Annotated in this window: 51 protein-coding genes and 10 pseudogenes; 26 read left to right on the top strand and 35 right to left on the bottom strand. The window is 67.7% G+C overall.

The features are described 5' to 3' along the window. Positions 1-522: 522 nt before the first annotated feature. The 4 genes and pseudogenes from ACFV2X_RS25205 to ACFV2X_RS25190 form a co-directional block, all read left to right on the top strand. A complete protein-coding gene (locus ACFV2X_RS25205) occupies positions 523-894 on the top strand; it encodes a hypothetical protein (RefSeq protein WP_385620231.1) in 372 nt (123 codons plus the stop codon). Beyond that, a pseudogene (locus tag ACFV2X_RS25200) lies at positions 891-992 on the top strand (transposase); the annotation flags it as partial. The gene ACFV2X_RS25205 and the pseudogene ACFV2X_RS25200, both read left to right, overlap by 4 nt. Before the next feature lie 70 nt (positions 993-1062). After that, the gene (locus ACFV2X_RS25195) at positions 1063-1431 is read left to right on the top strand and encodes a hypothetical protein (RefSeq protein ID WP_385620364.1); all 369 of its coding nucleotides are present in this window, start codon (positions 1063-1065) and stop codon (positions 1429-1431) included. Between the two features lie 373 nt (positions 1432-1804). Beyond that, positions 1805-2002, top strand: a pseudogene (locus tag ACFV2X_RS25190) (transposase); the annotation flags it as partial. 28 nt (positions 2003-2030) lie between these two features. Here ACFV2X_RS25190 and ACFV2X_RS25185 read toward each other — a convergent pair. Beyond that, positions 2031-2270 (bottom strand): hypothetical protein, encoded by a 240-nt coding sequence (locus tag ACFV2X_RS25185; protein WP_385620228.1) that lies wholly within the window; start codon positions 2268-2270, stop codon positions 2031-2033. A 119-nt stretch (positions 2271-2389) separates the two neighbouring features. Continuing rightward, entirely contained in the window at positions 2390-3196 is an 807-nt protein-coding gene (locus tag ACFV2X_RS25180; protein WP_385620226.1) for a DeoR/GlpR family DNA-binding transcription regulator, read from the bottom strand. Positions 3197-4348: 1152 nt separating this feature from the next. On the opposite strand from ACFV2X_RS25180, the gene ACFV2X_RS25175 reads away from it, so the two are divergent. Genes ACFV2X_RS25175 through ACFV2X_RS25160 form a run of 4 tightly spaced genes read left to right on the top strand, consistent with a single transcriptional unit; the run spans position 4349 to position 7903 of the window. Beyond that, positions 4349-5188, top strand: coding sequence for a transporter substrate-binding domain-containing protein (locus tag ACFV2X_RS25175; RefSeq protein ID WP_385620224.1), 840 nt, complete (start codon positions 4349-4351; stop codon positions 5186-5188). A 20-nt stretch (positions 5189-5208) separates the two neighbouring features. Continuing rightward, on the top strand, positions 5209-5856 hold the full coding sequence (locus ACFV2X_RS25170) for an amino acid ABC transporter permease (RefSeq protein ID WP_385620222.1): 648 nt from the start codon (positions 5209-5211) through the stop codon (positions 5854-5856). After that, the gene (locus ACFV2X_RS25165) at positions 5853-6683 is read left to right on the top strand and encodes an amino acid ABC transporter ATP-binding protein (RefSeq protein ID WP_385620219.1); all 831 of its coding nucleotides are present in this window, start codon (positions 5853-5855) and stop codon (positions 6681-6683) included. The genes ACFV2X_RS25170 and ACFV2X_RS25165 overlap by 4 nt, the downstream gene beginning before the upstream one ends. Further along, positions 6680-7903, top strand: coding sequence for an aminotransferase class V-fold PLP-dependent enzyme (locus ACFV2X_RS25160; protein WP_385620217.1), 1224 nt, complete (start codon positions 6680-6682; stop codon positions 7901-7903). The genes ACFV2X_RS25165 and ACFV2X_RS25160 overlap by 4 nt, the downstream gene beginning before the upstream one ends. A gap of 670 nt (positions 7904-8573) precedes the next feature. Here the strand turns inward: ACFV2X_RS25160 and ACFV2X_RS25155 are convergent. The 3 genes and pseudogenes from ACFV2X_RS25155 to ACFV2X_RS25145 all read right to left on the bottom strand — a co-directional run. Further along, positions 8574-8714: a hypothetical protein gene (locus ACFV2X_RS25155; protein ID WP_385620215.1), complete on the bottom strand. Its 141-nt coding sequence runs from the start codon at positions 8712-8714 to the stop codon at positions 8574-8576. Positions 8715-8896: 182 nt separating this feature from the next. Beyond that, positions 8897-9817: a DMT family transporter gene (locus ACFV2X_RS25150; protein WP_385620212.1), complete on the bottom strand. Its 921-nt coding sequence runs from the start codon at positions 9815-9817 to the stop codon at positions 8897-8899. 235 nt (positions 9818-10052) lie between these two features. Further along, positions 10053-10208, bottom strand: a pseudogene (locus tag ACFV2X_RS25145) (ATP-binding protein); the annotation flags it as partial. Between the two features lie 231 nt (positions 10209-10439). Here ACFV2X_RS25145 and ACFV2X_RS25140 point away from each other — a divergent pair. The 5 genes and pseudogenes from ACFV2X_RS25140 to ACFV2X_RS25120 form a co-directional block, all read left to right on the top strand. Beyond that, positions 10440-11270: pseudogene (locus tag ACFV2X_RS25140) on the top strand (tyrosine-type recombinase/integrase); the annotation flags it as partial. Positions 11271-11410: 140 nt separating this feature from the next. Then, entirely contained in the window at positions 11411-11728 is a 318-nt protein-coding gene (locus ACFV2X_RS25135; protein WP_385620210.1) for a helix-turn-helix domain-containing protein, read from the top strand. Between the two features lie 15 nt (positions 11729-11743). After that, a complete protein-coding gene (locus ACFV2X_RS25130; RefSeq protein ID WP_385620207.1) occupies positions 11744-11908 on the top strand; it encodes a hypothetical protein in 165 nt (54 codons plus the stop codon). Between the two features lie 724 nt (positions 11909-12632). After that, the gene (locus ACFV2X_RS25125) at positions 12633-13397 is read left to right on the top strand and encodes a hypothetical protein (RefSeq protein ID WP_385620205.1); all 765 of its coding nucleotides are present in this window, start codon (positions 12633-12635) and stop codon (positions 13395-13397) included. A 12-nt stretch (positions 13398-13409) separates the two neighbouring features. Continuing rightward, a pseudogene (locus ACFV2X_RS25120) lies at positions 13410-13808 on the top strand (nucleotidyltransferase domain-containing protein); the annotation flags it as partial. On the opposite strand, the gene istB reads toward ACFV2X_RS25120, so the two are convergent. The 16 genes and pseudogenes from istB to yhfZ form a co-directional block, all read right to left on the bottom strand. Continuing rightward, positions 13756-14634: an IS21-like element helper ATPase IstB gene (gene istB / locus ACFV2X_RS25115; protein ID WP_385620202.1), complete on the bottom strand. Its 879-nt coding sequence runs from the start codon at positions 14632-14634 to the stop codon at positions 13756-13758. The pseudogene ACFV2X_RS25120 and the gene istB overlap by 53 nt on opposite strands. Then, positions 14631-16271: an IS21 family transposase gene (istA, locus tag ACFV2X_RS25110; RefSeq protein ID WP_385620199.1), complete on the bottom strand. Its 1641-nt coding sequence runs from the start codon at positions 16269-16271 to the stop codon at positions 14631-14633. Before istA ends, istB begins: the two co-directional genes overlap by 4 nt. A gap of 174 nt (positions 16272-16445) precedes the next feature. Then, positions 16446-16773: pseudogene (locus ACFV2X_RS25105) on the bottom strand (Uma2 family endonuclease); the annotation flags it as partial. Between the two features lie 298 nt (positions 16774-17071). Continuing rightward, a pseudogene (locus ACFV2X_RS25100) lies at positions 17072-18462 on the bottom strand (IS1380 family transposase). 156 nt (positions 18463-18618) lie between these two features. After that, on the bottom strand, positions 18619-19989 hold the full coding sequence (locus tag ACFV2X_RS25095; RefSeq protein ID WP_385620196.1) for an IS701 family transposase: 1371 nt from the start codon (positions 19987-19989) through the stop codon (positions 18619-18621). A 130-nt stretch (positions 19990-20119) separates the two neighbouring features. Continuing rightward, positions 20120-20647 carry an ABC transporter permease gene (locus ACFV2X_RS25090; RefSeq protein WP_385620193.1) on the bottom strand — a complete coding sequence of 176 codons (528 nt, stop codon included), beginning with the start codon at positions 20645-20647 and terminating at the stop codon, positions 20120-20122. Continuing rightward, positions 20599-21024, bottom strand: coding sequence for an ABC transporter permease (locus tag ACFV2X_RS25085; protein WP_385620190.1), 426 nt, complete (start codon positions 21022-21024; stop codon positions 20599-20601). Before ACFV2X_RS25085 ends, ACFV2X_RS25090 begins: the two co-directional genes overlap by 49 nt. Further along, positions 20957-21382 carry a transposase gene (locus ACFV2X_RS25080; RefSeq protein ID WP_385620188.1) on the bottom strand — a complete coding sequence of 142 codons (426 nt, stop codon included), beginning with the start codon at positions 21380-21382 and terminating at the stop codon, positions 20957-20959. The genes ACFV2X_RS25085 and ACFV2X_RS25080 overlap by 68 nt, the downstream gene beginning before the upstream one ends. Positions 21383-21683: 301 nt before the next feature. Beyond that, positions 21684-22916 (bottom strand): phosphopentomutase, encoded by a 1233-nt coding sequence (locus ACFV2X_RS25075; protein WP_385620186.1) that lies wholly within the window; start codon positions 22914-22916, stop codon positions 21684-21686. Positions 22917-22928: 12 nt separating this feature from the next. Continuing rightward, positions 22929-24092: an alanine racemase gene (locus tag ACFV2X_RS25070; RefSeq protein ID WP_385620184.1), complete on the bottom strand. Its 1164-nt coding sequence runs from the start codon at positions 24090-24092 to the stop codon at positions 22929-22931. 1 nt (position 24093) lies between these two features. Continuing rightward, positions 24094-25212: an aminotransferase class V-fold PLP-dependent enzyme gene (locus ACFV2X_RS25065; protein WP_385620182.1), complete on the bottom strand. Its 1119-nt coding sequence runs from the start codon at positions 25210-25212 to the stop codon at positions 24094-24096. A 1-nt stretch (position 25213) separates the two neighbouring features. Further along, entirely contained in the window at positions 25214-26155 is a 942-nt protein-coding gene (locus ACFV2X_RS25060) for a phosphotriesterase (protein WP_385620180.1), read from the bottom strand. A gap of 55 nt (positions 26156-26210) precedes the next feature. Next, positions 26211-27494 (bottom strand): YhfT family protein, encoded by a 1284-nt coding sequence (locus ACFV2X_RS25055; protein ID WP_385620359.1) that lies wholly within the window; start codon positions 27492-27494, stop codon positions 26211-26213. Positions 27495-27620: 126 nt separating this feature from the next. Continuing rightward, positions 27621-27980, bottom strand: a complete 360-nt coding sequence (locus ACFV2X_RS25050; RefSeq protein WP_385620177.1) for a DUF2620 domain-containing protein — start codon at positions 27978-27980, stop codon at positions 27621-27623. Then, positions 27977-28402 carry a PRD domain-containing protein gene (locus ACFV2X_RS25045; protein ID WP_385620175.1) on the bottom strand — a complete coding sequence of 142 codons (426 nt, stop codon included), beginning with the start codon at positions 28400-28402 and terminating at the stop codon, positions 27977-27979. Before ACFV2X_RS25045 ends, ACFV2X_RS25050 begins: the two co-directional genes overlap by 4 nt. Before the next feature lie 102 nt (positions 28403-28504). Further along, positions 28505-29443 carry a GntR family transcriptional regulator YhfZ gene (gene yhfZ / locus ACFV2X_RS25040; protein ID WP_385620172.1) on the bottom strand — a complete coding sequence of 313 codons (939 nt, stop codon included), beginning with the start codon at positions 29441-29443 and terminating at the stop codon, positions 28505-28507. A 161-nt stretch (positions 29444-29604) separates the two neighbouring features. Here yhfZ and ACFV2X_RS25035 point away from each other — a divergent pair, with 161 nt between their 5' ends. From ACFV2X_RS25035 to ACFV2X_RS25025, 3 genes and pseudogenes are all read left to right on the top strand, one after another. Then, a complete protein-coding gene (locus ACFV2X_RS25035) occupies positions 29605-30675 on the top strand; it encodes an SIS domain-containing protein (protein WP_385620170.1) in 1071 nt (356 codons plus the stop codon). A gap of 133 nt (positions 30676-30808) precedes the next feature. Continuing rightward, positions 30809-31643 (top strand): annotated as a pseudogene (locus ACFV2X_RS25030) (transposase); the annotation flags it as partial. Then, positions 31644-32585 carry a PucR family transcriptional regulator gene (locus ACFV2X_RS25025; protein WP_385620357.1) on the top strand — a complete coding sequence of 314 codons (942 nt, stop codon included), beginning with the start codon at positions 31644-31646 and terminating at the stop codon, positions 32583-32585. It begins immediately after the preceding pseudogene. Positions 32586-32918: 333 nt separating this feature from the next. On the opposite strand, the gene ACFV2X_RS25020 is transcribed toward ACFV2X_RS25025, so the two are convergent. Both ACFV2X_RS25020 and ACFV2X_RS25015 read right to left on the bottom strand, forming a co-directional pair. Next, positions 32919-33143, bottom strand: a complete 225-nt coding sequence (locus ACFV2X_RS25020) for a helix-turn-helix domain-containing protein (RefSeq protein WP_385620355.1) — start codon at positions 33141-33143, stop codon at positions 32919-32921. An 87-nt stretch (positions 33144-33230) separates the two neighbouring features. Then, positions 33231-33509: pseudogene (locus ACFV2X_RS25015) on the bottom strand (hypothetical protein); the annotation flags it as partial. Positions 33510-33732: 223 nt separating this feature from the next. Here ACFV2X_RS25015 and ACFV2X_RS25010 point away from each other — a divergent pair. Next, positions 33733-34017 (top strand): hypothetical protein, encoded by a 285-nt coding sequence (locus ACFV2X_RS25010; RefSeq protein ID WP_385620168.1) that lies wholly within the window; start codon positions 33733-33735, stop codon positions 34015-34017. 327 nt (positions 34018-34344) lie between these two features. Here the strand turns inward: ACFV2X_RS25010 and ACFV2X_RS25005 are convergent, their stop codons facing one another. The 4 genes from ACFV2X_RS25005 to ACFV2X_RS24990 form a co-directional block, all read right to left on the bottom strand. Further along, complete coding sequence (locus ACFV2X_RS25005; protein ID WP_385620166.1) at positions 34345-36660, bottom strand: ATP-dependent RecD-like DNA helicase; 2316 nt, start codon at positions 36658-36660, stop codon at positions 34345-34347. A 76-nt stretch (positions 36661-36736) separates the two neighbouring features. Next, positions 36737-37327, bottom strand: a complete 591-nt coding sequence (locus ACFV2X_RS25000; protein WP_385620163.1) for an SLOG family protein — start codon at positions 37325-37327, stop codon at positions 36737-36739. After that, the gene (locus tag ACFV2X_RS24995; RefSeq protein ID WP_385620161.1) at positions 37324-38202 is read right to left on the bottom strand and encodes a DUF6083 domain-containing protein; all 879 of its coding nucleotides are present in this window, start codon (positions 38200-38202) and stop codon (positions 37324-37326) included. Before ACFV2X_RS24995 ends, ACFV2X_RS25000 begins: the two co-directional genes overlap by 4 nt. A gap of 181 nt (positions 38203-38383) precedes the next feature. Further along, positions 38384-38647, bottom strand: a complete 264-nt coding sequence (locus ACFV2X_RS24990; protein ID WP_385620159.1) for a helix-turn-helix transcriptional regulator — start codon at positions 38645-38647, stop codon at positions 38384-38386. 332 nt (positions 38648-38979) lie between these two features. Here ACFV2X_RS24990 and ACFV2X_RS24985 point away from each other — a divergent pair, with 332 nt between their 5' ends. The 4 genes from ACFV2X_RS24985 to ACFV2X_RS24970 all read left to right on the top strand — a co-directional run bounded on the left by ACFV2X_RS24985 (position 38980) and on the right by ACFV2X_RS24970 (position 42968). Next, a complete protein-coding gene (locus tag ACFV2X_RS24985; RefSeq protein ID WP_385620156.1) occupies positions 38980-39375 on the top strand; it encodes a hypothetical protein in 396 nt (131 codons plus the stop codon). A gap of 976 nt (positions 39376-40351) precedes the next feature. Then, on the top strand, positions 40352-41458 hold the full coding sequence (locus ACFV2X_RS24980) for a helix-turn-helix domain-containing protein (RefSeq protein ID WP_385620154.1): 1107 nt from the start codon (positions 40352-40354) through the stop codon (positions 41456-41458). Between the two features lie 308 nt (positions 41459-41766). Beyond that, positions 41767-41997: a hypothetical protein gene (locus ACFV2X_RS24975; RefSeq protein ID WP_385620152.1), complete on the top strand. Its 231-nt coding sequence runs from the start codon at positions 41767-41769 to the stop codon at positions 41995-41997. A 155-nt stretch (positions 41998-42152) separates the two neighbouring features. Beyond that, positions 42153-42968 carry an SAM-dependent methyltransferase gene (locus ACFV2X_RS24970; protein WP_385620150.1) on the top strand — a complete coding sequence of 272 codons (816 nt, stop codon included), beginning with the start codon at positions 42153-42155 and terminating at the stop codon, positions 42966-42968. Positions 42969-42987: 19 nt separating this feature from the next. Here ACFV2X_RS24970 and ACFV2X_RS24965 read toward each other — a convergent pair whose 3' ends face one another. Further along, positions 42988-43923: a helix-turn-helix domain-containing protein gene (locus ACFV2X_RS24965; protein WP_385620148.1), complete on the bottom strand. Its 936-nt coding sequence runs from the start codon at positions 43921-43923 to the stop codon at positions 42988-42990. A 96-nt stretch (positions 43924-44019) separates the two neighbouring features. Then, complete coding sequence (locus ACFV2X_RS24960) at positions 44020-44256, bottom strand: DUF397 domain-containing protein (RefSeq protein ID WP_385620353.1); 237 nt, start codon at positions 44254-44256, stop codon at positions 44020-44022. 227 nt (positions 44257-44483) lie between these two features. Between ACFV2X_RS24960 and ACFV2X_RS24955 the strand changes: the two genes are divergently transcribed. After that, positions 44484-45008, top strand: coding sequence for an ATP-binding protein (locus ACFV2X_RS24955; RefSeq protein WP_385620145.1), 525 nt, complete (start codon positions 44484-44486; stop codon positions 45006-45008). Between the two features lie 115 nt (positions 45009-45123). Beyond that, positions 45124-45888, top strand: a pseudogene (locus ACFV2X_RS24950) (transposase family protein). A gap of 13 nt (positions 45889-45901) precedes the next feature. Here the strand turns inward: ACFV2X_RS24950 and ACFV2X_RS24945 are convergent. From ACFV2X_RS24945 to ACFV2X_RS24930, 4 genes are all read right to left on the bottom strand, one after another. Next, entirely contained in the window at positions 45902-46948 is a 1047-nt protein-coding gene (locus ACFV2X_RS24945; protein ID WP_385620143.1) for an LD-carboxypeptidase, read from the bottom strand. A gap of 469 nt (positions 46949-47417) precedes the next feature. Further along, positions 47418-48302, bottom strand: coding sequence for a phosphotransferase enzyme family protein (locus ACFV2X_RS24940; protein WP_385620142.1), 885 nt, complete (start codon positions 48300-48302; stop codon positions 47418-47420). Positions 48303-48735: 433 nt separating this feature from the next. Further along, positions 48736-49509, bottom strand: a complete 774-nt coding sequence (locus ACFV2X_RS24935) for an SGNH/GDSL hydrolase family protein (RefSeq protein ID WP_385620140.1) — start codon at positions 49507-49509, stop codon at positions 48736-48738. A 380-nt stretch (positions 49510-49889) separates the two neighbouring features. Beyond that, positions 49890-50414 (bottom strand): transposase, encoded by a 525-nt coding sequence (locus ACFV2X_RS24930; RefSeq protein ID WP_385620138.1) that lies wholly within the window; start codon positions 50412-50414, stop codon positions 49890-49892. A 190-nt stretch (positions 50415-50604) separates the two neighbouring features. Between ACFV2X_RS24930 and ACFV2X_RS24925 the strand changes: the two genes are divergently transcribed. Together ACFV2X_RS24925 and ACFV2X_RS24920 are read left to right on the top strand one after the other, a co-directional pair. Further along, entirely contained in the window at positions 50605-51312 is a 708-nt protein-coding gene (locus ACFV2X_RS24925) for a hypothetical protein (protein WP_385620136.1), read from the top strand. 421 nt (positions 51313-51733) lie between these two features. Beyond that, positions 51734-51946: a hypothetical protein gene (locus ACFV2X_RS24920; RefSeq protein ID WP_385620134.1), complete on the top strand. Its 213-nt coding sequence runs from the start codon at positions 51734-51736 to the stop codon at positions 51944-51946. Positions 51947-53346: 1400 nt separating this feature from the next. Here ACFV2X_RS24920 and ACFV2X_RS24915 read toward each other — a convergent pair. Then, on the bottom strand, positions 53347-54381 hold the full coding sequence (locus ACFV2X_RS24915) for an integrase (RefSeq protein WP_385620132.1): 1035 nt from the start codon (positions 54379-54381) through the stop codon (positions 53347-53349). 561 nt (positions 54382-54942) lie between these two features. On the opposite strand from ACFV2X_RS24915, the gene ACFV2X_RS24910 reads away from it, so the two are divergent. Next, a complete protein-coding gene (locus ACFV2X_RS24910; protein WP_385620129.1) occupies positions 54943-55155 on the top strand; it encodes a hypothetical protein in 213 nt (70 codons plus the stop codon). Positions 55156-55290: 135 nt separating this feature from the next. On the opposite strand, the gene ACFV2X_RS24905 is transcribed toward ACFV2X_RS24910, so the two are convergent. Next, positions 55291-55934 (bottom strand): hypothetical protein (locus tag ACFV2X_RS24905; RefSeq protein ID WP_385620126.1); only part of this gene is annotated, 644 nt, incomplete at its 5' end.

Raw genomic sequence — 55934 nt, 5'->3', positions numbered from 1 at the left:
GAGCCAGGGTCTGGCTTCGTTTCCGGGGGGGTGAGGGTATTACGCCTCAGTTCGATGACCCGCCGGTCTCGCGGTCTCCTCGGAGAATGCGGCGATCGTCTTGGCGAGCTTCTTTTTCGCAGTTGACGCAACGGCGACCAAGCGGCCCGCCTTTGAGGGAAGTTCTGCGGCGCCCAGGTGGATACCTCGACACACTTCGAGCAGAGCATGCACGGATGTGGGCGGTCAAGGAATAAAACCGTGCATTTCAGATTGCACGGCTCAGGATGGCCAACGGCGCGCACTCGCCCGGAAGGGCAGCGAAGTAATCTTCGGAATGGATGTAGCGGGCCGGAAGCCGCGTGACCGCGCCATCAGGGATATGGGCTGTCCACGCTCGCCCGAGGGACAGCACAGGTCAGCGAGGTCGCTGGTCGAGGGATAAGGGGGGCCACGGAGTGGTCGGGGGTGGCCTTCGGCAGGCCTCCCCTCGATCGTGCGACAGCGCTGCAGGTAGTGACAGCGTGCGGGCAGCCTCCCCACGTGATCATCGCGCGTGTTGCCGAGCAGTGGGACCTGGAACTGGACGACCTCTTAGTGACCATCGGCCATTGCTTTGTCTCCGACTTCCTCGGCGTCTCCGGACGCCGGATGCTCAAGGCGCTGATCAGCGGCGAGCGCGATCCGGGGGTGCTCGCGGAGCTGGTCGCTCCAAACCTGCGGACCCGGCGCGAGGTCCTGATCGAGGCGCTGACCGGCTACTTCACCGACCACCACGCGTTTGTGGCCCAGACGATGCTGAACCGGATCGACGAGGCCACCGCCATGGAACAGCGCCTCAATGCGCGCATCGAAGAACACACCCGGCCCTTTCAGCGGCAGGTCGATCTGCTGGCCACCATCCCCCGGGGGTGAGCGCGCACACCGCCGAGGTGATCCTCGCCGAGATCGGCGCGGACATCAGCCGCTTCCCCTCGGCTGGCCACCTCGCCTCCTGGGCAGGGGTGTGTCCGGGCAACTACGAATCCGCGGGCAAGAGCCCGTCAGGCCGCACCCGCCCCGGCGACCCGTGGGCTCAAGGGCGTGCTCGGCCAGGCCGCGATCTCCGCCTGCCGCACCAAGGACACCTACCTCTCCGCCCGCTACCGACGCCTGGTCGGACGCCGCGGCCGACGCAGGGCGCTGGTCGCCCTGCAGCACTCCATCCTCATCTCGATCTGGCACATGTTCACCCGCGGCATCGAGTACACCGACCTTGGCGGCGACTACTTCTTCGAACGCGCCGGCAAGACCCGCGCCCCCCGCCGCCTGGTCAGCCAGCTCAACCGTCTGGGCTACCAGGTCAACCTCCAGCCCGTGGAGGCCACGTGGATGCTCCTGACCTGCACAGACGGGGGATTTTCGTATCAGCGGTCGAGTCGTCGTGAGGCTCCGGGCGGCCAAGTTCTTTGAGCCATCAACGGCGACAAGCTCACAGCCATACCCGGAACCCCTGGGCCCGCCGATCTTACGAAGGACCAGCTCAGACCCATGCTTGGAAGGTAGGACAAGCTTAGAAGCCGTATCTCAACCGATCTTGGAACCTGCGGATCGAACGGAGTTCCTGCTCGGGTGATCTTCCGGCCGTACGCGCATGAAGGCGGGGCCTCCTGGTAGCTCAGGGGTGCGACCCCATTCCGAGCGGTTCCCGGAGGCCCTGTTGTCGTTGTTGTACGCGCCCGAACCCGCCCACTTCAACTCACCCGCCGTATCGTGCGATTGCCTCGCTCATGCGTACGGCAACGCGGCTGATCATCCCGATCGGGTGCGCCGGTACCCGTCGGACATGACGGACGCGGAGTGGGCGGCCATCCGGCCGTTGCTGCCGGTGCCGGCCTGGCTTCAGGGGCGGGGCGGACGGCCCGAGGGCTACTGCCACCGCCAGCTGCTGGACGCGATCCGCTACCTGGTAGCGGGCGGGATCTCCTGGCGGGCGATGCCCGCGGACTTCCCAGGCTGGGGCCGGGTCTACGCCTTCTGTGCGCCGTGAGGCGCTTCGCTGTATCCCCGACTCACTCGGGAGGAACTTGGAGGAATGTTTCTGGGTCGCCTGACTTACCGGCGGACATGGCCAGGGCCTCGACCAGCTCCTCCCGCGCGATCACCCGCCGGTCCAGCTCGATCTCCGCAGCCTCCAACACCTCAGCCAGCCGCGCGGCTTCCTCCCGCAGATCCTCCACCCGCACCCGGGCAGCCGCCTCCCGCTCCTCCAGCATTCCCAGCACCGACGCCACCGCGCACCCCTCGGTCATGAAGCGGACACAAGACGCCGCATACCTCCCTCACCCCGAGCAAAACCATGCCTGACCAGCAGAAACTAAATGATCACGTTCGGTTGAGGCGGCTTCTTAGCTCCCTGACAGAGTCAAGCTTAAGGATTGGAGGCTGGAGTGAGCTCGGCATCGTCTCCCGCAGATGGGACTGGGACGCACCTCAGGCGGCTCCCGTAGGCGCTGCGGTCTCCAGCGGGAAGCCCATCATCGGTCAAGAGTGTGGTTATTTCACTGAGAGAACAGACGGTGGCCAGCGCCCGCCGACCGAACTTGGAATGGTCGGCTACCACCACAGTGCGGTCGGCGGCCGCCAGCATGGCTTGCTTGACTGGGACTTCGATGACGTTGATGTTGGTGATGCCGACATGAGGATGAACCGCCTCGGTTCCGATGAAGGCCCAGTCGGCGTGCAAACGGGTGAGGCTACCCACTGCGTCGGGACCGACGAGCGTGTAAACCGTGTCGACCAAGAAGCCGCCGGTCACGTGCAAGCGGTTCGAGGGGTGCCCGGCCGACCGGACGCCGACCATCAGATCGTTGGTGATCACGGTGAGGTTGCGCCGGGCCTGGAGAGCCGAGGCAATGTGGTACATAGTGGAGCCGCTGTCGATAATCACGCTCTGTCCATCACTGACCAGATCAGCCGCTGCCTTGGCGAGCGCCTTCTTGACCGGCTCGTGCTCGACGCGCCGCACGCTGTAAGGCACGTCGATCGCTTCTGTGGGGTCAGCGGGCAGCAATCCCCCTCGGGTGCGCTTGATCAAGCCAGCGCGTTCGAGGTGGGCGAGGTCGCGGCGGATGGTCGAGCCATCGACGCACAACTCGCTGGCCAGTCCCTTGACGCTCAGATATCCCTGCGTCTGCACACGCTCAAGCAGGATCCTTCTACGGTCGGATGACGGCACGGCTGCGCCTCCTTCAGATACTCGCGCATTCATTGTTGCACAGTACAGTGCCTTGATGCACCTTTGTGTGCAGGAGCAGAAGCTCCTGGCCTGCACGGTCGCGTGCGTCCGAATTGGTCCAACCCCGAACCCCAATACTCACAGCAGCAGGCGTAGCTGCCGACATGCCCGGCCGTGGCAAAGGGTTCGCCTCACGTGATTCTGGTGAGCCCGACGCGCGTACGGATCCGAGCATCCACAGAGGGATCGAGAAATGAAGGAAACAGGGCCCACAGAAGCTCAAGGGGGTCCGCCCGCCCACAAGCCCGCAAGGCTGCGGTCCAATACCGTCGGCCTAGGCTAGCTAGCGTCCAGGGAGGATGTGTTCACGCGCGCGCGAGCGGCGCGAGGCCCATGCGGGCCCCGGGCGATAGATGTTGGGCGACCGAATGCGCACGCAGCGTGCGGCAACAAGGTCTGGGTGTGCCCGGAACCGGACTTGAAACCGACCCGTCGCATGCTCTGACCTGCGACGATGCTCTGTTCGTGAAGAAGGCGGGCCGAGTCCGGGCCCCGAACGGCCGGGCGGCCTCCGGCGGGCACGTCAGTGCGCCCGCCGGAGGCCGCCCGACGCCGTACTCGGTGCACGCGTCTTGCCGCCCGCCTCCCCGGAGTACTCATACGGGCCGAAGCGGGTCCCGCTGAGGCATCTTCTTGTCCAGGACGACCAGCACCTGGCGGTCGGCCAGCAATGAACGGTACAACGCGGCGGCGGCCGACCGCCTGAGTTGTCCCGGTCGCTCATCGGCAATAAGCACAAAATGGCGAACGTGTGGTCACGGTGAGGTAGCCAGGCGCAGCAGCACAGCGGACCATGATGTCGCGCGACTGGCAGCAGAGCTGCCTCCACTGGCGCGGAAATACCCCAATGGGGCGCTAATGTCACAAATTGCCGAAAGGTAGCAATCGCCCCCTGTTACCCCAGCGTAAATACCCCCCCTAGGTACTTGACGTGCCTCTGCAGTAAGGCGCACCCTCTGGATGCACCCCTAACCCTCAGATCAGCCGCAGCCCTCCACCCACCCCCACACGCGACCTGCCCGTCATCGAGGACGAGGCGGCTTCATGCCACCGCGTAATGGCCACGACTGCTGCGCACGAAGGACTGCGATCATGATCACCACTCTGACCTCCTCCCCATGCCGGCGGCTTGCGGCGCTGCTCGTCTCCGGCGCGGTGTTGACCGCCGGCTGCTCGGCCGACTCCCCCGGCAACATCCTCGACAAGGCGCGCTCGAAGGGCACCCTGAGAGTCGCGCTCACCGAGGCGAACCCGCCGTGGAACTTCCTCGAGGACAACAAGCCCGTCGGTTATGACGTCGACGTGGCGCATGAGCTGGCGAAGCGGCTCGGCATCGACAAGGTCGAGTTCATCGGGTCGGACTTCGGCAGCTTCATCGGCGGTGTGCAGGCCAATCGGTTCGACATCGTCATCTCGGGTCAGACGATCACCTCCGAGCGCAAGAAGCAGGTCGATTTCTCCCGTCCCTACGAGGTCAACGGCGTCTCGGTATTCGTGGACAAGGGCAACACGTCCCTCACCGGCCTTTCCTCCCTGCGCGGAAAGCGCATCGCGGTGACGGAAGGCACCACCCAGGCCGAGTACGCCCGCACCAAGATCCCGGGCGCGCAGATCAAGACGTACAAGAACGCCACGCTCGCGCTGACGGACGTCGCGCGGGGCCGGGCCGACGCGGCACTCGTCTCGAAGTTCCAGGGCGCCTATCTCGCCGACAAGAACAACCTCAGTGTCAATGCCGCAGGAGCGTTGCTGGAGACCGAAGTCAACGGCATGTCGTTCCGTAAAGGCCAGAAGGACTTCAAGCAGAAGGTCGACAAGGCCCTCAACGACATGATCGACGATGGCACTCTGTCGGCCATCTCGAGCCGCTGGCTCGGCGGCCTCGACATGGCCGAAGAGCTCCGCAATCTGCCCGCGCACCAAGCGGGCTGACGAAGAGGAGGAATCCGATCATGGACCTCATCGTCCAAAACTTCCCCGACCTCCTTAGAGCCATGGGCGTCACCCTTGAGCTCGGCGTGGTGTCGTTCGTCCTCGGATGCGCCCTCGGCCTGCTGGTGGGGCTGGCCAGGATCTCCCGGTTCAGGCTGCTGAAGGGGCTCGCCATCGTCTACGTGTCGCTGTTCCGGGGGACACCGCTGCTGATCCAGATCATGCTGGTCTACTACGGTCTCCCGCAGATCGGCATCATGATCGAGCCGATCCCGTCGGCGATTCTCGCGCTCACGGTGTACGCCGCCGCCTACCTCAGTGAGAACTTCCGCGCCGGCATCATCGCCGTCGACCGCGGACAGTGGGAGGCGGCCCACTCCATGGGCATGCCGTACTGGAAGATGCTCCGGCGGATCGTCGCGCCGCAGGCGGTGCGGGTCGCCATGCCTCCGATCGGCAGTCGGTTCATCGCGCTGATGAAGGACACCTCGCTGGCCTCCGCGGTCACCGTCGTCGAACTCACCAGGGTTGCGGAAAGCATCGGCAGCTCGACGTTCCGCTACATGGAGGCCCTTCTCGTGGCAGGTGCCGCTTATTGGCTGATCAACACCCTCCTGTCGGTGGGGCAGGGCGCTCTGGAGCGCCGGTTGGGGAAGGCGTACGCATGAACCAGACAGACCAGATAGACATACGCGGCCTGCACAAGCGGTTCGGCTCGCTCGAGGTGCTGAAGGGCGTCGATCTCACCGTGGCCCGCGGGGAGGTGGTCGTGGTGATGGGGCCCTCGGGCTCCGGCAAGACCACGCTCATCCGCTGCATGAACCTGCTGGAGGAGCCCGACGCCGGCACGGTGGCCATCTGCGGCTGCTCCGTGGAATGCGGCGGCGCGATGCGCAGGCAGGAGCGCATCCGGCAGGTGCGGATGATCCGGCACCGTACAGCAATGGTGTTTCAGCAGTTCAACCTGTTCCCGCACATGACCGCCCTGGGCAACGTCGTCGAAGGACCGCTCTGCGTGCGGCGCATGCCCAAGGACGCCGCCGTGGCACTGGGCAGGGAACTGCTCGACCGGGTCGGCCTCGCCGACAAGGCGGCCGAGTACCCCTCACGGCTGTCCGGGGGCCAGAAGCAGCGGGTCGCCATCGCACGTGCGCTGGCCATGGAACCGGAGGTCGTCCTCTTCGACGAGCCGACCTCGGCACTCGACCCCGAGCTGCACGCGGAGGTCCTGGAAGTGATGCGCGAACTCGCACACGACGGCATGACCATGGTCGTCGTCACACACGAAGTGGAGTTCGCCCGGGAGGTGGCCGACCGGGTCGTCTTCATGGACGGCGGCATCGTCCTCGAATCCGGGCCGCCACAAGATTTTCTGAACCATCCGGTCCACCCTCGCGCGAAGGCGTTCCTGCGCCTCGTCGCGCACGATGTGCCTGGTCCGGAGACCGGGGAGGAAAGGCCACAGAAGCCGGCACGGTGGGAGCAAGCGAGTTGACGGCGACACAAAGCGCAGGGCAGGCGGCGTTGTACAGGGACTACTCGCCGGAGGACGTCGCCCGGGCGCGCGCCGACACCCCGGGGTGCACCAAGGTGGCGCACTTCAACAACGCGGGCGCCGCACTGATGCCCCAGCAGGTCATCGACGCTGCCACCCGCCACCTGTACTTGGAAGCGGACATGGGTGGCTACGAGGCAGCCGCCCATGCCTCCGAGAACATCGAGGCGGTGTACGACTCCGCAGCGCGGCTCCTCGGCTGCGACCGCGACGAGATCGCACTCGTCGACAATGCCACCCGCGCCTGGGACATGGCTTTCTACGGCATCCCGTTCCGCCGCGGAGACCGCGTCCTCACCAGCATGGCCGAGTACGGCAGCAACTTCATCGCGTATCTGCAGGTCGCCGAGCGGTACGGGGTCCAGGTCGATGTCATCCCCAATGACGAGTACGGACAGATCTCGCTCGACGCCCTGCGGGCAGCAGTGGACGAGCGAGTCCGGGTCATCTCGGTCACCCATGTCCCCACCAACGGGGGCCTGGTGAATCCCGCGGCCGAGGTCGGCAAGATCGCCCGTGCGGCGGGGGCTCTGTACCTTATCGACGCCTGCCAGTCGGTGGGACAACTCGTCGTCGATGTGGAAGAGGTCGGCTGCGACCTGCTCTCCACGACCGGCCGCAAGTATCTGCGCGGACCACGGGGGACAGGGCTGCTCTATGTGCGCAGGGCCGTGCTCGACCAGCTCGTCCCGCCGGTTCTCGACCTGCATGCCGCCACCTGGACGGCGCGTGACCGATACGAAATGCGCCCGGACGCACGCAGGTTCGAGACCTGGGAGGTCAACTACGCTGCTCAGCTCGGCCTTGGCGCCGCCATCGACTACGCCCTCGCCTGGGGTCTGCCACGGATCCAGAGGCGCGTCGCCGCACTCGCGGAGGCTCTGCGAGGGCAGCTCGCGGAGATCCCCGGCGTGCGTGCCAGGGATCTGGGTGTCCAGCGCTGCGGCATCACCACATTCACAGTGGACGGCGGCGACGCGGCTCGGGTGAAGTCGTCCCTGGCCGAACAGGGAATCAACATCAGCGTGTCGCGCACGGCCTCCACCCGCCTGGACATGGACGAGCGCGGCCTCAGGGAGCTCCTCAGGGCATCGGTCCACTACTACAACACCGAGGAGGAGATCAGCGCCCTGGTCCGGGCCGTCCGCACCTTTACCTGATCAAGGCTGCCGCCGAGCCTGCGGTCGGGTGATCTTCCGGTGGCCGCGGCATGAGGGCAGGGCCTCCAGGTAGCTGGGGTGCGAACCCGCACCAAGCACCAGGAGGCCCTGATCCACGGGACGAACGCCTCAGGAGGCCCGGACCCCGACGTCTCAACAACAGAGCGGCGGCGTCCCGCGTCGCCGTGGCCACCACCGTGAAGCGAGGGGCTGGCGTCCGTGGGCGCCGGACCGGGGTGCCGGTCCCGCGGGCGATGCGTGCGTTGGAGCGGCCCCGCGCCGCGAGGAGCACGACCTGCGCGCGGACCCTGGCCCCGGTGGGGAGTCTTGTGGCCGTGGGGATGACAACCAGCCGGATCGCATTTTCCACGTAGGCCACCGTGCGGGCGTCGGGCAGCCGGAGAAACACCCTCCGAGGAGTTGCTGCGCGCCCGCGTCGCCGAGGCAAACGCCCACAGCCGTCTCGGGACGCCGGCGTAGCGGGGCGGGTTCCCGGCGAACTCGACACTGCCGCACGGCTGTTGTCGACGGCGCGTGCCATGCTGTCGTAGTTTGCGCGCGGCCTTGTGTTACGACGGGCCTGCGTCCCAGCGGCGGATACGCGAACGCGTATCCGCCGCCTGTCCTGGTGGCAGGTGCCCAACCGAGGTCCCGGTGTCGGGCGGGGACGTCAGTGGACGTAGGTCTTCAGGATGTCCGTGCCGAGCGTGATGCCGACCGGCTCGGGAAGGGCTACCTGCTCCCCGAAGGGGGAGGGGGTGGCCAGGGCGACGCCCAGCGGCCCCACGGAGGCGACTCCAATTGGCCCCATTTCGTGGACGATTAGTGAAGGTCAGGCGTGCTGTGATGGCTCCGGGGGGCGGCTTGAATTGGGACCGCTCCGTTGACAGGACTCGTTGAATTCCTCACCGCAGGGTGCTCGGGCGACGGACTCGCCCGAGCACCCCACTCAGCGCCTCGCAGGAGAGGCAACCCCAGACAAACCGGCGGTGTTCACGATGCGGAGGTCGTCCTGGCCGGAACCTGCTGGATCCCGATCGAGGCCAAGACGAGGAAGGCGCCGAGGATCTGGGCCCCGCCCAGGCGCTCATGGCCGAGAAGCACCGCAAGCAGCGTGGCGGTGAGAGGTTCCAAGAGGACTGCGACGACCCCGGCGGCTGCACCGGTGCGGTGCAAACCCGCGAAGTAACTGGTGTAGGCGACGGCCGTGGGCACCAGCCCGAGGAATACCAAAGCGCCGACCACGTCCATCCGGGCTGGCAGTTCCATCCCGGCCACCAGGCCGACGGGCAACAGCAGCACACCCCCCGCCAGGAATCCCAGCCCGGTCACGGCGGTTCGTTCCAGGCCGGGCAGCGGCGCCCGGCGGTCCAGAGTAAGTACGGCGAATCCCAACGCGGCGATCAGCGCCAAGCCCGCGCCTGTAGCGCGGTCGCCACCCGTGCTGGTGGGGGAACCGAGCAACAGCACCAGCCCGCCGACAGCGATCACGACCGATCCGGCCGCATGGCGTGTGGGCAGGCGTCGGTCGAGGGCGGCGGAGCCGATGGTGACCAGGACGGGGATAGCGACCATCGTGGTCAGAGTCGCCAAGCCGACCGACGTAGCCGCTACCGCCGCGAAGTAGGCGGCCTGGAATACGGCCAGCAGTAGGCCGGCGACAGCTACCCGGGCCGCCGCCGCGCGCGTGCGCGGCACGGCCTTGAGTCGGCCTGCGGCCGCGGCGTAGGCAGTGATGAGTGCTCCGCCGACGAGCAGTCGGTAGGCGGCGACGGCGACTGGCTGCAGTCCGGCATGGGAGGCGAGGAGTGAGCCGGCGAGGCCGCCGGTGCCCCAAAGGAGTCCGGCGAGGATCAGCAGGGCGGTGCCGGACCGCGGGACGCGGGCAGCGGCGAGTGATGAGTTTGTGGGCATGGAAGGGCTCCGGCTTCGACGTGGATGAAGGGCAACGTCGGAGCGGGGCGTCAGTGGATCACCGACACGGATCAGACCACGCCAAACTGGGGCCGCGGCCGAAGGTGTCGGCCGGGCCCAGGCAGCACCCCGCTCAGGAGCGGGGCGGCGGGCAGATGATCCGGTGGGAATGCACGGCACGTAGCCTAGCCGGGGTGGTCCCCTGGGCTGTCATGGTTTATTGCCGGGATCCTCATCATTGTGACGGGTGGGTGCCTGGCTTGCCCCGGCGAGCTTTGGTACGGGCGAGGCGGTAGGACTCGGTGCCGGTCTCGATGAGGGTGGCGTTGAAGGTGAGCCGGTCCACGATCGCCGCGCAGAGCCGCGGATCGGTAAAGGTCTTGCTCCAGCCATCTGGGGCTGGCACTTGTTCCCTCACATGGGTTGCCGCTGCCACCTGGCCGTATCCCGCTCCTGGGGTCCTCGTTGGTTCTCGTGGTAGCACCCTGGTTTTCAAGGTGCTGCCTTGACTGTTCAGGTGCGAGGAAGGTGTGCCGGTAGCTGAGGCGAGACTGCAGGTCATCGCGGGCCGGTCCGTCACGCAGGAACCGCAGGCCACGGACCCGTGGCAGTTCCAAACCGCATGCGTCGACGCGTTCGTCGCCTCCTGGCGGGCCCGCGGGTTCAGCCCGGTGACCATCGACAACGACATCGGCCTGCTGGAGCGGACCCTCGCCGCCCTGGGCCGACCCGCGTGGGAGGTGACGCCGGAGGACATCGACCGGGTGGTCGGCGACCTCGCGGTGAAGGGCCGGGCGACGTCGACCCGGCGCGAGTACGTCCAGATCTTCAAGGGCTTCCACCGGTTCCTGCAGGCCCGCAAGGCCGCCGAGATCGAGGCAGCGTTCGGCGTCCGGCTGGTCTGCCCGGTCGACGAGTTCAACGCCTCCCGGCATGTCGGCGACGACTCCCCGGCCCTCGTGCCGCCGCCGACACCGGAACGGGTGGCGGAGTTCTTCGACTTCATGAAGCAGCGAATCGCGACCGCAAGGAAGTACGGGCCCGCCGCCCGGGATTATGCGATGTTCCGGACCCTGTATCACGCCGGCCTCCGCTCGGAGGAGGCATCGCTGTTGGACAAGCCGGATGTGCACTTCAGCCGCGGTCCGTTCGGCAAGATCCACGTCCGCTTCGGCAAAGGGGCTCACACCTCCGGGCCCCGGCCGCGCTGGGTGCCCATGCTCGCCTGGACCTGGTACTGCGATGGTTCCTGGACGACGTGCGCCCCAAGTTCCCCGACTCTCCTGTGCTGTTCGCCGACGAGTCAGGCGGAGCCCTGCATCGCGGAACGATCCGCAACCGGCTTCGCTATCTCATGGAGCTCGAAGGGCGGTCGGCCTCGGAGCGGTTCAGCCCGCATGCCCTGCGGAGGGCCTGCGCGACCCACAACTACGAACGCGGCGTCGACCTGGTGGCGATCCAGCAGATGCTCGGTCACTGGACGGTCAGTTCAACGATGCGTTATGTCCAGCCCTCCGTGACGTTCATCGAGGACGCTTATCAGCGGGCGGTCGCCGGCACTCTGGCCGAGCTGACCGGGAAGGACACCACGGCATGAAGATCCGATGGCGGCTGCGGATGGCCGCTGCCCAGCGCGAGGTGCGGACCGGGACTGAGTTGCGGCGGCTGCTGGCCGAGAAGGCCGGCCTGGAGCTCTCCTCGGCGTCGGTGTCCGCGCTGTTCACCAAGGAACCCTCGCAGGTGAAGATGACCACCCTGGCCGCCTTGTGCACCGCGCTGGAGTGCACCCCCAACGACCTGATCGAGATCGACACCACCCCCGTCGAGCGGCCTGTGGCTCCGCCCCGGCCCGTCGCCGACGTCCCGAAGGTCGCCGGCTCCTCCCGCGGCCGGTCGATGCCGCCTCTGTGACCTGCGGACATCTTCATGAGCAAGAAACAGCGGGACTGCGTCACCTGCGGCGGGCCAGTCGGCTATCGCGACCGCCAACACTGCTGCCGGTGCTGGCGCCGGATGACAGAACAGGCAGCGAAGGCGGTGTGTCCGTCCTGCGGCAAGGACCGGGTCCTCCAGGAGGACACCGACCGGTGACACCACCTGCTCGCGCGTCTGCGACCAGTGCGGCCAACCCGTTCGTGCGGCCGACAACCGGCTCTGCGGAGTCTGCCGGCGAAAGGCCGACCGGCTCGCCGACCAGCGGCCCTGCCCTCGCTGCGGCAAGCGGGGATATGTCCGTGAGGAGACGGGCTGGTGCGGACATTGCTCCCGGCCCCGACAGAGTAAGCAGCCCCCGCGGACCTGCCGCGAGTGCGGGCAACTGCGACGGCATGCCGGTCTGGGCTTGTGCTCAGCCTGCTGGCAGAAACATCCGGGCCGACCCTTCATCCGCGGCGAACACCTCCGCGACCAACTCGCCGACCCGCCGACGTGGCTGGACGACTTCGTCGGGCATCCCGTTTCTGCGTCTCCCGGGCCTGCGGCCTGATCACCGGCCTCGGCCGCCTCCTGCAGGACGAGCACTCCAACTCGCCCCAGGCACTTCTGGAACGGTCCCGACGACCAGGACGATCGATGGGCACCTTCGCCCGCGCACTTGAGGACTTCTTCACCCATCGCGGCCTGGCACTGCCCACCGATCAGGCCGAACGGCTCGCCGCCGGGCGGCGCAAGCGCCGCATCGATGCCGTCCCCAGCCCCCTCAGGCGAGCCGTTGCCGCCTTCGACGCCTCCCGCATGCGGGCCCAGGACCGGGCCCGCCGGGCCGGCACCTCGCAGCAACCACACCCTGGCAACCGCCCTGTCCATCCTGCGGGACTTGGCCCGCTTCCTCACCGAGCACCGCGGCAAGGACGGCTGGGCTCTGGTCGACGTGGACGACATCGAAATCTTCCTGGCCACCTCGCCCAAGGCCCGCAAGCGCCGGCTGGTGGTGCTGCGGCAGTTCTTCCGCTTCGCTCGCTCCCAGCGCATCGTGCTGATCGACCCGACCCGAACTCTGATCGTGAAGGAACGCAACGGCTCCCGCGGCCGCACCCTTACCCTCGGCCAGCAGCGCGAGCTCTTCCGTCGATGGACGACCGACGATCACGTTCACCCCCACGAGGCTCTGCTCGGCATGCTCGCTCTGCTGCATGGAGCGTCCAGCGCCGAGGTCCGGACCTTGCAGATCACCGACATCGACGCGGCGGCCCAGACCGTCCGGCTCGGCAAGCGACCCCATCCCGTCCCGCTGGATCCCGCCTCCTGGACCGTGCTGGAACGCTGCCTGGACCACCGCGCGAAGTGGCCGACGGCCAACCCGCATGTGATGGTCACCAAAGGAACCAAGGCCGGGCGGAGCCCGGCCTCAACTGCCTGTGTTTCCCACGTTCTTGACGACTGCGGATACCCGCCCCGAATGATCCGCAGCACCCGCCTCGTCGACCTGGTGAACACCATGGACCCCAAGCTCGTCGCCGCCGCCTTCGGCATGGACCCGCAAGCCACCCTGATCTATCTCGCCGACCACGTCGATCGGGAAGCGGAACTGGCCTCCCGCACGACGGCAAATCCACTCGCCCACCCCGATGATCAACGCTAGCCTGCGCGGGTGATGACGGCCGACGACGTACTGTCCATCCTTGCCGTGCTGCGGAATGCGGACGTCGACATCTGGATCGGCGGTGGCTGGGGCATCGATGCCCTGGTCGGTCAGCAAACCCGCCAGCACCGCGACCTGGACCTGATGCACCGCAAGAGCCAGGAACTGGCCGTCTTGGCGGCTCTCGCGGATGCCGGATTCACCGAGACCCTCGACTGGCGCCCCGTGCGTTTCGTCCTCACCGATCCCCATCGCCGGGAGATCGATCTACATCCTCTGATCTTTGCTCAGGACGGATCCGCCCTGCAGGCGTCCACAGAGCCTGAGCACCCGTTCTTCTATCCCGCCTCGTGCTTCGTCACCGGCACGATCCTGACGACCGCCGTCCCATGCCTGTCGCCGGAGCAGCAGGTCTACTTCCACCAGGGCTACGAACCGGCTGATCGCGACCGTCACGACATGGCCCAACTTCGACAGGCATTCGGCATCGCCACCCACTTCTGACCAGCTCTCCAAGGGCACCCTCCCGTCGCATTGAACCCGTCCAGCTTCGGCAGCACCTCGCACGAGTTCGCCGGAACGTGTGCGCTTTGGTGAACGCCTCGTTGGAGGCGATGGCGATGCTGTTCTTCTCCTCACGTTCGGTGAGGACCTGGAAGAGCATCTCGGCGCCGCGGCGGTCGAGTTCGAGATAGCCGAGTTCGTCGATCTCCAAAAGGTCGACGCGTCCGTAGCGGGCGATGGTCTTGCCGAGTTGTTTGTCGTCAGCGGCCTCGACGAGCTCGTTCACCAGGCTGGCTGCTGTGGTGTAGCGGACACGGTAGCCAGCCATGGCGGCTGAGGTGCCCAGGCCGATCAGCAGGTGGGACTTGCCGGTGCCGGAATCGCCGATCAGACACAGCGGGTGGCCCTTGGTGATCCAGTCGCAGGTGGCGAGGTTGTGGATGACGGCCGGGTCGACGTTGGGGTTGGCGCTGTAGTCGAAGTCGCGCAGGGACTTCTCGCGAGGGAAGTGAGCAGCTCGGATGCGGCGTTCGGCGCGGCGGCGGTCGCGGTCCTCGCACTCGGCCATCAGCAGTTCGGCAAGGAACCCGGCGTAGGAGAGCCCTTCGCGTTCGGCGCGGGCGATGGTATCGGCGGCCTGCGCCCGCATGGTGGGCAGCCGCAGCATCCGGCAGGCGGTGTCGATCGCGGCGTCGGACGCCTGGGCGGTCAGCGCGTGATGAACGGCAGTCATGGCGAATCCTTCCGGCGAAGCTGGAGCAGTTCGTCCCACTGCTCCAGGCGGGGCAGCGGGCGGGCGTCTTCGGGCAGGGGCCTGGCCAGGCGGCGCGGAGCGAGGTGGCTGACCTGCGGCAGCTGCGGGTCAAGCGGCCCCGGCTGATCGGACGGCGCCGGTGCTGCGGTGACCGTGGGGGTCCGGCTGGCGATCTGGGCGGCCTTGCGGGCCTCCAGGGCGACCACGTCGTCGCTGCAGCTGCCCAGCTCGACGGCGGCCCGCAGGCCCGCGAGCACGTCGGCGTGTCGCTGGTGCCGATGCAGGAGAAGGACCCTGACCAGGGCTTTCGTTCCTTCGACCTCGCCGAGCTGCTGCTTGGCCATGGCCCAGAACGCTTCGTGCTCGGCGGTGAAGGTGCCCTCGGCGCGAGCTTGGTGCAACGCCTCGGACCGGTCCAGAGCACCGGGTTTACGCTGCAGCACCTCCAGATAGTGGTCCAGGACCAGGTGCTCCAGGCCGCGGCCCGCGAGCCGGGCATGGCGGGCGATCTCACGGCGGCCGTCGAATACGACGAGCGTGTCGCCGGTCAGGTGGACGGTGACCTTTCGGTCGATGAAACGGACCGGGACGGAGTACGAGCACATCTTCACCGTGATCCGGCTGTAGCGGTCGACCCTGGGCTGGAAGGTCATCGCCGTCTCGAACGGCTCCGGCGGCAAGGGAAGCAGGTGCGGCGCCTCCCGGGCGAAGTCCTGGCCGATCGTGCGGATCCGTGAGCCGATACGACGCTCCAGCTCGCGCTCCTCGAAGACGGTGATCTGCCGGTTGAGGTCCTCCAGCGTCGCCACTCGCGGGACCGGGGTGAGGTAGTTGCGCCGGAAGTAGCCGACCTGGCCTTCCACTCCGCCCTTCTCGTGGGCGCCGCGCAGTCCCGGCTCGCAGTAGAATGGACTGAACCCGTAGAACTCGCGCAGTGCGGTCCACTTCGGGTTCTCCTCCCGCAGTCGGCTGCGGAAGATCACCTTGCGGACGGCCGGCGTGAGGTTGTCATAGCGCACCTGCCCGGCCGGCACCCCGCCCAGCGCGGACAGCGCGTGCACGTGTCCTTCGAAGAACGCCTGTTGCCCGCAGGAGCGGGAGATCCGGTGCACGGCCCGGCCCGAGTAGGCCAGGCGGAACGCGAACAGGTAGCACTTCACCCGCTGCCCGGCCAGGTCGACCCACACCTCCCCGAAGTCCACCTCGGCATCCGCCCCGGGAGCGTTGTGCCGGACCAGGTAGCCCTCGGCCGGCACTCCGCCCTCTTCGGCGATCGCGCGGCGGCGGGCGGTGACGAAGTCACGCACTGTGGTGTACGGGAGCGTGACCCCGAACTCCTCTTCCAGTCGCGTACCGATCCGTTTCGCGGTGTGGCGCTGCTTGCGCGGCGCCTCCAGATCGGCCCGCAGCCAGTCGTCGACCGTCTTCTTGTACGGCTCCATCCGCGGCGAGACCCGCGTCGGCTGCTTGCGTGGCTTGGGCACCGGCGAGGCCAGTGCCTCCCGCACCAGACGCCGGTGGACGCCGTACTTGCGCGACAACGCCCGGATCGACAGCTGCTGTTGCCAGCTGTCCCGGCGGATTCGGTCGAACAGCTCCTGTTTGGACAAGGACATCCACAGCACCCACCCTCGGCGGATCACATCCACCGTTCCACCGCAAGAGCCAGGGTGGGGCCACTTCGCCTCGCCACTACCCCTCAGTGCCCCCGAACGCCCCTCCCGCTGGAGCCATTTCAAGTCGCCTTGGTGGGGCCGCTGAACGTCGCCCTAGCCAGGGGAGGGGGCCCGGTGGGTGTCGAGGTAGCAGCCGCTCTTCGGGTCGGGGTTGGCGTGGACGATGATCGCGCAGGCGTCGCGATTCACGAGAAGGCAGACGGGGATGCCCGCGGCCGCGTAGGCGGCCGGCTTCTCCTGGCGGTCGCGGCGGTCGGTGTCCCAGTCGTACGACGTAACCTCGACGGTCATCAGGACCCCATCTGGGTCGGACCTCACCATCTCCCGCGAAGCGCCCGTCAGGCGCCAGCACGGCGTCCGGGCGGGCGCGCCCCTTGCGGTACGCCTCGACCTTCAGGCCGCGCTGTCCGGCGTAGAGCCAGAGGTCGGGACGGTGCTGCATGCAGCACCTCTGCAGCCACCCGTGCGGCGACGCTCTCCACGTCGACGCCCGTGCGCAGCTCGGAGCCGTCGGCGTTGTACAGCAACGACCCCGACCAGATCCGGGCACGGCCGGGGACGTCCTCCCGGACGCTCCTTAGCCTCGATCCACCGGCCCGTTTCTGAAGTGATTCTTTGAGGCTTCGAGGGTCGGGTGTTGGGGCTGTGATTGGACGCGGGCAGAGGGTATTTGCCGGTCTGCTCGGCTTTTCCACGATTCGGCTCCGGTCGGGCCCTGGCGGGCGGGGTGGTCAGTGACGTCAGGGTGCCTCGGGCGGCGCGTGGAAGGTGGCGAACAGCCGGGTCCACGCGTCTTGCCAGGGCCATCGCTGCGGTAGGTGCAGGGTGAGGCACCGGGCTGAGCGGGCGATTCGGGCAGGGACACTAACGAGGTGAGCACGCAGGGTCGCGGTGGTGGCCTTGGCGTGGAAGGCAGAGGCCAGTGCTCCGGGTCGCCCGCAGCAGGTTGTAGGCCATCGCCCACAGGGTCAGCCAGGCGGCGTTGGCGTGGAAGTGCGCCGAGGGCAGGTGGGCCAGGGCGGAGGCTTTGCTGTCGGCGATGACCTGCTCGACGGCGGCGTGGTGGCGGTGTTCCCGTTCCGCCTGGAGGGTGGGGCGGGGTTGTCGGTGAAGAACGGGTGGTAGCGCCAGACGGGGAACAGTTCGCCCTGCTCGCCGACAGTGGGCGGTTTGGCCAGGTCGCGGACCCGGCGCACGATGAGGCGGGCCGTGACCCGCTCCGTTTTCCTCCGGCTGGCGAAGGCGGTGTAGGCGGGTATCTCGGCGACTTCGGCGTCTGAGATGAGTTCGCCGGTCTCAGGGTCGGGCACTGAGGTGGGATAGGTGATCTGCTGCCACGCGGTGTCGGGGATGCTGTGAATGGCCCGTTTGATGGAGGGGTTCAGGCCGGTGGTGATGGAGAAGTGGGCGCCGCCTCGGCGGCACGCGGCAGTGACCCCGGCGTTGTAGAACTGGGAGTCCGCGCGCAGGATGCGCAGGCCGGTGCAGCCGGCCTCGACGGCGGTGGCCAGGGCCTCGGCTGCGAATTTCGGGGCGCCGCGGGAGTCGGCGGCCTTGCCTCGGCGCATCCGCACGGTGGCAATCACCGGCCTGGGGTGCAGATCGTGACGAGCAGGGGGTTGCAGGGTGCGGATGCCCTTGAACCGGCCGTATTCGGCGCCCTGCTGGTGCGGCCGTAGACGCGTTTGTGGGTGGAGTCGACGTCGATGAACGCCTTCTCGCCCGAGCCGGGCAGCAGCGGGGTGTGCGCGGTCAGCGCGCCGAGGAACTTCCGGTGCACGGCGTGCAGTTGGAGGGCGTGACCGTGGGTGAACGTGCGCAGGAAGGTGCCCAGAGTGGACGGGGCACGGACATCCCGGAACACGGTCGGCATTGCACCGTGGCGCAGCATGTCCAGGTCATCGATGCTGTCCGCCCCTGCGGCCATACCGCCCACGATGCTGTCGACCTTGGCGTCCGCCGCCGCCCCCGCACCGTTTGCCGCCCCGGTCAACTTCACCTTGTCCGACACCAGGCGCGAAAGCCCGCACCGTTCGGCCAGCCTCATCACCGGCACCAGCCCGGCATGCGCGATGAGATTCGGGCCATCGAACGCAGCGAAGACCCTCGCAGGGGTGTGGGAAACTTGCATCTCGGAAGTGCCTTGCTGATCGTGCGTGCCGGAAGCCTCAAGAACTCCCATCATCGCAGGTCACAAGGCACTTCCTCGTTTCCCCGGGCGTTATCCGCAACGGACTGGTCGGTGGATCAAGGCTTACCGGTAGTTCGTTAAATCCGGAGGTAGAGGTCAATGCCGTGTCCGGTGGTGACCGCATCGATCAGGGCCTGGAGCTCGGAGGGTGGGTCCGTGTCCGTCCAGGCTCGCCACCATCGGTTGAGGGTGACGGCGGGGGTGAGCCAGGAACGGATGGCTCGTAAGGCCCTGGGCCAGCAGGGCTGTTGGGGCTGGTGGGACGGGGCCGGTCCCCCTCTCTGGCCCCTCGTCGGGGCACGGGTCCGGCGCGGTGGCATCCAGGGGGCCGGGTGGGGCGAACCATTGGTCCCAGCAGAAGGAGAAGGCGCAGTTGACCAGGGTCTGGTGGCGGCGGATGGCGCGGTCGGAGCGGACTTGGAAGTCGGCCCAGCCGAGTTCGTCCTTGACCTGCTTGTAGCTCTGCTCGATCCACGGCCGCAGTCCGTAGAGGCGGATGATCTCGGCCAGGTCGGCCGGCGGGTGCGGGCCGGTGATGGCATGGGGTGCGTCGAGGTGAGGCAGGTTGGTAGTCAGGTACCAGGTGGCCTTCTCCGGCAGGCTGGCTGGGTCGGTGGTGGCCACGACCAGCCGGCAGGGTGAGTCGGGTCCGTAGCCGCCCAGGTAGGCATCAGCGGCCCACCAGGTCTCGGTGTGCCCGTCGCGGAAATGACGCTCCACGGGTGTCCAGTCGCCTGGACGCTTGGCATTGCGCCAGGTCAGGGCGTGGGCGGCTTCGATCGGGGTGTGTGGCTGGTCGGCCGGAGCCCAGGTGCCGCGGTGCGGCTTGAGGGCGACCACGTAGGCCAGGCCGACCTCGCGCAGTGCGAGGTACCAGTCATCGCTGACGGAGTAGGCGCAGTCGGCGACCACCGCCCGGCAGCCGAAGCCCGCAGCCTTCCCGCGGGCCGCGAGGGCAGCGGCCAGCTGCGGTTTGGTGCGGAAGGCCGGGTCGGAGCGGCCGCGGGCGAAGTGGTGGGCTGGGGTGTAGGGAGTCGCGTGCAGCGGGTAGTACACGCGGCCGTCGGTCCACACCGTGGTCACCGTGACGATGCCGTTGTCGGTCTTGCCCAAACGGCCCAGCCACTGCCGGCCCACGTGCGCGGTCGCCGTGCCGTCCTTGCGGTCCCCGGAATCGTCGACCACGATGACCCCGCCGTCGTGCGGAGCCGTCGCCGTCTCCTCACGCAGCAGCTCGAGCCGCCGGTCGTTGACCAGCTCAGCCTCCCAGGGCGACTCGGACAGGAAGAACTGCAGCCGCTGCACCCCCGGCGTCCCCGCACCCGCCACCGGTTCCGCCCCTGCCAGGCAGGTGATCGTCTTGTTCCGCTCCCGCGGTGCCAGCAGTCCGGCCAGGTACTCGCGAAACCCTCGCCGCTGGGCCAGGCTGAAGAAGAGGTCGTCGAACCGGGCCGCGTAGTCCTCCAATGGCCCCGGCGCAGGCGGACACGGACGGCGAGCGGTCATCTTCAGCCCCCAGCAAGGAAGTTGACTCCTACCACCGGCCTACGACCAACCCGACCTACCGTCAACCCACACCACCACCAGATTTAACGAACTACCGGTAGGAAGCCAGGGCCATGGAAGGACTCAGGCGGGCCGCCCGTGCGGCGGGCCACAGGCCGGCCAGAGCGCCAATGGCGATGGTGGCGAGGAGGCCGAGTCCCAGCACCCAGAGTGGGACGACCACGGCCCAGCCCTTCCACAACGCATAGGCGGCTGATCCTCCGGCCCCCAGACCGACGCCGACGATCCCGCCGAGGCAGGACAGCAGGACTGACTCAGTGAGGAACTGGTGGCGGATCTGTGACCGCGTCGCGCCCAGCGCCCGCCGCAGTCCGATCTCGGTGCGCCGCTCAAGGACCGCGATGACCATCGTGTTGGCTACGCCCACCCCGCCGACCAGAAGGGCGATCGCGCCGATGCTGGCGAGGAGCGCGGTGAACGTTTTGTTGGCGGCCCGCTTTGCGGTCAGCGCGTCGGAGGGCCGCGAGACATCGACCTGGTTAGGCGCGGCGGGGTTGACGGTCTCCGGGATCACCTCGCGTACCTGGTCGACGGCCGCTTCGGCGGATCGTACGTACACGGTTGTCGGGTGGCAGTGGAACCGAGCCGCTTCTTGGCTGCGCTCCAGCCGACGAGCGCTGAGTTGTCCAGCTCCCGTGCCAGCGCAGCAGGTTGGAGTATCCCGGTGACGGTGAACGTCTGCTTGCCGAGCCACACTTGAAGGCCGGTCGTGCTGACACCGAGCCGCTCGGCCGCGGCCGATCCGAGGACCACGGCAGGATACTCGGCCTGGGCCGAGTTCAGCCACCGACCCGCCGCCATCTCCAGACCGGCTGTCTTCGGGAGATCGAGGTTGACCGCCTGCACGCTGATCCCGCCGCTGGCTGCCTCAGGGATGCGGTCGTTGCGGTAGATCCTGACACCCTCGGTCTGCCCGGTGGCCGTGGCCGATTCCACCGGGCGGAAGCATGCTGACGGCTGTCGTGGGAAGCCGGGTGGGATTGCCGAAGATATCCCGCCCGGGAGAAGCCGTCAGCAGATTGGTGCGGCTTTTTTTCAGGATCTCGATCGTCTTCTGCTGCTCGGCGTTTTGCCGGCGCAGCCGTGTGAGCTCTTCACGCTCGGCGCTGGTCAGCTCGCCCGGCCCGCCCTCACCGCGGTCGATCCGGTCACGCTTGACCCATCCGCGCACGCTCTCCGGGCTCACCCTCAGATCCCGCGCGACCTCCGTGATCGTCTTGCTGGAGGAGCGGGCCAACGCGATCGCGTCCCGCTTGAACTCCTCCGAATACCGCTTCGAGTACTGACTATCCACCTGGCACTACTTCCTCTGGAACCTCGTCCCAGTCTCCAGGTGTCCACGATCAAGGGGAAGCTTCAGCACGCGCCACTGCCGCTACCGCAGACAGCCGAAAGCCCACCTGCAACACGTCTTCACGGCCATCGCCGTGAACATCGAACGCCTCAGCGGCCTGCCACCGACTGAGTAGAGGCCCACACCACGACCACCGACCGCCTTCCAGACCTTTCTGGACCAGCAAGGGACCCCCGGTCGAAGTCCTGGCGAACCCTCGGCAACTGACCTCGACCACCCAAGATCCCCGACAGAATCAAGCTTAGGCTGCGTGCCGTGCGGGGCGCAGCGCTGTCCCGTTGGCCAGGCCGGCTGGGTCCAGTCCCAGCGCATGCGCGGCTGTGGCGCCCACGTCGGCCAGGCCGGTCGCGTCCGGCAGGAGCTCCAGTCCGGAGGCTTCCGGCCGGTGGATCAGCACGGGCACGTATTCGCGTGTGTGGTATGCGTGCCCGATGGTGGGGTCGTTTCCGTGGTCGCCGGTGACGATGAGACGGTCGCCCGGTGAGTCGAGCAGTGCGATCAGTTCGCCCAGCCCCGCATCGACCTCTTCGAGCACAGCGCCGTACTGACTGGTGTCCTGCTGGTGTCCGGCGAGGTCCGTCTCCTGGACGTTGGCGACGACTAGGCCGTCGCCATCTGCTCGTACGGCATCCAGGGTGTGTGCCAGGACGTCGGCGGTCGGCACCGCGGGGCGGCGCACGGCCGCATCACACGCGAGGATGTCGGCGGCCTTGCCGACGAGCGTGACCGGGATGCCCGCTCGGGCCGCCAGCTCCGGCAGTTGGCGGGTGTGGTCCAACGGTGCGCCGAGGTGCTGTACTTCGAGCTCGCCGTTGCGGTAGAAGCCGGTCGCTGGCGTGTCGAGGCCGACCGTACCGCCGTCGCCGGGGCGTACGAAACGAGGGAGCGGTGCGTCGGCATGGCCGCCGACGGCGATGACGCGCGCCACCGGTGCGACCGCGCGGACTGTTCGCGCTATGGACAGGATCCGTCTGAAGGACAGGTCCTCTAGGCGGCCCGAGGCGTTCCAGTTGATGCCCGGATCGGCTTCGAGGTTGTCGTGCACCAGCACGGCGCCGTCCACGACCAGGAGGGGCTTGGTGTCCAAGGGATCCACTCTGTGCCCACCTGCCCGGAGCGCGGCCGCGACCTCGTCGAGATGTTCGCCGAGCCGCGCCACGGTCACCGAAGTGAAGTCGGCGCCCATCATGGTCTGGTGGCCCGCGTAGGTGTCGGCGCCCGGATAGCCGAGGGCCGCCCTGCCGACGGCCACCGGCAGGGTGGTGCGGTCCGCCAGATCCGGATGCGGGTGGACCAGGCCGAGGCCGAGTGCCCCGAACGACGGCAGCCGCAAGGGACGGCCTAGTTCCGTGCGGTGGTGATCGAGAGTGTGGCCGCAGGTGTCGGCGCGCATATCGCCCGGGCGCAGGGCGCCCGCGTCGGGCATCGCCCCGATGCCGAAGCCGTCGACGACGAAGATGACGGTCTTGCTCATGGCTCTGCTCTCTTAGAAGGGGCGGCCGAGGGCGTCGTACAGGCCGAGGAGCCGTGGCTGTCTGGACGACAGTCCGGACACGACGGCGACGTTGCTGCGTGTGGCGAAGATTTGCGTGCGGAAGGCGAGGACTGCCGTGTCGCCGACACGTACCTGCTGGGAGGCCGTCGGCGCGTCGAGCAGCCGGTAGTAGTCGATGTTCTCGGCCGGTGCCGCCTGCACCGGCAGACGCACGCCCGTCCGTGGAAGCAGCGCGTTTTTGATGTCGGCGCGTGCGTAGAAACCACCGCCGTACAGGGCGGGTCGGCCGTCGGCGAGGGTGTGGGCGACCTCACTGACATATACGTAGGCGGGCTGCTCGGGCTGGTGCGGGTCGAGGGCGTGCAGCGGAGTGGTACCGGTGAGCGAGTGACCGGGCTCGCCGTGCGTGGCACCGAGGCCGGCGAGCAGCGGCAGGGAGGCGATGGACGTCGCGCTCGGCGCGCTCAGCTTCAGGCCGGTGTGGCCGCGGGCGGCCAGCAGTTCGCGCGCGGTGAGCGCGAGGTCGAAGTTCGGGGTGGCCTGGGGCTTGTTGGAGGGCGGATCGCATAGCACGCACGGGAAGGCGGTGACGCCCGCGATCCGTACACCGGGGAGCCGTTCGACCGTTTCGGCGAAGGCGTCCAGTCGGCTCAGCGGAACACCGCCCTCCTGCCCGGGGTAGACCGAGCCGGGCGCACCCTCCAAGCGTACGAGTACGTCCTGGACGACACCGAGCCGCTCGGCTGCGGCCGAGACCGCGTGGGCGTTGGCGGCGTCGTAGACCGTGACGGTCTCCGGCCGCCAGGCGAGCATCTCATCGAGTGTTCTGCGGGGGATCTGCATCAGGTGGCCGAGGTTTCCGGCCCGGGCGCCGGAGGCGTGCAGGACGCGTGCCTCTGGCGGGTCGATGGCCGCGTACTTCGGGATGTGCCGGGCAACGGCCCGGATCAGCTCGGGGTTGCGGCCGAACTGCTTGACCACGAACCATAGGGTCAGGCTTAGCCGTTCGGCCTCGGCGGCGAGCAGCGCCGCGTTGGATTCCACGGCGTCGAGGTCCATCACATACGTGTCCGGCGGGATCTCGCCTTGGTGGTGCAGCGCGGCGGCGGCGTCGACCAGTCCGGAGTTGCGGGCGAGCACGGTCTTGAGGAACACGTCAGTTGTCCTTGTGGTGGAGCAGGTCGGTCAGCGAGCAGCGGAGGATCTCCAGCACGAGGTCGGCGCCGGCCCGCATGGGGTTGATGCGCACCGTCCAGTCGGCGAGTTCCGGAGCGTCGTTGAGGGAGGAGCTGGACATCCGGTAGAAGAGCGGGGCGATTTCGTAGCGGGAGTTCGAGCCCACGGGGTAGAATGCGGCGCCGTAGCGGGCGGCGACGGCGGGCAGTTGGCGGGCGATGGGCCGGTCGAGCTGTACCAGGACGCAGCGGTCCTGTGCGTTGGCGATCCGGATCTCGGTGACGCCTGGCACCTCGCCCGCCGCCAGCCGCTGGGCGACCTCGGCGCTGACCTGTGACTGCACCGACCACATCACGGGGACGTGGGTGAGCGCGCGCAGGGCGTTCAGCGCCTGGTGGCCCTGGACTTGGCCACCACCGGAGTAGTTCTGCGCTCGGACGCCGTCGACGAGATCGTGGGCGCCCACGACGAGGCCGACGCCCTCGGGCCCGTGCAGTTTGAACAGCGAGAAGCAGGAGGCGTCGGCGCCGAGTTCGACGCCGCACGCCGGGACGCGCATGACCGCATAGTTGTCGTCCACGATCGTGCGCACGCCCGCGGCCCGGCAGGCCGCGAGCACCTCGCCCGGGTCGTAGGAGTCGGCCAGACGCTGGCGGGTGTGCTGCATGTACGCCCACGAGAACCGGCCCGAGGCGAGCGCTGCGTCCAGGGCGGTGCGGTCGTTGAAGTCGACCTCGGCCGTCTCGACCCCGAGACCGCGCAGCGTCACCTCGGTGGTGGGGTATGGGGGTGCGCGGTGGATGAGAAGAGGTTCGCCGGGGGCGACGGCGGCGGTGAGGGCGGCGCGGATGGCGCCGGTGCCGGCGCCCTGGACGAGGGCCGCAGCCTGCGCGGAGAGGAAGTCGGCGAGCACCGCTTCGACCATCGCGGTCGTGCGTGGCCGCCCGAGACTTGGGATGACGCCGGTGTCGGCCGCAAAGAGCTGCTGTCCCTCGAAGTGGGTGGTGACGGCCTCCAGCAGCTGGAATTGCTTGGCCAGTGCGTCGTGCAGCGGCACAGTTGGCAGCGGGAAGGTCGGTGGAAGGCGGATCTGTGACATCTCAGATCTCCTTGGCAGTCGCACCGGTCAGGAAGCGCAGCGGATTGCGGCGTGTCATCAGGTCGATCAAGTCGTCGTCGACTCCGGCCGCCCGCGCCTTTGGCAGGAAGGAGCGGAAGAGATGCCCGTAACCGTGGCCACCTTCCGCCAGCAGATATCCGTGCCGGGAGATGTCGCAGCTGAGCAGTACCCGGTCGGCGTGTCCGGCCTCCAGCAGGGCGAACAGCAGCCGCAGCCGGGCGTCGTCGCTGTGGTAGCTCTCCTTGCCGACGGTGTCGAAGGCGACGTAGGCGCCGGACGCGGCCAGCTGCCGGTGCACGGCGGTATCGTCGAGCAGGTCCTGGTGGCCGATGCTGACGCGGTGTGCCGGCAGGCCCACGTCGGTGAGTAGTTCCAGCTGGGCAAGACCGCCGGTGCCCAGATGCGCGTGGGTGGCGATGGACAGGCCGGTGGCGACGGCCGCGCGGGCGGCGGCAATCAGAGTGCGTGTCTCGGGCTCACTGGGCTTGTCGCCATGGCTGCCGACCTCGCCGATGACACCGGGACGGATCCCGGTGTCACCGACGCCGCCGTCGATCTCGCCGATGAGCGTCTCGGCGAGCTGTTGGGCGCTGGTGCCGCCGACCTCGGGCGGGTGGAACGGCTCGTAGTACCAGCCCGTGGCGGCGACCACCGCGACCCCCGAGTCCTTGGAGACGCGTGCCAGGGCGCGGGGGTCGCGCCCCATGCCCCGGCACGTCATCTCGATCACGAGGGAGAGGCCGTACTCCTGGCGCAGTCCGGCCAGTTCGGCGGTGATGCGCCCTGCGTGCTCGGCCGGGGACAGCTTGGCCTCTTGGTCGGTGTCTCGGCTGAGGTCCAGGGCCAGATGCTCATGGGCGAGCACCGGGCCGCGGACGGCACTGGCGGAGAGGGGGCCGGTGACGGTGTGCAGGTGGTTCATGGCGGTGTCCTCCTGGCGTGATGTGCGGTCAGCGCCGCTCGGCGTTGGTGAGCGATCAGCTCTTGACTGGCATGAACAGGTGCAGCCAGTACAGAAGGTTGAGGACGATGCCGCCGACGAGCACGGCGGCCGGAGCCGCAGCCATTCTCACCACGGGCCGTCCCATCGTCTCGTTGAGGAGGTAGAGACCGCCGACGATGAGGATGCCCAGTCCGCCGCCCATGGTGTTGGCCGCCATCAGCGAGCCGAACAGGATGGCCAGGCCCAGTGCGTCACTGATGGCGCTGCGCAGATGCTCCGAGGAGTCCCGTACCGTCGGCAGCTTGCCGAGCGTCTTGCCGATGTACGACAGGGCGAGCACCTCGATGGCGAAGACCGCTGCGCCGGCGACGGCGGCGATGACCGGGTTCGGCATCAGATAGCCGATCGGGTAGACCAGGGTGAAGCCGGCGATGCCGTAGGCACCAGAGGCGAGTGCGGTGGTGGCGATCAGCGGTATGAAGCCGAAGACGCGGTAGAAGTCGACCTGAGCCGCCTCGGTGTACTGCCCCTTGGCGATGAGGAAGCTGGTGGCCTCACCGCCGCCGAAGATGTGCATCTGTGAGAGGACGCACACACCGGCGCCCAGCACCATGAACAGCGGCAGGTACTTGCGCAGCCGGGTGGCGCTCGCGCTGAACAACGAGGCCATCGGGTCCTCGCCCTCGGGCAGCTCGACCGCCTGGCCCGCAGTTTTGTCCAGCTTGCGCTGCCCCAGGTCCTTGGTGACCGCGAAGCCGATGAGCATGAGCACGCCGACCGCCATCGCCAGTGCGCCGGCGAACATGTTCGGCCAGAGCTTCATAGTGAGGACCACGATCGCCAGCTCGACCGCGCCCGCGATACCGCCGTAGAGCCTGCCGAACTGCTTGGTAATGGCGAGCACCGGGAACAGCGTGAAGAGGAAGAGGATCGGCATCGCCATCTGCTGCATCGCGGTCAGGAAGTCGACCGGCAGGTCGTGCGCGATGGTGTTGGCACCGTTCAGGCCGAAGACGATCAGCGCGCCCCAGGCGCCGCCGAGCAGCGGAGCAAGCCACTTCTTGGGCGAGACGATGCCGAGGATGTCGGTGGGCAGGAATATCAGCCAGGGGTTGAGGACACCGGTGGAGAGCGCCATCGGTGCACCCAGGCCGAAGATGAAGCCGGCGGAGAGCCCGAAGGAGACGGCGGTGGTGGCGCTGCGGGTGGACTGCCCCTGAATGAAACCGAGCATGAAGGGGCGTACGCCGTCGTTGAAGACGGCCAGCGCCATGTGCGAGATGAACGCGGTCAGCGCGCACAGGCCGATGACGGTCATCTGTTGCGCGATGGAGAAGTCGAGGCTGGTGCTCGCGGCGAGGACGGTTCTGCTCACGAGGTCACTCCTTGGGGCCTTGGTTGGATCTGAGGCGGGTCATACGAGGGCGGGCATGGGGATCGGACGTCAGGCGGTGTGCGCGGCGATGGCGCGGGCCATGAGCGGGGCGATCAGGTCGATCTGGTCCGTGGAGAAACCGAAGACCTTCTTGCCTTGCGCCAGAAGGGCCTTGATCTCGTCCTGGGTGGGGACGCTGCGGCCGAAGGTGTGACAGGCGGGATTGCCCATGATGCCGACGAGGACTCCGAGTGAGGCGCCGGCGCCCGTGTGGCAGGTGCCTAGGAAGTAGCCGGCCTGTCCGGTGCGCAGCTTCATGGCGGCGTCCATGTCGCTGGAGACGGCGACCTCGATGCCGTCGAGGGCCAGCTTGTTGATAGTGTCGGCCACTTCGACCTTGCCGATGCCGCCGATGAGGATCTTGGTCATGGTCTGCCCTTCTCGTGGAGTGAGGGGTGCGGGGTGAGGGGGGACTGAAGTGCGGGCGCGTGCTGTGCCAGTACGGCCAGGTGCATCGCCAGGAAGTTGATCTCGGATTCAGGGAGGGCGGCGCCAAGCTCGGCTTGCGCCCAGGTGGCCAGGGCCCGGGCGCGGTCGAGCGCTTCAGGGTGGCCCGCGAGCTCGGCCGTCACCTGGTCGTCGGTGAGGAACTGTGCGATCGCCTCACCGTTCAGCAGCCGTGTGAGAGCCATCATCAGATGGCTGGTCAGCATGCCGGCGCTGTCCTCGGTGACGGTGTGTCCCTCGGCGGCCAGCGCCTGAAGCGCGGCCGTGACGAACTCGGCGACCTGCGGCTGGACTTGGCCGTTGTCGCGGAACATCTGGATCCGGATGGCAAGCCTGTCTTCCATAAGCGTTTCCTTGTCGTGGTCGGCGAAGCGACAGTAACCGGGATTCTGGATATTGAACGTCCCTGCGATTGCAGGGCCCTGAGTAGGCCTCAGCGACCGGCCTCAGTACACGGGGATGCGCGTACCGTGCAGCACTTCGCTCTGGATGGTGGTGACGAGTGAAAGGTCGAGGGCCTCACGCGCGGCGCTCAGGGTCTGGGCCCCCTCGGCCCGGCCGATGATCGCCGCACTGGAGTTGCGCATCGCCAGCTCCCGGGTGATCTCGGCGCCGAGCGGCAGTATGTCGACGTCGGGTCCCAGCCGGTCCTGGGCCTCGTCGAGGTTCCAGACGCTGGCGTCGACCTCACCGCGCTCGAAGAGGTCGCGCAGCTGCATATACGACGCCTCTACCCACTTCACGTCCTCACGTCCCGCGAACGCCCGCTTGGTGAGTATCTGCAGATCCTCCGAACTGGGGTCGATGGCGACGCGCAGGCCGCGGGAGGACAGGTCGGTTCCGCGCCGCGCGAGCACGCCGTGCGCGCCGACGTAGGTAGCCGGCCCCAGGTCGGCGACCAGCTCAAGCGGATGGTGCTCCATCAGGCGATCGGCGGCGAAGCGGGACAGTACGACCAGGTCGACTTTGCCCTCCAGTAGGGAGGACACGCGCGCGTGGGCGCCGCGCATGAAGGTGATTGCGAACGGGGTGCCAGCCCGTTCGAAGGCGGCGCGTAGTCCAGTGGCCAGACCTTCGTACCGATGCGAGTACGGCAGTGGCATCGCGGCGAGCAGCGTGCCGAGCCCGGAGATTCGCCAGAGTATGGCGCGGTCGGCGTGCACCAGGAACGTGCCGAGGTGGCCGCGGGCGACCGTCTCGATCGCCCCGGACTCCTCCAGCAGCTGGAGGGCCGCCTGCACCGTGCCGTTGCCTACGCCCATGTGCTCCGCGAAGTCCCGCAGCCGGGGCAGTCGGGTGTCCTCGTCGTGGTTCAGGAGGAGGACCGCGAGTTGCCGGACAGCCAAGCCGTTGCGCGTGAGGAGGCGCTCGTCATCGAAGTTCACAGCTCGAACAATAACCAGTATTCTGCTTTTTCCAAGGGGCCGCGCACCGGAGTTTCTTTCGCCGCCGCCGCGCCACCGGCCCTGGCTGCGGATGCTGACCCGTGTCTGCCCGACGCCGGAGCACGGTTCGTTCGAGACACAGCCAACTGGAGACACCCAGCATGTCCGCCACGACTCCAACCCAGCACCGAGAGCGGCCGGGCCAGCTCATATCCGGCGAGATAGCCGAGCAGCCAGCGGTGCTGCAGCGGCTGCTTGACCAGGGCACGCCGCAGATCCGCGAGGTCGCCGGGCGAATCGCGGCGCGGCGGCCGCGGTTCGTGCTGCTGACCGCGCGCGGCACGTCCGATAACGCGGCGCTCTACGCAAAGTACCTGCTGGAGATCCGGCTGGGGCTGCCCTGCGGACTGACCTCGATGTCGACGACAACGGCCTACGGTGCCCGGCCGGACTTGACCGACTGCCTGGTGATCACCATAAGCCAGTCCGGTGGCTCCCCGGACCTGGTGGCCTCCACTCGGGCAGCCCGGGAGGCGGGGGCGATCACGCTGGCGGTGACCAACAACGCTGGCTCCGCGTTGGCCGGGGCGGCCGAGTTCCACCTCGACGTGCTGGCCGGCCCGGAGCGGGCGCTGCCAGCGACCAAGTCCTACACCGCCGAGTTGCTGGCGCTGTACCTGTTCGTCGAGGGGCTGCGGGGCGGGGACGGGGCGGCGGCGAAGGTGCTGCCGAAGCTGGCGGGGCAGGTGCTGAACCGGGGGCAGGAGATGCGGGCGCTGGCGGGTCGGTACCGGTTCGCCGAGCGGATGGTGCTTACCTCCCGGGGGTATGGATATCCGACCGCCAAGGAGGCGGCGCTGAAGCTGATGGAGACCAGCTACATCCCGGCGCTGTCCTACTCGGGGGCCGACCTGCTGCACGGACCGCTGGCCATGGTGGACAACGTCTCGCCGGTGATCGCGATCGTCCCCGAGGGTCGAGGCGGCCAGGCGCTGGCGCCAGTGCTGGCACGGCTGCGCGGCCGGGGCGCGGACCTGGTAGTGATCGGCAGCCGGGCCGAAGTGGAGCGAGCCGCGACCGGGTTCACGCTGCCGACGACGGCGGTGGCCGAGCAGCTCCAGCCAGTCCTGGAGATCCTGCCACTGCAGCTGCTGGCCTACGAGGTCGCCGTCTCCCGTGGCCAGAACCCAGACGCGCCCCGGGGCTTGGCCAAGGTCACCCAAACCCACTGACCCCTGAGCTTGACGTTTATCCTCGCAGGTCACCCGACCTGCTGATCTGCGGTTCTTCCCGGGACAGCAGGGGCGGCCGTTCTCCACGCTTCGAGATGTCTAGTCACGAAGCACAAAAGAACGGCTGCTGCCCATGAGTCTCCCGGTCGACGCGCCCGCAGGCGACACATTGGGTATCTTGTCCCGCTTTCGGGTCGAGTTCTACGAATGCCTCTACGCCCGCCAGGACGCGCTCTTCGAGCTCACGGACGCGGTGCTGTGCGCGGACGGACCGGTGAAGACCCTGGTCGAGCTCTGTCTGGCGGTCGAGTACCGGCGGGGTCACGGGGCCCTGTATGCCGCGTTGGACCGGGGCTGGCTGGAGCCGACACGGTTGCGCCGCACACTGGCCGGCCTGCCGCTGCCTAGGGCGGCCGACGGGCGCATCGTACTGGCCGTGGATGTCAGCAACTGGCTACGCCCCGGACGCCCCGACCAGCGACGACCGGCTGTTCTGCCACGTCTACGGGCGCGGTGACCGCAAGACGGATCAGTTCGTGCCGGGCTGGCCGTACTCCTTCGTCGCAGCCCTGGAGACCGGCCGGACCTCCTGGGTCGCATTGCTGGACGCCGTGCGCCTGGGACCGGCGGACGACGCGACTGCCGTTACCTGCTTCCCAACTACGAGATGTCGTCGAGCGGTTGATCCAGGCCCAGCAGTGGCAGTCCAGTGATCCGGAGATCTGGATCGTCATGGACTCCGGCTACGACGTCGCCTACCTCTCCCACGCCCTGGCGGACCTGCCTGTAGTCCTGGTCGGACGCCTGCGCTCGGACCTTGTCATGCTCCGCGACCCCGGCCCCGCCGCTCCGGGCCGAAGGGCGGACGGCCGCGTCGGCACGGCGGCGTCCTGACCTTCGCCAAGCCCGACAGCTGGCACGAACCCGAGGTCACCACGGTCACGGACACCACCCGGTACGGCAAGGCGGTGAAATACAAGGGAGCGCTGCTGGGTTTCATGTGGCTCCTGGCCTCGGAAGGCGCCGTCGACGATCTCCAGGCGTCCGCCGTGCGCCGGGCAGCCGAAACCGTCGGCCTGATCATCCATCGCGAATATCTGCTCGGCGAGCTCAGCCGTGGACGCGAACGTGAGCTCACGCGCGACCTCCTCGCCGATCAGGCCGAGGTCCGCGCGCAAGCCGCCGAACAGCTCGTTGCGGAGAATCTCTTCTCCCACCGCGCCAGTGCCGCTCTCGTCGTCACGTTGACCCGCGGCAACTCGCCTCTCACCGAACAGGACCGACTCGCGCTGACGGCCGGAGTCGAATTCGGCCGAACCCGACGCGAACAGCGGCGCGCTCTGACCCTCGAACGCCCGGATCACGCCATCCTGCTGCTGACGGACGACCATCCGACCAAACGTGGAGCCTTGGCCGAACTGGGCACAGGGATCCGCGAAAGAGTGTTGGCAGAAGCGGACAGTCACACCTGCTGCTGGATTGGCATCGGCGAACCCCGCACCCGGCTCGAAGACGTTCATGCCTCGTACGCCGACGCACGTCGCGCGGCTGAGGTCGCGAGTGTGGTCCGAGTTCTCGGATTCGTCGTGCGCTACAGCGAGCTCGGGGTGTACAGCATGCTAGCGGAGCTGCCGCCGGATAGGCTCGCCGACAGCTTGCACCCGGGTCTGCGAGCACTCTTCGAACGCCCGGGTCTGGGCGAGGACGACCTTGTCTTCACCTTGGAGGCGTTCTTCGACAACGCCGGAAATATCAAGCGGACCTCCGAGCAGTTGCGGATCCATCGCACGAGCCTTTACTACAGGCTCAAACGTGTAGAAGAGATCACCGGAGTCGATCTCTCCAGGGGCGACGATAGGCTGTCGCTCCATCTTGGCCTGAAGATCGCTCGCCTCATCGCGATGCACTGACACGGGAAGTTCCTCTGTGCCCTTGGACACTCTTATTTTCGCATTGTGACAAGTTGGGTACGCGCTTCTCCCAGCCATGGGTCTATAGCGGCCCTGGCTTGCGAAAACAAATGGTTTCCGAGCTACGCCGCCGCCCCTTCCCGCTTGTCACAACGCAAAATGGGCGGCCTGCGGACGCCGGGTTACGGCACACCTGGCCCCCGCCACTGACGCGCCCAGTCGGCGAGCAACCGTGCCAGCGCGTCGACGGCCTTCTGCTCCTGGGGTCGCCGTAGTAATGGCCGCAAGACATCGAATATCGCTGACCAGCAGCGATAAGTGATGAACCCGGGTTCAACCGACGGTTTCGGCGCATTCCATAACCCTGTACACCGTCGCCCGGCTCACGGAGAACAGCTCGGCGATGTCGGCGATCGTGTGCTCGCCACTGTGGTGCTCCTTGACGAAGTGAGCTTGCTGCCGGGCTGTGAGTTTGGGCTGCTTGCCCTTGAGCTTCCCCTTGGAGCGGGCATGCCCTCGCGGGTCCGCATCCGCAGAAGATCCACTGTGAACGGTCACGTGATTCGGCTCTGTCGCGAGTTTGGTGAAAGACCCCAGTGGATCTTGTTCAAGTGAGGGCGGGTTGCCGCAGCACTTTTTGTACTTGCGTGTGGAGCCACACCGGCAGGGGGTGTTGCGGGCCGGGGGCCATGGGGCGGCTTGGCCCCGGACGGCGATGTCGGCGGCGTAGTGGGGTGGGCCCGGGTGTCTCCGTCCTGCGGGGGCAGGTTCTCCTCGCTGGTGAAGGACTCGAAGTCGCTCACGGTGCCGTGCGCGATGCCGAGGTGGGGTTCCCCCTCGTTGGACAGGCGTTGCAGCATCTGCTCGACGTGGCGGATATGTTCGTGGTGTTCGGTGCCGTAGTGGTCGACCAGCTCGGGCCATGTGTTCAACAGTTGGGCGAACTCGTCGTGGCTCCAGAAGAGTGCGCAGGTCATCCGGGGTGGGAGAGGGCAGCCGGCGGGCTTCGATCTCGCGGGAGAGCTTCTCGATCGAGGCGATCAGGGCTTGGGGATCGTTGCCCGCCGCGGCTCGGAGCTCGGGGTTGTGGAGGTCGTCGAGGGGTGCTGGTGGTGCGGAGGCGGGGCGGGCGGTCCTCGTAAAGGTCGTGGACCAGTTGGTCGAGGTCGTCGTGCGGCTGGTCGAGGCGACGCCGGACGCGGTGGCGGCCGATGACGAGCATCTCGATGCCGGTGGAGTCGGCCGCGTCGCGGACGGCGTCGACAGCGAGAGGGGTGGCGGGGCCGAGGAGGTGGGTCACTCCGGCGGTGAAGTATTCCGCGGCATCGTGGAGTTCGTTCGCGGTCTCGAACGTCTCCGCAACGATGTTCCACGGCCCGGCATCGGCCGGGTGTTCACGGCGCAGGTCCCTGGCCGCTTCGACGGCCGGTAGTTGACGGACAGGCACTCTCCACTCTCAGTCGAGACAGAAGTCGTTGCCCTCAACGCCCTGCATCACGATGCACGACTCGTATACGCCATCGGCACGCAGAAATGCGCGTTGTTACTTCGGAGTCGAAGGCGTGTGTCCTCGAGGAACAGGCGATGAGAGGCGAGCCGATCACTCGGCACTGCTGCGAACCTCACGCACCGTTAGGCCACGGAGAAGCAGCTGCTCGCCAGGGACCGCACGGGCTCCCACCAGACCTTGCTCAGCGCAGGCAACGGGGGTGACCACCGGCTGATCGGCCGTCTCGGCAGTGCGGCTTTCATACGTGTCTCATTCCCAGGCGAGTTGTCCGTTCAGGCTGAGCCCGCGCGTACGGGACGAGGCTGTGGCTCCCTGGAGGATGCGGTGTTCGAGTGCAGTGAAGCGGCTCCGGGTTTGGGTGTTGGCCAGGGCTCGGTGTACGGCGGTGGGCTGGCCGAGAAGTACAACGCCGCGGCGAGCGCGAGTGACGGCCGTGTAGAGGAGATTGCGCTGGAGAAGCGGTCCGGCCGACGTCGTGACAGGGATGACGACGTAGGGGTATTCACTGCCCTGAGAACGGTGAACGGTGAGCGCATAGGCATGGAGTAGTTCATCGAGGTCGCTGAAGGCGTAGGGCACGGTTTCGCCGTCGTTCAGGGTGACGGTGAGTTCTCGTGTTTCGGTGTCGATGGCGGTGATGGTGCCGGTGGAGCCGTTGAAGACGCCGGTGCGGCCGCGGTGGGGCTGGTTGCGGATCTGCAGGACGCGGTCTCCGAGGCGGAAGACGACTCCCTCGTGGTGATGCTGTGGCCTGTCCGGTGAGGGCGGGTTCAGCCTGGCCTGGAGACGGGTGTTGAGCGCGAGGGCACCGGTTGCGTGGCGCCGGGCTGGGCACAGGACCTGGATGTCCTCGGGTGCGGCGTCGAAGTGCTGCGGGATATGGGTGGTGACGAGGTCCACGACGTGTTCGACGATGGCCTCAGGGTCTTCGAGGGGGCGGCAGCCGAAGACGCCGGGGGCTGGCTGGGGTGGCTGGCCGCGCAGGATGCGGTGGGCGTTGTCGATGATGGCTGCGCTGTCGTTGTCCTGGCGGAAGACGTGGGTGAGTCTGGTGCGGGGGATGTCGGGGACGGCGAGGATGTCGCGCAGGACGCGGCCGGGGCCGACGCTGGGCAGTTGGTTGGTGTCGCCGACCAGGAGGAGGTGGCAGCCGGTGCGGATGGCTGCGGTGAGCTGGGCTGCGAGTTGGACATCCAGTATGGAGGTTTCGTCGATGACGACCAGGTCGGCGTCCTCCAGCAGGTTGCTGTGATCAGTCTGGGGCGGCGTGTCGAGTGGGGGTCTGATCAGGCGGTGCACGGTCATGGCCGCGTGCCCGGTGGTCTCTTCCATGCGTTTGGCGGCTTTCCCGGTCGGGGCTGCCAGCGCGACGGAGATGCCCGCCTGGTCGGCGAGGGTGACGAGGGTGCGCAGCAGGTGGGTCTTGCCGCAGCCGGGGCCGCCGGTGACGACGGATAGTGGCTGGGTGAGGGCTGTCAGGACGGCTTGTTGCTGTTCGCTGGTCAGGTTGTTGGGGGCGGTGTGGGTGAGGAGGGTGGTCCAGTCGGTGTGGTCGGCCAGGGTGGGTGGGGCGTGGTGCAGGCGCAGGATGTCTTCGGCCAGTCCTGCCTCGGCGCGGTGCATCCGGGTGAGGCTGACGACGGTGACCGGGTGGAAGACATCGCCGTCCTCGAGGACGGGTGTGGGGAGGTCTTCGATGACCGTCTCGCCGCGGGCGCGCAGGGCCTCCAGGGCTTGGCGCAGGATGGGGTCTTCGAGGATTTCTGTGGTGATGGGGTCGTCGTCGCTCAGGAGGTGGCGGGTGCGGGCGAGGAGGACTCGTTCGGGTAGGTGGCAGTCGCCGTTGCTGCGGGCTTGGGTGAGGGTGTGGAGGAGGGCGGCTTGGAGGCGTTGGTCGCTGTGTTTGGGGATGCCGGTGGCGAGGGCGATGCGGTCGGCTGTTTCGAAGCCGATGCCGTGGATGTCGCGGCATAGCTGGTAGGGGTTGTGGCGTACGACCTCCATGGGGTCCTGGTCCGCCTTGGTATAGGTCTGGTGGATCTTCACGGCCAGGTGGGCGGGGATGTTGAGGCCTTGGAGGAAGACCATGATCTCAGCGATGGTCTTCTGGGTGTTCCAAGCCTGGGTGATGCGTTCCAGGCGGGTGGGGCCAATGCCGTGGACCTGCAGGAGGCGCTGGGGTTCGGTGTCGATGACGTGGAGGGTCTGCTCGCCGAAGTGGGTGGTGATGGCGGTGGCCAGGGTCTTGCCGATGCCGTGGATCATTCCGGAGGCGAGGTAGAGGCGGATCGCGCGGGCGGTGGCTGGCCAGGTCCGCTTGCTGGTTTCGGTCTTGAACTGCCGTCCGTAGCGGGGGTGGTTGATCCATGTGCCAGTCAGGCGCAGGCTCTCCCCCGGCTGTGTACCGAACAGCGCCTTGCCGACCGCGGTGACCGTGCCGGAGGTCGGTGTGTCATCGGCGATGGCCAGGCGCAGGATGGTGTGGTGGTCGTAGGTGACGTGGACGATGTGGTCGACGACTCCGTCGATGCGGTCGCCGGGTGGTGGGCTGGGGGGCATGGTCATGGGGGGTGTTTTTCTCGTGCGGGGCGTATCCGGTTGTTGTGCGGTCTTTGCCTGGGCCGGGACGTGGCTGGGCAGGTCAGGGAGTGCTGGTGATGTGGTGGGTACGGGCTATGCCGGGTGTCTCTGCTGTGCTGGCGGTCGTTGTCTGGGGTGGGGCGGTGTCGGGCTGAGGGTCGGCTCGTTCTTGGTGCGGTGTGCCGTGGCTGGTGTGCGGGGTGGTGTAGTGGCTGGGGTTGAGCCACAGGCCTTTGTCGGGGTCGGCGGTGGGTACGAGCCAGACGGGGATCTGGTGGGCGAGGGCGCGGCGGCAGATGTCGGTGGTGCTGCCGGTGCGGTGGGGGTGGAAGTTCTCGTGGAAGGCGATGACCAGGCGGGGGCCTTCGTCGTGGAGTATCCGCTGGTTGCGTTCGGCTTCGCTCCAGCAGCGGGTGCGTTTCCGGCGTCCGGGGGTGGGGGCGAGGGGGTAGCAGCGGTGGCGCCAGGCGGGCAGGTCGTGGTCGGTGCACCAGCGGTGGGCGGCGCTTGCGGCACCGGTGCTGGCGCCTTCGATGATGACGAGGTCGCTGCCGTGCCGGGCGGCGGCGCGGTCCAGGAGGGTGGTGACGGTGTCGGGCCAGGGCCAGCGTCGGCTTCCGCAGATCAGCACGCGGGAGGCGGAGTCCGTCACCTGCGTCCCCGCGGCGCTGGGGGTAGGACGGTGTCGGGGAGGTGGTGCTGGATGTGCTGGTGGTGGGTGCGGGGGTTGAAGGGTTCCCAGGTGGTGCGGGCGATGTCGGCGGCCTCTGGGGCGGTGGCGTGGGCGGTGCAGCGTTGGGCGCGCCAGCGGAGTTGTTCGCTGTAGGGCAGGTGGGTCAGGTCGTAGAGGGCTAGCCAGAGTTCGGCCAGCGGAAGCTGGCCTAGGTCGTGGCCGGGGTGGAGGGGGGCGAGGATCCAGGTGCCGGGGAGTGCGTCGGGGTCGAGGACGGGGTGTGGGCAGCGGTGGCGTGCGCGGGTCTGGGCGACGCAGGGGATGTGTTCGAGTGGGCCGGGGGCGAGGTAGCGCAGGCACAGGAATTGCACGACCGGCCGCGCCTGCGGTGCTGTGTCGGGGGTCGGTGGATCGGGGTGTGGGGGTGGGGGTGGTGTGAAGTGGCCGGTGTCTTGGAGGCGGCGTGAGGTGAGGGCCAGGTTGCGCCGCAGGGCGTCGATGGTGCTGCTGCTGGTTTCGGTGGGGGTTGCGGGGCACAGGGCGCGGTGGCGTACACGGCACCAGGACGAGCCGTCGCCGGATGGGTGGGCGATGCCAGAGTCGATGTGCCACCGCTGGGAGGGAGGTACGGCGGCGGCCGGCAGTTCGTGGGGGTGGAGCGGGACGGGGTTGTGGCCGGCTGTGCGGTCGTACCACTCGATGTGGTTGCCGCAGTCGGAGCACCGGCCTTGCTGGGCGGTGCGCAGGAGGCGGGTGGGGCTGCCCGGAGCTACGCGCAGGAAGCGTGGAGGACGGCGGTGTTTGGGGCTGCCGTCCCAGGCCAGGTCGCTGGCCGAGGTGTTGGTGGCGTGCATGGGCGGGAACCTGGCAGGCGACACGCCGTGTGGTGTGCAGCGCTGCCGTTGTTGTCCCTCGCGTGGTCGCAACGCGCCGCACCCGCGTTCCCTTTACGGTCTCCCGTTCGGGGGCTGTAGTCGGTTCAGGTGGTCACGCTAGTCGGGCCTAATGGGCCCCGGGGCCGGGAGTGCGGCGGGATCAGGTTGCTGGCGGGGCGGGGGGTTCGTGGCCCGCGCAGAGGGTGCCCAGGAGGTGGGCGATGGGGGCGCCGAGGGCGTGGGCGAGAGCGTGCCAGGTGGCGAGGGTGCCGATGGTGCGGCCCTGCTCGATCTCGATGAGGGTGCGACGGGACAGGCCGCTGCGTGCGGCGAGTTCGTCGTAGGTCCATCCGCGCGCGGCCCGCAGCCGGGAGAGCTCCAGGCGGAGCTCGTCGAGGTTGGCGTCGGGCGGGAAGATCGTCACCCGTCAATCGCACGGTGCAGACCCCTGCCTCGTCAGTGTAGACGTCTGCCCTATTTCCGCCGGGTGTCGGCCCAATACTCAGGGCAGACGTCTTCACTAGCGTTGTGCCGCCGCCAGTCCTCCCCGCCCCGGACACGCGGCGGGGAGCAGAGCCGGCAACACGAAGCATGCACGGAGGATGACGACCAATGGGATCCGGCACGACCACAGGCCAGGGACGGCGCACCTGGTCTGTAGAGCTCCGCGCCAACTCCCCCGGGCGGGCCCTGCTGTGTAGCCACTGCGGCCCGATCCCCATCAGCACCGAATCTCCAGGCGTCCACACTTCCGTGGTGGCCCACCTGGCCGACCATGCACACGGCGAAGCCCTCGCCTACCACTTGCGCACCTGCCAGTGCGGCGAACACGGCTGCCAGTGGCACCCTCGGCACCGCGGCTGCAGCGGCCCTCTGGTCCTGCTCCTCGCCTGCGACCCCAGCGGGCGCCTGTGGCGGCTGACCGACGCCTGCCGCACCTGCGCGGCCGGCACCACGCATGCGGCGGTCGTCACCGAACCCCCTCGCCACTCCCCCGCTCCCCCTCGGCCTCCGCAGCAGCTCTCGCCCGCGGACTCCGCCGCTCCCGCATCCCGCCAGGAGCCCAGCACACTCTCCGCCCCAGAGATTTCCTTGTGCGACCCAGACCCTGAGGAGGTCCTCTTCTGGACGGACCCCTCGGCCTACGGTTGAAGGTGATTACCGATCAGCCCGAGACGGGCTTGTTCGCTGTTGAAGGCCAGCTTCTGCGGACTCTCGGGTTCGACAGGCCTGATCGCGATGCCAGTGGCATGCTGCTGGTGGCGGTAGGCGTAACTCGTGTATGTGCGGGGCTTTTTAGACAGGGAGCAAGCCCTGGACCCGCCGCCCGGAGTCGGGCCCGAAGGCCAGTTTCATTGCATCTGCACGCGCATCATGTAGCCCCTGCGAGTGAATCTACCGCTTATACGCCGTCTATATAGGCATGGCGGCGCCGCCGTGTCCCGAATCATGCCATTGGTGCAAACCGCACGCATTGACCTGCTTACTGGATCACTCAAGACCGCTTCGTGAGCGGGTTCTTTCGTTTTCACGCGGGAATCTGATCGAACACCGATATGGGTGGTTTGGGCGCCGCGTCAACGAGACGTTTGCACGGCCTCGGGGGTTGTGCGACCGGCTGTACGTTTACTTCTTGTGCGGGCCACGAGTACCCGCATGATGTGGCCTCAGGGCGGAATGCAGCCGCCCTGGGGCCCGTCCGTTCGAACATTGGAATAGGTAATGCTCGACCGAATTTTCCGAGGAGCCGTTCGGCCAGCCTCGGCGAGAAGTGAAAATAGCAGGGCGTCGCTATCGTCTTGGCAAAGCCGTGCGCTAGTTGCCTGGCGTGTCACGCTGCGGCTGCGGGCCGCGCTGTTGGCGGTCATCGTGATCTGGATGACCGCGGCCGGTTCCAGCCTCTCATCCGTATGGGCGCTCCCGCTGGGGGCTTTGGTGGCTGCCCCGGGTTATTCAAGCGTCCACTACCTGCGGATTCGCCTCCTCTGAGACGCCGGGTGCCTGTTCCGGAAGGCCAGAGGTCGCTGGAGCAGGCACCCGCCTGTGCTGACGGTCGCTTGCCGGATGCGTGAGGGATTTTGTGCTCCGCCTCGGAGGGAGAGGTGTCCCGGTGGGAGGGAGAAACAAGATGGGTACATCGGCCATCTACGCGCGCTGTGCGCAGTGCGGACGCCGTTTCCGCCAGCGGACGGGACCGGGCCGGAAGAAGGACTACTGCGAAACCTCCTGCCGCCGGCGGGCGCAGCGGCTGCGTGACGGTGAGGCCGCGGCGGCGCCGTCGGCGGGGTCTTGTGGGTGGGGGCGGCAGGTGGCGGACGACGGTCTGGTTCTGGCGGCCCGGCTGGCTGAAGCTGAGCGGGAGGGGGTGCCGCTGGCTGAGCTGCTGGCGCATGCGGACCGGTTGTCGGCCAGCGTGGACTGTTATGTGGCCGCGGCGGTGCAGGATGCGCGCGCGGAGGGAACTGGGTGGGCTGCGGTGGCCCAGGCTGCGGGGGTCAGTGTCGAGACGGCGCGGGTCAGGTGGAACGAGCGGAAGGTGAAGCGTCTGCTCGCCCGCCGCGATCAGGGTCCGCCGCTCAAGCACGCCGAGCCGCCGCGGGGTGCGCCGGGAGGCGCCGGTCGGCAGTCACCTGTCCCGGAGGTCGCCGGAACCGGGGGGGCGCGGCGTCAGCTGGCCGCTGCGCTCTCGGAGCTGCAGCGGACGAGTTCGGTGACGCTCCAGGAGGCTGCCCGTCAGGCCGAGTTGTCTCCTTCCTATGTGTCGCGGGTTCTTACCGGGTCGCGGCTGCCGGCCTGGCCGGTGGTGTACATGCTGGGCACGATCTTCGGGGGCAGCGCTGGGGATCTGAAGTTCCTGTGGGAGCGGGCTCAGGGTGTCTGTCCCCCGGCGCGTCAGTCGGTGGCTGCAGCCGCGACGCGGCTGCAGTCGGCACTGCGTGGGCTGTACCTGGCGGCCGGCAGACCTGACCCGTGGCGTTTGGCCAAGGAGAGCGGAGCGTCTTTGTCTGCGGATGCCGTCCGGGAGGTGCTCGACGGTGACCTCATTCCTGACTGGTGGACGGTCGAGGAGCTGGTGGTGCGGTTGGGCGGGGACGCGGTGTCCATCAGGCCGTTGTGGGAGGACCTTCACTACGCGTTTCTCGCCTCCCGGGATGTCTTCCCTGAGGGAGGGCTGCCCCGTTCGGGTCTGCCCGGAACCGAAGCCGGGCCCGGCGATGTCGGGACGTCCTCGTAGGGCGCGGTCGGTGGAAGACAGTGGGGCGTTGTTGCGCCGGAGGGGAGGCTGCCATGGCTCAGCCGGGAGGGACCGCGGACGCTCTTGTCCAGGGCTACGCCGGATTCCGCCAGCTGTATCGGGACCGCTATCTGCGGTACGCCCGTCTCCGCGTCGCTGACAGAGCAAGCGACGCTGTGGGTACCGCGTTCAGGCATCTGGCGAGCCAGTGGCCCATGGTCCTGGGCAGCGGGACGCGTCCTGCAGCGTACTCCTGGTGGCTGCTGGGCCGGTGCGTTGCTGCCGCCGACAGGGATGGGCCGGGCTCGGTGGACGCGACGAGCGGGCTCTACGGTGTGCTGCCGACCGAGCAGGCTGACGCGGTGGTGCTGCACTATCGGCTGAGCATGACGCTGACCGAGGCCGCCGATCTCATGGGGATTGATCCGTCGGTCCTGGCGTCGCATCTGCTCATGGCCGAGCGGTGTATCCCGCGGCGCCTTTCCGGCATTCTGCACCCGCCCGGCGCAGGGGGTGCGCCGGGCGGCTGTAAGGATTGAGGGAGACAGGACAGCAATTACTCCCCCTCCGTGTCCAGTTCGCGTCAGCCTTTGGGGGGGCCTTCTCTCAGAGAGCGGGTGCTGGGCTGCTGCCCCTCTCTAGCATGGCCTCCTGCTGCCGACGTGCCTCCGCACTGGGGAGGCGAGGGGGTCGAATGGATCACGGGGAGAATCCCATTGCTCACTCTATTGACATCAACACCCCGAGTATCGCCCGCATGTACGACTGGTACTTGGGGGGGACGGACAATTTTCCTTCCGATCGCAGGGCCTGTCGGGCCCTGTTAAACATCGCGCCCTGCACCCGCGCCCTGGTCCGGAGCAACAGGCTGTTCCTCCAGCGGGTGGTGCGTGTCCTGGCCCGGGACTACGGGGTGCGCCAGTTCCTCGATTTCGGATCCGGGCTGCCGGTGCGCAACAACGTCCACCAGGTCGCCCAGAGCGTCGACCGCAGCTCACGGGTCGTCTACATCGACGATGATCCGATCGTTCTCGCGCATGGCCGCACCCTGCTGGACGAGAACGACGAGACGACCATCGTGCGGGCAGAGATGACGGACATCGACGGCACCCTCGACCATCCCGAGATCACCGGTTTCATCAACCGTGATGCCCCTGTGGCCGCCCTGTTCGTCTCGGGACTGCACCGCATCCCTGACCCTCCTGGACCCCAGAGCGTGGTCCAGCGGGTTGCCGGCCGGCTGGCTCCCGGCAGCTTCCTGGTGTTCTGCCACCTCGTCAGCGACAGCGCGGCCATCCGGCAGGCGGCTACGGAGTTCATGCTGCGGACAACGGGCCACAACTGGGGCCGCGTCCGGGAGAAGAGCGACGTGGATGCCTTCGTCAGCGGCATGAAGCTGCTCGCTCCCGGCCTGGTCGAGGTCTCCGCCTGGCGGCCGGACTCCCCCGTCACGACGCAGCAGCACACCCGCAGGTGGCAGGAGTACGGAGGAGTTGTCTGTCTTCCCTGAACCCTGGGCGGCGGTGTCCTCAGCGCCGCCGCTGAGAAGGGTGCCCCGCGTAGTCCTTTATCGCTGCGCGGAGAAGTTCCATGGTCTTCTTCCGTGACGCCGCTGCCCCCCACAGCTCGGAGAGCACGTAACGGTAGCTCTCCACGCCGCTCTTGCTGGTGATGTACATGGCGCCGGCAGCCTGCTCGAGGTAGACGAGCTCTGCAGGGCCTCCCGGAGCGAATTTCAGGTACGTCACCGGGGTGCTGGGGGCGATCTTGGCGCCCTTCATGAACTGCACCACCCGGATCGTGATCCCGCTGCGCTCTGCGGCGCCCAGCAGGTACTCGAGCTGTTCGACCATGACATCCGGGCCGCCCACGGGGCGACGCAGGATGGCTTCGTCGAGCAGGGCCACCAGTTGGGGCCTGCCGGGACCGTGCAGCAGCCTCTGACGGGCCATCCGCAAATCCACGCGCCGTCTGACCTCAGTTTCGCTCGCGTTCGGAAGGCCGGATGTCACGATCGCCTTCGCGTAGCCGGGAGTCTGCAGCAGTCCGGGTACCACGTGGACTTCGTAGGTGCGGATCTCGATGGCCGAGTCTTCAAGCCCGATCAGGCGCTTGAGCCAGCCTGGCGTCACATCGGCATACTCGTCGTACCACGCTTTGGCCGTGGCCTGCTTCAGCAGTTCCCGGACCGCCTCGACCTGATGGGGGTCGCGCACTCCGTAGTGGTCGACGAGGTCGAGGACGTCCCGCTCTCTGGGCGGATTTTCCCCGCGTTCCATGCGGCTGATCTTGGAGACGGATGCCCGGATCACCGGTGCCGCGTCCTTGATCGTCAGTCCCTGCTCCCTGCGCAGCCTGCGGAGATACGCGCCCAGCACCTTTCCGGCGGCGACCGGTTTCTCTCCCTCGCGCGGCAAGGGGAGAGTGTTCACGGTCAACGGTCGGTCCCGGTGATCGGCGGACATGCAGAACTCCTGCTCCTGGTGCGCTGGCGGTGCCCATCACTATCTCAAGATGAGGCCCGCATGTCCGCCGCAATCTTCCTTCTTCTTTACCCTGGTTCAGGCGGTCATATGGTCGAAGTCGCCGCTCTTCGCACCCGCTACGAACGCCGCGATTTCGGCTTGTGTGTAGACCAGCGCTGGCCCTTCGGGGTGCCGCGAGTTACGCATCGCAACCTCCCCGTCAGGCAATTTAGCCAGCTCAACGCACGCACCCTGAGCGTTACTACAGGCACTCTTGATCCATTGCGCGCCGGTGATCGCGCTGGCCGGGATGCCGTTGACGAAGCGCTCCATCGTGACCTCTTTCGCCGTGCTGTTCGAATACCCGCCTGCCGGGCAGGCACCGCCGAGGCCGAGGGGTATCAAGAATACGTTCGAGTATGCGTGATAACCCACATGCAATTGCACGGAGGGCGGGATGCTGGGAATACTAGCTTCACCAGGCCCTTCAAAAAGTCCCCCGAAAGAGTGTTCCCGTTTACGGCCGCAGGCGCGGCCAGTCCAACGCCGAAAAGGACACCGTGGCTCCTCGCAGCAACGCTCAGCACCCCATGCAGCCCCGCTCCGCTCCCTTCGACTGGGGGCTGGCCATGGGCCTTGGCGTACCCGACTTCTCTGCCTGTCGTTTCAGTGCGAACTCCGCCAGCCTGGGCCGGATCCGGCGCTTCACCGACCGCACACTGACCCGGTGGGGCCGACGTGCCTGTGCCGAGGACGTCACGATCGTGGTCGGCGAGCTGGTCGCCAACGCCGTACGCCACGCCCTCGCGGCGCACCCGGACCGCCACGGGTGGCTGGGGTTGATGAACACCGCCAGCACCGTCATCTGCGCCGTGCAGGACCCCAGCCCCGACAAGCCCCTCCCCCGCACAGCCACCGCCCAGGACACCCGCGGCCGCGGACTCCACATCATCGGCGAACTCACCCACGACTGGGGTTACTCACTCCACGGCAACGCCGGCAAAACAGTCTGGGCGGTTGTGCCCACCACCCTCACCCCAATCACCGCACGGAGGGGAACCAGTTGCGGCGCAACAAATCCCTGACAGTGAGCTCTTTCCAACCTCGTGGTGAGACAGGGCAGTTGATGTGACGGAACAACAGAACTCCTGGTAGACGGGTTGTCAACCAAGAACAACTTTCTCCGCCTGGAGCTTCGCTGTGGTTATCTATCCGTCCGGGCTGGATCTGTCCACATCCATGCTGCGGCTGCTGCGCCGCGAACTGGCCTCTCGACGACGCCGGATCGGAACCCGCTGGCGGCGGCTGACCTGTGGTCGCCAGGCCCTGATGAACCTGGCCCACCTACGCTGCGGACACACATTCGCCCAGCTCGCGGCTGGCTTTGAAGTTCGGACTGGCTACCGCCAACCGCTACGTCACCGAGGCCGTGGACGTCCTGGCTGCCCTCGCTCCACTCTGCAGCAGGCCATGACCACCGCCGCCGCCAAGGCATTCGTCATCCTGGACGGCACCGTGCTACCCATCGATCGCGTCGCCGCCGACCGACCGTTCTACTCAGGCAAGCACAAGAAGCACGGCATGAACGTCCAGGTCCTCACCGACCCGTTCGGAAAGCTGATCTGGGCCTCACCGGCCCTGCCCGGTGCGGTCCACGACATCAGGGCCGCCCGCGCCCACGGCCTACTGGACTCGCTCGACACGACCGGCATCATCTGCTGGGCGGACAAGGCGTACCAAGGCGCCGGCCACGTTGTTCGCGTTCCCTACCGCCGCCGCTGGGACAAGCTCTCCGCAGGCCAGAAGGCCGTCAATCGCGCTCACGCAAAGATCCGCGCGCTCGGCGAGCAAGCCACGGCAACCCTCAAGACCTGGCGGCTCCTGCGCAAGCTCCAGTGCAGCACCACCCGCATCACCGACCTGGTCAAGGCCGTCCTCACCTTGGAGTCGACCGCCCCAGCCTGAGGATGCAAGATCCTCACTGATCCGCGTTGCTCAACCGACCGGTCCCGTCGCCACGAGCACCTACTGCCGGTTCGAGCAGCGACAACGTCCTCTCCTCCGCGTCGAGGGCGACGCGGATGCCGACCGGCATCGGCAGATTCGGGCCTGCGTGCCCGACCTCGACGTTGCCCAGAACCGGGATGTCACGGTCACCGAGGACGTCGAGGACGATCTCGGCCAGGGTCGGGGAGCCGTCTGGTGAGTCGAGCCCGTCGATCGCCTCCGGAACGCCCACGACCATGCCGGCGATCCGATCGAGGATGCCACTGTGCCGCAGTATCTGCAGGTAGCTCCACACGTACGATGCCTGGCCGCCCAGCTCCTCCCAGAACAGCACCGCGCCGTCGAAGCATTCGAGCGGCAGCGCGAAAGGCGTCGCCTGCGCCAGCACGATGCGGTTGATGACCCCGCCGATCAGCGGACCTTCGGCACACCCGGCACGCCAGCATTCCCACAACGGACTGGCAGGCAGCGCACCGATCGGCTCCGTGCTGGTCAGCAGCGTCGCATACAGCTTCCCCAGCTCCTGCCGGCGGGCCGCGGACGCTCTTTGCCAATGACCGCCGAGACCGGGCGTGGCCAGGTCGGCATGGAATCCGACCAGGCCCGTGCGCGCGTAGAGCACCAGGTGCAGCAGCGAGATGTCGCTGTAGCCGAGGATCGGCTTGGGGTCGGCCCTGATCGCGTCGAAGTCGATCAGGTCGAGATATCCGAACACTGTCTGGCCACCGTCGTGCGCGACGATCGCGCGCACCTCGGGGTCACGCAGCAGACCGTTGAACTCCTCGGCGATCTCGTCCGGCCGCGCCGCGCTCCACCAGCGGTGCCGTCCAGCTTCGAGGAGCGGCGCGAGACGCACACGGAATCCCATCCGTTCGATCTCGGCCACCGCCCGTTCGAGATCGGGCGCGTATCTGGCATCGAGCGGCCCGGACAGCGCCGCGACGACGACAAGGTCTCCGGGCACGAGGGCCCGAGGCCGCAGCAGTTGGGACGGCTGGGGCAGTGCGGTGAGAGTCACCGAGGAAGTATCCCGGCGCCTGCAATGACACGCGACACATTTACCGATCGGCTCCCTCCCCAGGTTGGAAAAGGCTCAGTGAGCGCTTAACCGTACTGGCAGGCTGTCCGTTGAGGAGGGCGTGGCTCTCGTCAACCTGGCACCGGTAGCCGGGCTCAACACCGGCGAACCCCGGTTCTCGCGTTTCCCGGCTTCGTACCCGCCCGCCCGATGCACGCCTACGCTGTCGCGAGCATCCCTCCGTGCGGTCGGTATCCGCTCCTGGCTGCCCGATCATGCACCTGGGTCCAGATAATCCGGGAGGCCCCGCCCGCCGTTCTCGCGGACGCCCTTGGCATCAGCGCCGCCGCCACAATGCACTACGCAGAACGCACCGACACCGACTACCTCGCCTATGCGTCCCTGAAGCTCCCGTCTGAACCAGCCGATCCGCCGGGCTCTCCGGCTGTCCTCCGGTGAGGCCGCGTGATCATGCGGGCCGCAGTATCGGATCTACCGGCTTGGTCAGGCCGACATACGCCTCGGCAAGACGTTCCCGATTCTCCGCCTCGGATGCGGCGCCCCGGGTGATCCCCCGCTCGAGGCGAGAGGCGAAGTAGATGGCATGGCACATCCACCGCAGCCTGACGAAGACGTCGAGATGACGCAGTTCTCCGCTGATCTCCGGAGCAACGTGCCGATAGCCCTCCAGGCATGGCGGCAGCGCCTCCGGGGTCTCCCGGGTCATCACCGCGAAACTGGCGAGATCGTAAAGGAGCGGCGCCTCCATGGCTGCGGCCCAATCGATAAGGCCATCCTCGTGAGGTGACTCGTCACGCAGGCGGAAGGCCTCCAGCCCAGGATCGCCGTGTACTACTCCCACGCGGGGCGAGATACGTGCTGTGACGTCGCGGGCCTCGTCGAGGGCACGGGCTGCCGCGTCGCGGATTTCGGACGCCATGGGCAGTTCCTGCAAGCAGACGTCGACCCACGCCCACGGCCACGTGTGCTGCTCGCTCACGCCGGCGCTCTCAGCCCCGACAGCCAGCTGGGCCCGAGCCAGGGTGCCCCCCACGCGTCGCATGTCGTCGTCCGACACAGCCGAGGCCGAGCGTCCGGGGACGTACTGCAGCAAGGCGAGAACCCCCTCTGGCAGATCAATAGCAAGGCAGCCGTCGGCCGTGGGAATGGGGGCGCCGCTCGGGAAACCACGGGAAGCAGCAGCGCTCGCTACCCGCAACCCGCTACGGAATGCATCACCGTCCTCGGAATCGGCCAGCTTGGCCACATACTGGGCGGACTCGTCGCCAGAAGACACCCCGACAAGCCAGGTCGTCGAATTCCAACCGCCGACGAGCTTCTGGACCGACTGCACGGGCCTGCCCCACAGAGCGAGCACGGCGAGTAACTGATCAGCGTCGATGACGGCACCTCCCTCGCACGAGACAACGGGCCAGGCTACCGCTCCCTACACAGGCCGACAGGTGGGCGACGAACCCTGGGGGCGGTGAAGCAGTCCTACGAGCGCAAGGGACACCTCCAGGTGCCCAGGAAGCACGTGGAAACCATCGTGGTCGGCGACGACGGTGACGTGGAACCAGGAGGCGCGGGAGCTCAAGCTGGGGCCTGGATCAGCAGCAGGGCCGCAACGCTCTCGCCGGATCGTGTGGAGCAGCTATCCGCCATCGGCGTGGGATGGACATAACCGCACGAACGAACAGCGGGGCCGGACAGGGTGATCCTGTCCGGTACCACTGTCGTAGGAGGGTCCGGGCGGTGGGGCCGTCACGGCCTAACGTGCTGCCAGATCAGCCATCCGTAGGCCTGGTGACCGCGGGCGTTGGGATGGAAAGACTCCACCGTGGGAAGACTGAGTCCATTGATCCACTCGGGCCGGTCACATATCGCGTGGCCCTTGAATGCCTGCTCGGCTTCGACGAACTCGAATCCATGGCGATAGCGGCGATCCGGGTGACGTCGTTGAGGGTGTGGGCCGCCGTGTTGATGCGCCGGCGGGTGTCCAAGAGCATCCTGCCGTCTGCGTTACACAGGGGCCGAGTCTGCCGGAGGAGCTTGGGGTAGCCCACTACCAAAACCCTGGCGCCCCCCGCCTTTGCTCGAATCCTGTTGTAGAGCTTGTCGAGGTCACGGGGCAGCTTGTTGAGGAAATCCCGTTGAACCTTTGCCACGGCGTCGTTACAGAGGCTGCCGCCACTGAAGGCGATGCACTTCTTGATCACTCCGGTGAACCCGTAGTTGTTGGCTCCCACCTGTACCGTCACCAGATCGGTGCCGTCGTTGAGTGTCCCGAGCTGCTCCGCAATCACCTGTCCGGTGTTCGCTCCGCAGAACGCTTTGAAGTCCAGTTTGGCGCCCAAAGCGCGAGCAACGCGGCGAGGGTACGCCTTGGTAGCATTAGGTACCCTGCGGTTCTCGTCGATCCAGCAGTCGTCCTGCCACCGGCTGAGTGATCCCGCACCGATACCGGCGGCAACCGAGTCGCCCAGCGCCACATAGTGCGGCCGGGCAGCGGCGGACCCTGGCTGTGCGGTGGCTAGCACGGCCGTCGTACCCAAAGCCATCCCCAGGACTGTGCTGATGGCAGCGCGACGCGTATGCATGTTCTTCCCCCGTGACGTGCGTGAAATGGCGACCGGCGGGAGCCGGCCCGGTGCGAGCCACCTTGTCCGGCGCGTCTTGTTGAAACCTTGGCGAAACCTCGAAATTCCTGCTCAGTGGCCTACAAAATCCCCCGCCTGCTCGTGACTCCCGTAACACGACCTACAACCGTCCACGAACCAGAACTTCAGAGCGCTTCATTCTGGCAGGAGTCACAGCAGCACCTCGCGCGCACCACAGTCGCGTCACCGCTTCCGCAGCACGTGGCGGTCTCAAGCCTCCCCCGCAGGGCGCCAATCTCCTTCATCTGCCGTGCAGCATCGCGTTCAGCTACTCAACTACCTCAAGCAGCCTTCCGCGTTCGTGGCACACCTTTTTTCAGGATCTCGATCGTCTTCTGCTGCTCGATGTTCTGCCTGCGCAGCTGCCTGAGTTCCTCGCGTTCCGCGATGGTCAGCTCACCTGTCTTGTCCTCGCCGCGGTCGATCCGGGCGCGTTTGACCCAGCCGCGCAGGCTCTCCGGACTCACCCCCAGATCCCGCGCGACCTCCGTGATCGTCTTGCTGGAGGAACGGGCGAGAGCGATCGCGTCCCACTTGAACTCCTCCGAATACCGCTCGGAGTACTGGCTACCCACGTGACACTGCTTTCTCTGGAACCTCATGCCCCAGTCTTCAGGTGTCCAGTCACACGGAGAAGCTTCACTGCCCGTGTCCACCACCACGCCGACATGGACCTCCTCGCCCGCCTGTGCGGGCACTGCCGCCATCAGACCGCAGAGTTGCTTGACTGGCTGGCGACCACCCTCATCCTGACCGCCTGATACCACCACCGGGACACCGACAACCTCCTGTGGCAGCTCCCCCACGAAGGCCCTCCAATCCGCTCTGCACTACGCCCCGATCAGCAGCATGTGCGATGGCCTTGAAGCTCAGCTCGAGCAAAAGACATCACTCAAGAGAAACAACACACTCCATTCATCCGTACTATCTCTGTGCTGGGCTGTTCACAGCAGTGACCGCCGCTGCCTTCAGACACCAGCCTGAGAACACACGCGCGTGGCGCTCTACACCTGCGCCAAAGACCTGGCACACCCAGCCAGGGAACAGAGAAAGGTCAACCGCATGTCGGAGAGCACAACGGCCACCACCGAGCTGGCGTCGCAGTACGCGGCCCAGGTGGCCAGCGACCTCGAACGCAACGCCAAGGATCAGGAACGCATCAGCGCGGACATCACCGCACTGCAGGAGCAGCTCGCTGCCCTGCAGCATGACCACTCCGTGTTGGTCAACGTGCAGCAGGCGCTTGGTGTTTCACCCACGCCGGTTCAGCCTGCGGCCACATCGAGCAGCCCCACCGTGCCCGCTCCCCGCAAGAAGACCTCTGGTGAGCCCGGTGCCGGCAAGCGGAAGCGCGCGAAGAAGGCCGACGCCGTACCGGTCCGCACGGCAGCCAAGAAATCAGACGCCAAGAAGCCCGCAAACAAGGCCACAGCCCCGAAGGCGGCCCAACCCACGCTCGTCGAACTCGTCCGCAGCTACCTCACCGAACAGGGCGAACCGCGCTCCGCGGCGGAAGTCGCCACCGCCCTCGGCCAGGCCCATCCCGAGCGCGGCATCAAGACCACCGTCGTGCGCACCACCCTCGAAGGGCTCGTCGCCAAGAACCAGGCCCAGCGCAGCAAGCAGGGCGCATCCGTCTTCTACACCGCCCCCCACACGGCTGCACCGGCCCAGGGCGAGGCGCAGTCCGAGCAGACCGAGTAGGACCGCTGGGGAGCAGGCTGCCGCGGCGGCGGCAGCCGGCCCGGCGTACGTACTGCTGGGAAGTCCGGCCCATCCCTCACGGTTTGATTGCCCCCAAAGGCATCCCCGCCGGCGAGCGCGACTACATCCTGCTCAGCCACCACTCACGGCACCATGTCCGCCTCAAGCAGGCCGCCATCGAGGCGCTGGCCGTTCTCACCGTGTTCGCCGACATACTGATACTCACCATTTGTTCACCCACACGCGCATCGGCGAGACTCCGGCCTTGGCACCGTATTTCAACGGTCTGAAGCAGGTGTTCCAGGGACCTCCGCGGTCTCTTCGGCCTCTCCGATGCGACTGAGGTGAGTCGGCCGGTGCAGTGTGATCGCGCGCTATTGGCCGAAGGCATCGGGGACGCCAGGTGCAGACTTCGAGATGGATGATCTGCGCGGATGCGTCCGGTTTCCACAAGCCACTGGTGTACGGCTGCGGTGACGTCGCCGTCGGCCGCGTCGACGCGGCGGGCGAAGTCGGTGGCGTCGAAACCGCCGCTGGTGGCGGAGCCGTAGGAGCCTTCTTCGGTGTGGTCGGCGCGCTGAATGACATTGCGGCGGATGCCGAATCGGTGCGGCTGCCGGAGGGGTACAGGTAGCCGGTCTTGGCCAGGCGGACGGTGAAAGCCAGGCACAGTCCCTTACGGGCGGCTTCGGCAATCAGGGGGCGCAGTCGGGCGGAGCCGGAGGCGATGGCCTGGGCTGCGACGCGGCCGGTGCCGGTGCCGGTGGGAGTGATCAGGACGGCCTTGGTGCGGACCCGGGCGCGGGTGCCGGAAGCGGTGATGCGGCGGTGGGTGTGCCGGGCGGTCTGTCGAGGTCGCGGTGGGCGAGCACGGCGGCCAAGCCCGGGGGGGGCGTCGTAGCCGCTCTCGACGAACGGGGCGCCGTGGCGTTCGGTGATCCGGCGCTGGGCCGAGTTCTCGGGGTATCGCTCCATGGTGTCAACAATCCGGGTGGCCGGAAGGAACGCACAGGATAATGACGGCTATTCAGTAACTTACGGGCGCCCGTCCGGGTCTTGCGCACTCGCCGACGGCGGCCGTGGGTCTCATCAATGGGCCGGATCGCTGACCGGTTGCTCTCCTTCTCGGTGAGGGTTGCGATGAAGGCGCTCGCGTGGCGGGGGCGCTGCTGGGGGCCGCGTACGCCGCGGGCGGGGCGGCGGTCTCCCTCGCGCTGAAGTCGGCCGTCACTGTGATGTGACCGCAGCTGAGGACCGGCTTCGCCCGGGCCTCCCCGGCGCACCCGGCGGCGGGGCGTGATCCTGGTCACAGGGCGCGGGATTAAGGGGGCTAATCAGGGGTTGATCGAGCGACGCGAAGAGTGCTGCGGCTGCTACGAGTTAATGCAGTGACAAGTCATCAATCTGCATTTCTGTCGATCGGTTGGGGCGACTGGAGGCCCCAACTGTCGCCGTCGGTTACAGGTAGTGTTGGCCCCGTCGCCGCATCTGTCGGCCGGATGCAGGCGAGGTGGGCACGAGTCAGCTCGTGCCCGCCCCGCCCGCATTCACCCGACAGAGGGGAGACACGCATGTCAGATCCACACCCACCCGGGGAGGTTGGCAGCCAGCCAGCCGACGAGGACCGGGGGGAGCCGCCGCCAGCACCCCGCATGTCCAGTGGGATCATCCGGGCCGCCAGGCGGGCCGGGATCGTCGTCGCTACCGCGGCCATCTCGGCCGTGGTGACCGTGGTGGTCCAGATGGCGGTCGACGGGTCATCCGGCAGCGGCGATTCCGCGCAGGTCTGCTGTGTCTACGCAGCAGAACAGCCCGGCGATGGAGGCCGGGCTGCTGTGTGCTCTGCAACGCAGTAGATAGATAGATGGTGAAGGGCGTCCGGCGCTATGGGGTACCAGCCCTGGCTCCGGGCGCTCCTCGCCTTTCTGGGCGGGGTGTCTCTCCCGGGTGGGAGAGGAGTCCGCCAGCGTCGGACATTGTCCGACGCTGGACACAACGATACCCGGATTGGCACGGGGCGTGTCAGGTCCGCCCCTACAGCACTCCGATCAGGGCGTTGTCCTCCCAGCCGTCCCCGTCTTCGAAGTAGCCCTCCATGGCGGCGGAGTTGTCGGCCCATCCGCTCTGCTTGGCGATCTCCTTGCGGTCGTTGCCCGCGCGCTTGGAGCTGGTGGCCAGCCCCCGGCGGGGGGAGTGCCCGGTGGGGCGGAAGCCGAGCTCGGCCCACTTGCCCGGCCGGGTGATGACGTCGCCGATGGTCTCCGGGTCCAGCCCGCCATCCATGACGGTGTGCCACCGGGGGTGGAGCGGCTTGTACGCGAAGTCGTCCGGGTCGCTCAGCTCGGCCTCCGCCTTCCAGGCCCGCCAGGCGCGCACCGGGCAGCTGCTCGGCCGGGAGCCGAACGGCACCTTCACCTTGCGCGGCTTGATCTTCGACACCCGCACGTCGACCTCCATGCCGTGCTCTGTCTCGGTGAAGTCGCGCACGCGGAGGAAGGCGACATCGTGCTCGCGCCCGGCGATGGCGAAGCAGGTCAGCCCGATGGACCGGTCGCGGATGCCGAGGCGGTTGTCGGGCGCGGCCACCACGGTGGCCCGCAGGTGCTCGGCGAGCAGGGCGGGAGCCGGGCCCCGGCCGCGGGTCTCCTCGCTCTTCTCCGTCTCCTTCACCTTGGCCTTGAGCACCCGGCGGGCGCGGGCGGCCACGGTCTTGTCGAGGACCAGGTGGTGGTCGGTGCGGCCGGTGACGACCACGCCGGACAGGCGGCGGTCGATGGTCGAGGGCGCCGTGTAGGTGCCCTTCTTCCAGCCGGGCTGGACCCACAGCCACTCGACGAACGCGGTCAGGCTGCCCGGGGTGATGGCGGTGGCCGGGAGGTCGAGCAGCGCGCAGAACTCTTCCCACTGCTTCCAGTCGGCGGCGTACCCGTCGCTGGTGTTCTTCGGCCTCAGGTTCTTCTCGTGCTGCGCGGAGCGCTCCTCCAGCTGCTGGAGCTTGGCGAGCACGTCGGGCGTGAACGTCTCGGCGGGCGGGGCGCCGGCCGGGAGGATGAGCGTGGGCGTCACCACGTGCCGGACGTCCGCACTCGTCTCGGTCTGTTCAATGATGGCCCTTCACGCACCTTTGTTCGTAGCGCTGTTCTTGAATGCGGTTTCTGCCGCTGCTGATAGTGATGGCAGCCAGCGGGGTTGCGCCGCTATCCACCAGCTGGTGCACGGTGAGCTCGGCCGGGCTCACCGTGCACGTCCCCGACCGCCGCCGTGCGTCTTTGAGATGCCGTACAGCACGGGGGCAACCCGCCGGGCACTTCCTTTGGGGGCAGCACGCGCGGGGCGAGGGCCGGGGCCACCCAGATCCCTGCCCCATAACCCAGGTGGGGTTGCGAGCCCGTACCAGTGGCAGGCGCGCCGTTCAAGCCGGGCTATCCGGAGAAGTCCCAGGTCAGAGGCCGTGAATGGGACGTTCGCCGGTGGAACAGTTTGGCCTGCCGATCGGGCTTGCGCCGTTAACCGGCGCCTGTCCCACAGTGCTGCCCGCAGCCAGAGTCGGCAATCAACTCGCTCTCTCGCCTCCGAGGGAGCACCACCACGCATGCGGCTTCCGCACGCCCAAACCCGAAGGACGATCTGATGACCACCAACCCGAATACCCCTCGCGAAGACCGGTCCGAACCGACGCGGCTGTACCTCCTGCTGCTCGCCCTGGCGGTGATCCTGCTCACCGTGGCGGGCCTGGTCTACGTGACGTACCAACACCCGGCACTGGCCGATCCCCTGGGAGTCGGCGGGACGGCTGCCGCGGTCCTGGTGGCCGGACTCGGATTCGCCGTCACGAGGCGGTGAAGCGCCGGCGGCCGCCGCACGCGGACCGCTGGCTGGCGCGCGGCGAGCCCGGCCGGGCTCGCCGCGTACCTCTCCGACCGCCGCACGAACCCGACCCGGGACCTGGATGTCCACGCTCAGCGTCGATCCCCAGGCTCAGGCAGCCGTGGCCCTGACGCCCCCCTTACCCCGGTAGTCCGAGCTCTGCGTCTTCTTCTTCTGAGACTGCTTGGGCTGCTCGGTACGGGTCGGGTTCGTGGCGGTGGTTGCCTTCTTCTGAGCCCGGAGCTTGTTGGTGCGCTCGGTGACGCAGGTGTCGTACCCGCCGCACTCGGTGCGGGCCTGCCGGTAGAGCGGGTCGGCGTTGGACTTCTTTGCCTTCTTCGTAGACTCCTCGATCGCCTTCGCGGTCTGGGTTTTGCGCTGGTTCGTCTGACCGGTCTTGGCGGTCGTGATCTTGTGGACGTCCGTGGTGCGGAGCTGGTCGCTCTTGGTGGTGGTTGCCTTCTTCTGAGCCCGGAGCTTGTTGGTGCGCTCGGTGACGCAGGTGTCGTACCCGCCGCACTCGGTGCGGGCCTGCTGGTAGAGCGGGTCCGCGTTGGACTCCTTGGCCTTCTTCGTCGACTCCGCGATCGCCTTGGCGTTCTGCTTGCGCAGCTTGTTGGTGCGCTCGGTGACGCAGGTGTCGTACCCGCCGCACTCCGTGCGGGCCTGCTGGTAGAGCGGGTCCGCGTTGGACTCCTTGGCCTTCTTCGTCGACTCCGCGATCGCCTTGGCGTTCTGCTTGCGCAGCTTGTCGG

Origin of the sequence: Streptomyces sp. NPDC059679 (genome assembly GCF_042734105.1) — a bacterium.
In the GTDB taxonomy this organism is placed as follows: Bacteria; Actinomycetota; Actinomycetes; order Streptomycetales; family Streptomycetaceae; genus Streptomyces.
Note: the sequence above shows the minus strand (reverse complement) of the source record. Positions and strands in the feature narration are given on the sequence as shown.

Excerpts from the sequence above, each read along its gene's own strand:
- istB (WP_385620202.1), bottom strand. The coding sequence starts at position 14,634 with ATGACTGCCGTTCATCACGCGCTGACCGCCCAGGCGTCCGACGCCGCG.
- ACFV2X_RS25175 (WP_385620224.1), top strand. The coding sequence starts at position 4,349 with ATGATCACCACTCTGACCTCCTCCCCATGCCGGCGGCTTGCGGCGCTG.
- ACFV2X_RS24920 (WP_385620134.1), top strand. The coding sequence starts at position 51,734 with ATGATCTGCGCGGATGCGTCCGGTTTCCACAAGCCACTGGTGTACGGC.
- ACFV2X_RS25130 (WP_385620207.1), top strand. The coding sequence starts at position 11,744 with ATGAGCAAGAAACAGCGGGACTGCGTCACCTGCGGCGGGCCAGTCGGC.
- ACFV2X_RS25045 (WP_385620175.1), bottom strand. The coding sequence starts at position 28,402 with ATGGAAGACAGGCTTGCCATCCGGATCCAGATGTTCCGCGACAACGGC.
- ACFV2X_RS24965 (WP_385620148.1), bottom strand. The coding sequence starts at position 43,923 with ATGTCCGCCGATCACCGGGACCGACCGTTGACCGTGAACACTCTCCCC.
- ACFV2X_RS24980 (WP_385620154.1), top strand. The coding sequence starts at position 40,352 with ATGGGTACATCGGCCATCTACGCGCGCTGTGCGCAGTGCGGACGCCGT.
- ACFV2X_RS25060 (WP_385620180.1), bottom strand. The coding sequence starts at position 26,155 with ATGAACCACCTGCACACCGTCACCGGCCCCCTCTCCGCCAGTGCCGTC.
- ACFV2X_RS25075 (WP_385620186.1), bottom strand. The coding sequence starts at position 22,916 with ATGAGCAAGACCGTCATCTTCGTCGTCGACGGCTTCGGCATCGGGGCG.
- ACFV2X_RS24935 (WP_385620140.1), bottom strand. The coding sequence starts at position 49,509 with ATGGCTTTGGGTACGACGGCCGTGCTAGCCACCGCACAGCCAGGGTCC.
- ACFV2X_RS25065 (WP_385620182.1), bottom strand. The coding sequence starts at position 25,212 with ATGTCACAGATCCGCCTTCCACCGACCTTCCCGCTGCCAACTGTGCCG.
- ACFV2X_RS25165 (WP_385620219.1), top strand. The coding sequence starts at position 5,853 with ATGAACCAGACAGACCAGATAGACATACGCGGCCTGCACAAGCGGTTC.
- ACFV2X_RS24910 (WP_385620129.1), top strand. The coding sequence starts at position 54,943 with ATGACCACCAACCCGAATACCCCTCGCGAAGACCGGTCCGAACCGACG.
- ACFV2X_RS24995 (WP_385620161.1), bottom strand. The coding sequence starts at position 38,202 with ATGCACGCCACCAACACCTCGGCCAGCGACCTGGCCTGGGACGGCAGC.
- ACFV2X_RS25170 (WP_385620222.1), top strand. The coding sequence starts at position 5,209 with ATGGACCTCATCGTCCAAAACTTCCCCGACCTCCTTAGAGCCATGGGC.
- ACFV2X_RS25150 (WP_385620212.1), bottom strand. The coding sequence starts at position 9,817 with ATGCCCACAAACTCATCACTCGCCGCTGCCCGCGTCCCGCGGTCCGGC.
- ACFV2X_RS24970 (WP_385620150.1), top strand. The coding sequence starts at position 42,153 with ATGGATCACGGGGAGAATCCCATTGCTCACTCTATTGACATCAACACC.
- ACFV2X_RS25135 (WP_385620210.1), top strand. The coding sequence starts at position 11,411 with ATGAAGATCCGATGGCGGCTGCGGATGGCCGCTGCCCAGCGCGAGGTG.
- ACFV2X_RS25155 (WP_385620215.1), bottom strand. The coding sequence starts at position 8,714 with ATGGGGCCAATTGGAGTCGCCTCCGTGGGGCCGCTGGGCGTCGCCCTG.
- ACFV2X_RS25185 (WP_385620228.1), bottom strand. The coding sequence starts at position 2,270 with ATGACCGAGGGGTGCGCGGTGGCGTCGGTGCTGGGAATGCTGGAGGAG.
- ACFV2X_RS25055 (WP_385620359.1), bottom strand. The coding sequence starts at position 27,494 with ATGACCGTCATCGGCCTGTGCGCGCTGACCGCGTTCATCTCGCACATG.
- ACFV2X_RS25005 (WP_385620166.1), bottom strand. The coding sequence starts at position 36,660 with ATGACCATGCCCCCCAGCCCACCACCCGGCGACCGCATCGACGGAGTC.
- ACFV2X_RS25035 (WP_385620170.1), top strand. The coding sequence starts at position 29,605 with ATGTCCGCCACGACTCCAACCCAGCACCGAGAGCGGCCGGGCCAGCTC.
- ACFV2X_RS24960 (WP_385620353.1), bottom strand. The coding sequence starts at position 44,256 with ATGGAGCGCTTCGTCAACGGCATCCCGGCCAGCGCGATCACCGGCGCG.
- ACFV2X_RS25050 (WP_385620177.1), bottom strand. The coding sequence starts at position 27,980 with ATGACCAAGATCCTCATCGGCGGCATCGGCAAGGTCGAAGTGGCCGAC.
- istA (WP_385620199.1), bottom strand. The coding sequence starts at position 16,271 with ATGTCCTTGTCCAAACAGGAGCTGTTCGACCGAATCCGCCGGGACAGC.